We start from the raw sequence: 46,886 nt of genomic DNA, 5'->3' as shown, positions 1-46,886 counted from the left end.
CGCCATCGTCACCGTAATAGCGAATATTTTTGCGTTTCTAGCACCGGTTATCTATGGCGGTGGTTTGGCACTTAATGCTTTACTAGATATAAATGCGTTGCTCAACATTCAAGATGAAATGTTAGGCCTGTTTACTTGTATCGCTATCATCGGATGTACAGCTGGTATCTGGGCAATATGGGGAGGTCTAAAATCGGTCGCCTGGATGGACTTAGTGACTATTGCGGTCATGATTGTAGGCGGTATTTCCGTAACAATATTTGGGTTAATCGCTTTAGGCGGAGATAGTTTTTTCGACGGTTTATCGTTAATGATTGAGCGCAACAAAGCCCAAGAAGGCATCTGGAAAACAGCAGTAGATGCTATGAGTTTTGAAGCTGTAAAACATGACGAATATGATCGACTGTCGGTAGTTCAACCGCTTACTCACCAGCTCGTTCCATGGTCTCACTGGGTATTAAGCTTTTTCTACATAGGCCTTTGGTACACAGTGATAAATCAATTTTTAATTCAACGAGTTTTCGCTGCAAAAGACATGTATCACGCGAGGATGGGCGTTGTATTCGCTGGCTACCTAAAGCTGTTACTTCCGTTCATTGTGGTCATTCCCGGCCTTATATTCTTCGCTATGAAGCCAGACATAATTGCTAACGCTGGCTCACTAGACGACGTTAGACAAGTCGCAGACCAAACCTACGTCATTCTTATCAATACGGTTATTCCTATCGGTCTTAAGGGTATTTTACTCGCGGCACTTTTCGGTGCCATTCAAAGTACTGTCAGTGCCGTACTTACATCTACTTCAACCATTATTACGATGGACTTTTACAATCGCCTTTCCTCCGCCAAGAAAAGCCAGACACAGCTCGTAGGGGTGGGACGAATAGTCACCTTCTCGTTGTTGGCTCTTTCCATATTTGTTGGTGTTTGGATTAGCACACAAGAAGTCAGCCTTTTTGCTTATATTCAAGAATTGTTTACTTTCTTTGCCCCTCCGTTCTCTGCCGTATTTTTACTCGGTACTTTCTGGAAACGCATCGGCGGGCAAGCCGCATTTGCTACCTGTGTTCTTGGCTTTATCTTCGGTATTGCACTTAAGGTTTGGCTGTCGTTTGGGAGCGCACCTGAAATTCTCACACCTTATGCCAATCAAGGAGTCCTAAACTGGCTTTTTTGTATGGCGCTGTGTGTCAGTCTAAGTTTTGTTACAACACCACCTCGACCCGATCAAATTGGCGACGATGTGACATTTAATTTCCGTGGCGCATTTTTCTTCTCTCACCTTGGCAATAAATGGTACAGCCACATTGGTCTTTGGTCGGGTTTATGCGTTGCCCTAATGTTTGCGCTAATCATTTCATTTTCAATTATTTTTTAAGGAACTGACTCGATGGACTTTTTTAATTCATCTCTTGCAATGAGCCCACCAATGGGTTGGAACAGCTGGGATTGTTTTAGCGTATCAATTACAGAAGAAGAATTTAAAGCTAACGCTGTATTTATGGCTGAGCACTTAAAAGCTTTTGGTTGGGAATATGTTGTGCTGGACCTAGGATGGTATTTACCTAACGCTTCACATACCACCTACAAGAAAGGCGATATTCCAATTCTAATAGACGAGTTTGGACGCCTAATACCCTGCCCTGAAAAGTTCCCCTCGTCGGCAAATGGAAAAGGCCTCAAGCCGCTGATTGATTTTGTACATGATCTAGGTCTCCAGTTTGGACTCCATATCATGCGAGGTATTCCCAAGAAAGCGGTAGCTTTGAATTCTCCAATCAAAGGCACATCCTCGCAAGCGAGTAGCATCGCATACAATAGGGAACAGTGCCCTTGGTTTAACAGTATGGACACACTCGACTTTTCACACCCTAATGCCCAAGCCTATTACGACTCTATCTTTGAGCTTTATGCAGAATGGGGAGTAGACTTCATCAAAGCGGATGACGTGAATACTTGGCACGAAGTTAATAACAGTGATGGTTCCCCTACAGGTACAGGATCTCCCTACAGAGTAGATGACATTGAAGGAATAAGTAAGGCTATCAGCAGGTGTAGTCGAAGCATGCTACTGAGCCTATCTCCGGGGGGCCCAGAGACAACACTGATAAATCATTTGCGTAAACATGCAAATATGTGGCGGATATCTGCAGACTTCTGGGATGAATGGGGCTCACTTAAAAAGCAGATGGAGCGATGTGCCACATGGGCCCCTTTTGCTACTCGCGGTCATTGGCCTGATGCGGATATGCTTCCTATCGGCTTCCTCCCGAGAGGAGAATCCGGTGGTCAAAACAGAGCGTCTAACTTCACACATGAAGAATGCTATACATTGATGAATTTGTGGTGTTTGGCTCGCTCTCCTTTGATGCTAGGCGCAGACATGACTCAGCTTGATAGCTTTACGCTATCGCTTCTGACTAATGAGACACTGATCGAAGTCAACCAAGAGTGTGACATTAGCTACAGAATGATCGAACATCCCGACTATGACATTTGGTTAGCAAGAAATACCATCAAAGATTCTGTGTATATCGGACTCTTTAACAAAAGCGATACCTCTACAGAGATCTCACTCAATCTAGACAATATCGACTACCCTGTCGGTTTACATGACGTTTTCGAGGTTTGGGGACGTTATCCAGTTATTATCGACACGAACACTTTTAAGATAACTCTGCAACCTCACGACTCTGCGGTTTTTAAATTTAACCCTTAAATTTCACACAAATTATTAAAAAACGTGTTAACACTATTGCAACAAAGGCTTATTCGTATTATTTTGTAATACAATATTAACATAACAATAATAATTTGATTGCAGTTCGTTGTTAGAAAAGCTCATTTGGAGACAACAAGATGTTCAAACAAAATAAATTAGCCACTCTCGTCCGCTCACACCTACTTACGAGTCTCATGGTGTCTGCCGTAGCCTTCCCTTTTGCAGTACATGCGCAGGAAGCCAATACTCAACAAAGCCAAGAAACCGCTGCAGAAGACGAAGCTGAAATTATTGTAGTTCAAGGTATTCGAGGCTCACTTAGCCGCTCAACAATGACTAAACGTGCCGCAGACCAAATTGTCGATGCTATTTCTGCGGAAGATATAGGTAAACTGCCCGACAATAACATAGCTGAAGCGCTACAACGTGTCACAGGACTACAAATCGGTCGTGACGAAGGTGGTGAGGGTGCGGGCTTTCAAGTTCGTGGCTTAAGCCAAAACCGCGTTGAAATAAATGGTAGAAGCTTAATTTCCAATAACTCGGACAATCGCAATAATTCATTTAACGGAATATCTTCTGCACTGTTTGCTGGCGTAGAAGTCATTAAATCTCCGTCGGCATCCGACACTGAGGGAGCACTCGGTGCAACGGTAAGATTAAAGACACGTAAACCATTCAGTACCAAACCAGGCACAATTCAGGTCGCGGGAAAAGTAAGTCATGATGATTTACGCGGTGATGAATACGACCCAGAAATAAACCTTTTTGCAAGCGACGTGTTTGAGACAAGCGCAGGTGACCTGGGTGTTCTAATCAATATCTCAGCACAAGACTATCACCAACGTACCGATCAATTTCAAAACAATGGTTGGTCGAAATTGGGTGGAAATCGCTACAACCTAGCGAATGCGCAACACATTCCAGAGGGAGAGCTGACTAATCCAGGTAACCCTGGATACGACGTATGGGTAGCACGTACAAATCGCTTTCAGAGAATGGACTTCGATAGACAACGCATAGGTATCGATAGCTCCATTCAATGGCAAGCGAGCGAGAATCTAGAACTATTTTCAGATATCACGTTGGTCAAGTTCGAAACTCAGCAGAATCAACCCAAAGTAGTTACACAGCTGCATCAAGGTAACATAAGGTTCGGCTTTTCACCGGAAGATCTAATAACGGTTACCGACCAAGATGATGTCCAACATGGTTTCTTGATGCGTGGCACTGCGGTATCAGCGACTAACGCAAACAATCCTAACTTTGGGCAAGGGGGTTGGATTAAGTACAACCCAACGCACAACCTGACTGAAGAAGAACAGTATGCTGTTGCATTTGGTGGGCAGTATTTAGAGGACGATTGGAGCGTTAAAGCGCAATATCAAACATCTCGAGCAGTGAACGATACTAAGGGTATCAATACTAACTTCCAGTTGACTAAAGCAAACGAAGTACTACAACGAGTTGAATTTGATTTCTTTGGCTCAGACTTACCCCAAGTTAATAACATTTTGCCGGAGGGTTTCTCGGCTTTAGAAACTGAAGGGTTTGAAATGCGAAATGTATGGTCGCGAAATCAAGACAGAGAAACCGGTGAGGATAGCTTCAAACTTGATTTTGAATTTATGTACGAGCTTGGGCCTATTTATGCGCTAAAAACTGGTTACAGGTATTCGAACAGAATAGCGAATCGCAATCAGTTCCAACTCAATGACCCCTCCGATGGCAATGAAAGCTTCACAGTGCTCATTGATGAGCTACCGGATAATGTTAGACAGTTTATCACTTTGCTCGAAGATCCGTTTATGGAGGGCGTTTCTGGCACAGTACCTCGCCAATGGTTTACGCTTTCAGAGATGACTAACGGTGAATTTGTGGAAGTTGCTAATGCAATGTTTGCCTTGGATGATCCTGAAGGTTTTGAGGGCCCTGCAGCGGAATTCTTGGAAAACTTTGGAAACTTCTTTGATATAGAAGAAAAAACTCACGCTATTTATGCACAGGCTGATTTTGAAGGTGACTTTTATCGAGGTAACTTTGGCGTTCGCTATGTTCAAACAGACGCAGCCATAGATGCCTACAATATTCTTTCTAACGGTCCCAATGACGCGTTTGATCCTGCGTTTGCTGAGTTAGTTTCTGCAGCCAACGATTATTCGAAATTTCTACCAAGTGCAAACATTTCATTCGACCTTAGTGAAGATATGCAACTAAGATTTGCAGCAGCGAAAGTAATGTCTCGCCCCAATCCTGCAGACTTATCTCCTGCACTTAATCTGCCGGGTAACTCTCAGCAAGCGAACGTGGGTAATCCAAACTTAGCGCCGTTTGAAGCGACTCAGTTTGATGTATCTTACGAGTGGTATATGTCTCAAACCAGCGCACTTAGCGCGGCAATATTCTATAAAGACGTAGCCTCCTTCTTTAAGGAAGGCACTCGCAATGAAATCATTGATATTAGCGAAGATAGAAACTCTGATGGATGTACCGTTGCGACAATCGGTATCGCTCCTGACTGTACTGCTGAAATAGCGCAAGACGATGAAGTTGTCATCTCGTTCAAGGAAAATGGCGAATCAGGTACCATTCGCGGATTCGAATTGAGTTGGCAGCAAGATCTAGGTGACTTCTTTGATTCAACGCTAGACGGTTTTGGTTTCGTCCTCAACTATACATACACTGACAGTGATCAGCCGGAGCAAAACTTCAACCAAGTTACAGGTGAAGAACTTCCACTCCCTCAACTTTCGGAAGTAAGCTATAACGCCATTGTATTTTATGAGAAAAATGGTTTGGGTATTCGTTTAGCATACAATTATCGAGACGAGAGTCTCATAGCCAATAGTCAACAAGGTTTGGCTCGATATGCCGATGAATACGATCAGCTTGATATATCGGCAGACTATCAACTCTCAGAGGACACGACGTTGTTCTTCAGTGGCACAAATATCACTAACTCACCAGTCCACGAGTATGTGGGTATCAGTCAGGCGACTTACACCTACAGAGAAACTGGTGCTCGCTACACAGCAGGAATTAGAACAAGGTTTTAATCACTCGTTAAGGAAAAAGGGGCTAGACGCCCCTTTTTTAATGTCAATTAGTCTATCGAACTGGGTATCACTAACCTTAATTCGATAAACTGACTCACCCACTCAGCCTCGGGGTCTGACTCCACACCAATACCATAGGCGATACGGTCAATAGCGAAATTTGCGGTGTATCCTGTCTCAGAGTTTTCTAGCAAAAATTCCACGCTATTCGAAACGCCTTTTAAACTCAATTCTCCAGATACTTTGAACCCACCGCCTACTGCTACAATGCTGCGCGAACTAAAGACCGCTTGCGGGAAGTTTTCAACATCGAACCAATCTGCTTCAGGAAGCGTTTCATCATACATACTGTCACCAGTTTCAGCTGATGACAGTGAGAACGATGCCTCAATCTCGGGGCTAGCTGCTGGCGGTAGGATCAACTTAGCTCGCCACTGATTGAAACGTCCCTCGAATGCCATTCCAGCGTGCTCGCCTGAAAATAACAGTGACCCATTGTCATTATCAACTATCAGCGTTTTTGCAAATACTGAGCCCGACCATGCGAGAACTAGTAGCATTGCAGTTACTAAGTATTTCATCTTTTCCACCACATTCTTTCAATTAACCTTACCCCTTGCTTTTTACGATGCCAAACCACCGCTCCAACATGGGTAACAACGAATACGACCAACACTATAAATCCGTACCAATGCACCGTATTGGCTAATGCTTCTATCTCTTTATTTCTGGCGATACCGGGAATATGAGGCCACTTAATCCAGTCAACAAATACGAAAGTTGGCAAACCAAAAGGACTTGCCGACACCATGATCCAACCGGAAAACGGCAACAGAAACAGTAAAAAATACAAACCAAAATGACCAAGCTTCGCCAGCCTTTGTTCTGCTTCAGGGATATTCATCGGCAGCGACGGTGGTGTTGAGAAAGATCGCGTAAGTAGTCGTAAAACAAATGCCACCAGCATGACCACACCGGCAGCCTTATGTATTTGATATAATTTAAACTGGTCGGCTTTTGGTATATCAGCATTCACCATATAGAGGCCACTGCCAATCATAAACAATACCCCAAGAGCCATTGCCCAGTGAAGGGTAATAGCAAGACCATTATATCGAGATAGTTCAGTCATTGAGTTTGGCAAACTCGCCTTCGATCATTACCGTAACTTCAGCACCAATATTAGGCGCGTATTTGGTCATACCCCACATGGTGCGGTCGATCACTGTTGACGCTGAAAACCCCATGGTGGGCTTACCACTAAACGGTTGCCTCTTCATTGCACCATTGAAAACTACATCTAAGGTTACTGGCTTAGACACACCAAGAAAGGTTAACTCGCCAGTCATTACTGCTGTGCTATCGCTGGTCATTTCAATGTTAGTAGAGACAAAGTCAATGCTAGAAAACGTTCCTGCGTTGAACCACGCTTCATCTGTTGAAAGAATGTTATCGAAATCTTTTTCACTAGCATGGGGGTAAGCTGTTTCAATACTCATAGGGTTGATACTAGCGGTAACCACCGACGCTGCGATATCCTCGGGGTTGTACTGTATTGAGGATTCAAAATCCGTAAAGCGAGCAACATAATTACTCAATCCTAAGTGAGAAACCTTCCACACAATACTCGCGTGAGTCAAATCAACTTCATATTTGCCCGATGGCAGCTGTTCAAAATCGCTTTGTGCCAGCACTAAGGACATGCAACTACATAAAAACAATGTGGCGATCGCCATCATTACTTTAAAAGATTTCATTATATTCCCTCGTTTATTTAACTCTTAAACATTACGTTAATGAGGGGGGATGGTTCAAATTAGATATTGAGCGAAGACTGATGGCCCGCCCGAGAGGATTCGAACCTCTGACCTCACCCTCCGGAGGGGTGCGCTCTATCCAGCTGAGCTACGGGCGGTTTCTGCAAGAGTTACACAATCTTAATGCCCTGAGGTGGTATGTTCTGCAAGGATTTGTAAACTGTGCATCTAAGCGGGGCGTAATAATACTTACGCCAGAGGTCGGCTTCAACTCATTTGTACAATCAAATGAAAATGAGTTTCAAGCCCAATTGAAAATCCTTACTTTTTATAGGTAAATGGTCTCAAATGGTTGTTCACACATGAATTACCGTTATAATCTGGCCAGTTACCGTATATTTAATGTTCCTGATTGCCTGGAGACAGATGTGAAATTAAAAACTTGGTTCACTGTGGCTGCAACTGCCGTAACTGTGTTTGCCGTGCAAGCACAAGAAATGAGTACAGACGATATTGCTGACCGTATCAAACCTATAGGTCAAGTGCACGTTGCTGGCGCTACTGCCGACACTGGTGCCGCTGCAGGTGGTGCTCGTTCAGGCGCTGATATTTACAACAGTGCATGCGTAGCGTGTCACAGTGCAGGTGTTCTAGGTGCACCAAAACTCAATGCCGCAGCTGACTGGCAGCCTCGTTTAGACGAAAAAGGCTTTGACGGCGTTTGGCAAAACGCGATAAACGGCATCAATGCAATGCCTCCTCGTGGAACCTGTGGCGATTGTTCAGATGATGAGATTAAAGCTGCAATCGAATACATGATCGAAGGTATTTAAGATCGTCAAAGTATCCAACAAACTGTTGGAAAAAGTAGCGTTTTTGATACAAATCGGGTAGTTTAGTCGGTTCACGCCACACAAATAATTATTATAACTATCAGAATGTCGTCAATATCAACGCAAAGCGAGTTGACTGAAGACGAGTTGCGGGAACTCATTCCGCAACTTCAGCAACTTACAGAGAAGTACAAACGCGCTGAACGTGTTCAGAAGGCGCTTTTTGACATTTCTGAGCTAGCGAGTTCTGTTAGTCACCTTAACCGCCTTTATTCTGCGATCCATGAAATCATTGGCGATTTCATGAATGCAGACAATTTCTATGTTGCCTTTTACGAGCGCGACAATAACGTTATCGATATGGCGTATATCGTTGACGAATACGACGAAGCCACAGCTAAGCAAATGCCTGCCGATCAACTTATGGACGGTATTACTGGCTACCTTCTTCGTTCTGGCGAATCTCTATTTTATAAAAGAAGCGATGCGTCACTCATCGAAGAAGAGTACGGCATCAAGTTATTGGGTTCTCGTCCACACGAACTTTTAGGTGTTCCGTTAAAACGGGGCAGTCAGTCTATTGGCGCCATGGTTATTCAAACCTATGACGAGCGCGTACACTACACACCTGAAGATCTAGAGGTATTGCTGTTCGTTTCGCAGCACATTGTTACCACAGTCGATCGGGTTAAAAACCGAGAACTCACTGAGCGTACCATCAGAGAACGTACTCGACAGCTACGCAAAATCAACGACGATCTCCAAGAAGAGATTCTCGAGCGACAAAAAGTCGAGTCACTTCAACAAGCGCTGTTCGAAATTTCTGAACTTGCTGCGAACCTAGATGGTGACATGTCTGTGTTCTACAGCAGCCTACACGACATACTTTCTCGACTTATCAGTGCTCCCAACTGTTACATCGCCATTTTAAATGAAGCACGAGACGGACTCGAGTTTCCGTATTTTAGTGACGTGCAGAGTCAATCGGTCGAAGCTAGGCCGCTGGGCTTAGGCTTAACCGAATTTGTATTGCGCAGTGGACAAGCCGAGCTCATCAACCCACCACGAGTACTAGAACTTGCCGAGGCAGGTGAAATTGACGTATCTGTTGCCCAGAAGATGCTCAACAGCGCTAACTCTTGGCTGGGATCACCTTTGGTGGTTAACGGAGAGATTTCTGGGGTAATTACCGTACAAACCTACGGTAAGCACGCCAAGTACACCGGGCGTGATTTGGAATTGCTTCGCTTTGTATCTCATCATATTGCCGTTGCAATGGAGCGCAAGAAAAGTACCGAGGCTATTCAACGAAACAACCAAGAACTCGAAGAACGAGTTAAAGCGCGTACCGCAGAGTTAGACGAAACGAACAAAACACTAAAGCAACAGATAGAAGAACGTAAAGAGATCGAGCTCAAGCTGATTCACGATGCACATCACGATTCACTGACCGATCTACCCAACCGGGCTATGTTCACCAGCCGCTTGGAGTTAGCTATTGCCAGTAAGCAGCGCTATCCAGAGAATATGTTCGCGGTATTGTTCATTGACCTCGACCGGTTCAAGGTCATTAACGATACCTTGGGTCACCATGCAGGTGACGAGTTCTTAGTGGAAGTTGCTCGCCGAATTACTTTGTGTATTCGCGGTCACGATTTGTTAGCGCGATTAGGCGGTGATGAATTTGTTGTATTACTCGATAACTTTGAAGACGCATCAGACGTTGAAGAAGTGGCGTCTCGTATCATTCAGTCAATCTCAGAGCCATTCGTTTTAGAAGGCCGTGAAATGTACTCGGGTGCAAGTGTGGGTATTGCTCACGTAGAGCCTTATTATCGCACCGCAGACGAAGCACTAAGGGATGCTGACGCAGCCATGTATCAGGCGAAGACCCTTGGTAGAGGTAGGTTTGTCATGTTCGACAAGAGCATGCGTGATCGCCTCATTGAAGAGCTAGAGCTAGAGAACGAATTTAGAAAAGCGTTACGTGACGAGCAGTTTGAATACTATCTTCAGCCAGTTATCGACCTGAAGAAAGATGAGGCCCTCTATCACGAAATGTACGTTCGATGGTCTCATCCGTCTTATGGCAAGATAGCCAGAGAGCAGTTCCGACAGGTTGCTGAACAGAGTGGTTTAACCCTAGATTTGGATTTGTTCCAACTTCAGAAAGCTTGTGAGTTATTAGTTAGCTGGCGCAACCAGCACGGAAAGCCTGCGCGCATTGCGGTGAATGTGTCGATTAACCATCTGTTGCAAGCATCTATGGTCAACAAGATGATTGCGCTCCTTGAGTCTTATGATGTATCGCCTCAAGAGCTAGTGTTCGAGTTTGACGAAAACGATTTGAATCGCCGCTCTCAGTATATTCTGCCTGCAATTAAAAAGTTGAAGCGCGCTGGTGTTACTCTCGTACTGGATAACTTCGGCAGCGGATTAGCATCACTGAGCTATTTGTTCTCATACCCTTTCGACTTTATCAAAATCGACCACCGCTTTGTAAAATCGCTACCGCGCTCGCAACGAAACCTAAAGCTAATTCAATCTGTGATGCTTATTTCAGAGCATTTGAAGTTTGATGTGATTGCAGAAGGTGTTGATGCCACAGCGCAACTCGAAGCACTCACCGATATTGAATGTAATTATGCTCAGGGCCGGACACTAGAACAGCCGCTGGCCCTCGACCTTACGCAAAAGACAGGTTAACTATTTTTTACCTAACATGTCGCGAAGGTTAGCAATGCTCGCCTGCCCTTTTTGCTGCCTAACTTGCGCTGATACTTTAGGTTTCTGATTTTCCCACTGAATATCATCTTGGGGCAGCTCGAAAAGAAAACGGCTGGGCTCTGGAAATATCACTTCACCGTATTGCCTGCGCTCTTTGGCTAAGCTAAATATGAGCTCTCGCTGGGCACGGGTAATACCCACGTAAGCCAATCGGCGCTCTTCTTCGATATTATCTTCGTCTATACTGCTTTGGTGGGGTAACAACCCCTCTTCCATCCCCACGAGAAAAACAATAGGAAACTCCAATCCTTTTGAGGCGTGCAGCGTCATTAGCTGAACTTGGTCTGCTTCGCCGTCATCTTCGCCTCGCTCCATCATGTCTCTGAGTATCAAGCGATTAACGACTTCAGTTAAGTTCATAGGTGGGTCGAGATCGTTACCTTCGAGCATATCGGTTACCCAACCAAATAGCGTACTCACATTGGCCATGGCCATCTCTGCCGCTTTAGGACTCGCGCTGTGCTCATACAACCACTCTTCATAGCCCATAGTTCGGATCATGCTGCGAAGAACATCTTTCGTATCGCCGCGATTGGCATTGTCTTCAATGCTAACAATCCAGCGGGCAAAACCAGAAACCGCATCGTACGCTTTACCACTGAGTACAGAGCTTAACCCGTCATGAGTTGCCGCTTCAAACATGGATTTACCCAATACATTGGCGAAGTTACCCAATTTTTCCAGCGTTGCACGGCCTATACCTCGGCTTGGGGTATTTATAACGCGCAACAAGGCATTATCGTCATCTTGGTTAACCAAGAGTCGCAGATATGCCATGATATCTTTCACTTCTGTACGTCCGAAGAACGACATACCACCGCTGATCTTGTAAGGAATACGGTTGCTCATCAATAGCTTTTCAAACATTCGGCTTTGATGGTTTCCGCGATACAAAATGGCATAGTCTTTAAACTGCGTTCTGTTCATGAACTTGTGAGCAAGTAGCTCTGCTACCACCCGCTCTGCTTCATGCTCTTCATTTTTTGCTTCTATGATACGCAGTGGTTCACCGTAATCTAATTCTGAAAAGAGCGTTTTATCAAACAAGTGAGGATTATTCTGAATGAGGATATTGGCGCAGTGCAGAATACGGCCAGAAGAACGATAATTTTGCTGAAGCTTAATCACATTTAAGCGAGGAAAGTCTTGCTGCAACAAATGTAAGTTCTGTGGCTTAGCGCCACGCCATGAATAGATTGATTGGTCGTCATCGCCAACCACAGTGAAGCGTGCACGCTCACCCACCAGCAGTTTGACGAGTTCATACTGACTGGTATTGGTATCTTGATATTCGTCTACCAATAAATAACGAATTTTCTGTTGCCATTTGTCTCGCACGCTTTGATTATTTTTCAGCAGTAGCGTGGGTAACAGTATCAAATCGTCAAAGTCTAGCGCGTTGTAGGCTTTAAGGTTCTCTTGATAGCGCTTGTAGGCTTGTGCAAATTCTTGCTCGCCACCGCTTTTTGCTGTTTTTAGCAAAGCATCGGGCAGTATCAAATCATTCTTCCAATTAGATATACAGCTTTGCAATAACGAGAGCTGATCTTTGTCACCGTCGATGGTGTCTTGAGTAAGATCAGTCAGCAACGCCAACGAGTCTTTGTCATCAAACAAAGAGAAGCCCGGTTTAAGCCCTAACTCTTTAACATGGGCTTTGATGATTGTTAGCCCCATGGTGTGGAAGGTAGAAACCTTGAGACCACGAGCTTCTTTTTTCCCTAAGGTCTGCCCCACTCGCTCCTTCATTTCTCTTGCCGCTTTGTTGGTAAACGTCACTGCGGCAATAGTGCGAGCAGGCACCTGACATTCTCTTACCAAATAAGCAATCTTATTAGTAATTACACGGGTTTTTCCGCTGCCAGCACCGGCCAATACTAAGCATGGCCCAGATACAAAGTTAACAGCGGATTCTTGTGCATCATTTAGTTTCATGAATGTCTCAAAGGATAAGGCGTATAAAGTTATCGTTGCATGTCATCTTCATGCCGATAAAATAGAAAGTACTCTAGCGCTGCGCATTATAAGGGAATTCCATGTTGGATCCGAAAAAACTCGAAGAATTAGCTAAACAAATTGCAGATGCCGTTCCTCCAGGTGTTAAAAACATTGCGGAAGAAGCAGAAGGAAAGATCAAACAGGTGTTGCAAGCTCAGTTATCTAAACTTGACCTTGTTACTCGCGAAGAATTTGATATTCAAAGCCAAGTACTCATTAAAACCCGCGAGAAATTGGAGGCCATGGAAGCGCGTATCGCCAAGTTAGAGGCCGATCAAGACAGCTAGCGCTCTGCACTAGTGAGCACAGATACTGTAAGACTGCGGTATCTGTGTCTACTCAAACCGTGACATAATGCAGCAGAAGTCCAAGGGTAAAAACTAACCCTACATAGTGACTTTCTAAAAACGCAGTAAAGCAGCCTTCTCGCTCTCTAAGTTTGGTAAATTGGTACTGACGGTAAAACAAGCCAGCACACAGCGCCAAAGCACCGTAGTAAATCACACCAGCAGAAATTTCCATACCCACGGCAACAAGCAAACCTAAAGTCACGGCTTGTAAAATACCAATAATCAATAGATCGTGTTTTCCAAACAATATCGCCGTAGACTTTATGCCGACTTTGAGGTCATCGTCTCGGTCTACCATGGCGTACATGGTATCGTAAGCGACTGTCCAACATAAGTTAGCCACAAATACCCACCATCCCCACACAGGGATCGTCTCTGACACAGCCATAAATGCCATGGGTATGGACCAACCGAATGCTGCACCCAACACCACTTGCGGCAAGTGCGTGTAGCGCTTCATAAAGGGGTAACATCCCGCAAGTAACACGGCAACTACAGATAAAAGAATGGTCTGCCAGTTCAAAAACAGCACCAGAACAAAAGCTACTGCGATAAGACCGAAAAACAGCTGTAAAGCTTGCTTTGGTGTGACCTCCCCACTCACTATTGGTCTTGCTGACGTACGCTTCACGGCACCGTCGACTTTTCTGTCGGCATAGTCGTTAATCACACATCCTGCAGAGCGCATTATCACCACACCTGCCACAAAAATGAGTGTGATACCGATTGCAGGTAATCCCTCCGAGGCCATAATTAATGCCCACAAGGTTGGCCAGAGCAGTAAATAGATACCAACGGGTTTATCCAGTCGCATTAGACGCCAATAGGCATCTATTCTTTGTTTGCTATTATCCATTGTTTTCGGCGTACCTAGTCTCATATGCAGGCGCATTGGGTAGAAAAACTTCAGCGACTATCATTCGGTAGTCATTATAGGTAAAGACAGAGCGTCGTCCCCATAATTGCTGTTCGGTATCAAAGCCAAACGCGCGGGCGGGTACTTGGCATAACTCAAATGCAGAACGTTTAAAACGATCATCATTGAACAGGCGTTTACCCAAAGGCTGGGTGCCTAAGTTTGCCAGCTCGTCTTCAATTAACCCATTGGGGATCACCGAGCGTGCAAATATCCAAGGAACTTGATTACCACAAAGGACAACTTCCCTCACTTGGTAGTCACTTACATTCGCCTTTTCGTCATGACGTAGTGCCAATGCTTCATTGCCATGAATGTCAAAATATCCCTGCCCCAGTAACTTAAGTGAAAACTGATGACACAAGGATTGTACGCGCTCTGTTAGTGAACCAGTATCCAGTAACCAGTTTTTCAGATACGGATCCGGTAAACTCAGCTCCCTTGCACAGTACCAAGTTACGTCTAGCCCGACAGGAAAACTAACCGCTAGTGTCACGTCTACATCCAAATTACACCTCATTGATAATGGCATATCATAACATTACATTGCCTATAAACCGCAAACCTGCGGAAGTAAGTCGTTAAATCCATCGAACATAATTAATTTGCTGATAATTATGAATTTCTTATGTCATCGGAAATTTTGTATAGTGCGTTTCATTGGTGATTTGCTACACTAGCAAGTAATCGCACTTATCATCAGGTTTTAGAGTTGACCAAGATAACTCCGTTTTTATCAATGTTGTTCGCAGTTTTAGTAGGCTTAGGTTTGTCTACCAAAGCTGGTGCCCAAACCAACACAGATTTTGCGTACCTTGCACTTGAGCCCGACATCGTGACCAATTATGTGGGCGATACTAGTCGAAAGCTCGGCTATGTGCGGGTTACTATTGAGTTGATGATAAACAGTGTAGATAACCTAGAAGTAGCGGAACACCATATGCCCCTACTGCGCTCTACTACCATAGAGATTTTTGGTAGCCAGCCAGAAGAAAAAGTAAAATCTCTGACGGGCAGAGAAGATATTCGTAGAGCCATATTAAAAGCACTTCAGGCGCACATGAAGCAAGAGACCGGTGGCGAAGTCATTAAAGAAGTCATCTTCACCAAGTATCTTTACCAAAGCTAACCTTATCGCCGCTGTGCAGAAAATTTAGCAACAATAAATGCCATGACGCACCCGGAGATAAGGCCAGAGGTGTGCGCGGCATTTGCCATGCTTACCCATAAGATATCTGCGTAACCTAAAGCCAGCCATACAAGCATAAAGCCGATAATAGGCTTTTGTATCGATATACCCCATTCAGGCCGTAACCAACCTATCCACCATACAAACCCCATAACCGCGTACACTACACCGGATAACCCGCCAAACGTATATACATTATTGAGTTCAACAAGAGGCTCACTGAAGAGGCCTTGTGTTACGTTCGATACAATGGCTGAGACAAAAAACAATAGGAAGAGCATCGATACTCCCATCGTGTTTTCGATCCGTGCACCTAGTGTTCCCCACCAGAGTAGATTAAAGACGATATGCAATACACTGAAGTGAATGAATGCAGGCCCTAACAAACGCCACCATTGATGATTTTCTGCCAATATATCCAGCGGCTGCATTAATAAATTGGCAGTAATTACGCCAAAAAAACCAAGATGAGAAAAACCGTAAACCAACACACAAACCATCAGAATAAACGCGGTAAATGGCGCTTGTTTGGCCTGTTCAAAGAGCGCTAGATTGGGCAATAAACGGCTACTCGCCTGACTCGACGTTGCCTCGCCTTGCTCCCATGCAGCTTGTTGATACTTCGGATCATTGGGGTTTTGTACAAATGCTTCAGCGATACCCATGGCTGCATCAATATCCGCGGCATCAGCAACCACAACAACATATTCAAGGTTGTTCGTTGTCGTATTTTTTCTCGTAGCCAATGAGGAACTAATTCCCTGGGTATTTAAGTAGCTGACGAGCAGATGCGCAGGCGTTTGTTGATTAAACGCAACAAGTGGCGTACTCACTAGGTATTAGACACAATAGGCTGTGACAAACGCCATGCCTCAAAACCACCATCCATGCTGTATACGTTCGTAAAGCCCTGCTGAACGATAACTTGTGCCGCTTGTTGACTGCTTACACCGTGATAGCAAACCACCACAACTTGAGCGTCTTTTGGTGTCGCATCAATAAACGTCGCGAAGTTGTCGTTATTGAGTGGTGCAGCCTTTGGCATGTGTGCAAGGGCATAAGACTGTGGGTCACGTATGTCTACGATAACCGCATCGTCGGGGAGCGCTGCTACTTCAGCAATGCTAATATGAGAAAATGAATCCATGATTACTGCCAGTCTAAGATGACTTTACCTGATTGACCTGACCCCATAGTATCAAACCCCTTCTGGAAATCATCAACAGAATAAGAATGGGTAATAATTGGTGTTAAATCGAGGCCACTTTGTAGCAAGCTAGCCATTTTGTACCAAGTTTCAAACATTTCACGGCCGTAAATACCTTTGATAGTTAGCCCTTTGAAAATCACTTGGTTCCAATCAATGGCGACATCTTGTGGCGGAATACCTAACATAGCGACTTTTCCGCCGTTGTTCATTTTGGCCAACATGTCTCTTACCGCCACAGGAACTCCTGACATTTCGAGGCCCACGTCAAATCCCTCGCTCATACCAAGCTCGTTCATCACGTCTTGCAATGATTCTTGGCTCACATCAACCGCGCGAGTTGCTCCCATCTTTTCAGCTAAGGCTAAGCGATAAGGGTTAATGTCTGTGATAACTACATGACGGGCACCTACATGGCGTGCTACCGCAGCGGCCATAATACCAATAGGTCCGGCGCCGGTAATCAATACATCTTCACCGACCAAATCAAAGCTCAATGCAGTGTGAACAGCGTTGCCAAAAGGGTCAAAAATAGAGGCCAAATCGTCACTGATATTGTCGGGGATTTTGAACGCATTGAATGCGGGGATCACCAAATACTCTGCAAAAGCACCAGGACGGTTTACACCCACCCCTTCAGTATTTCGACACAGGTGACGACGTCCTGCTCGGCAATTTCGACAATGGCCACAGGTAATATGACCTTCACCCGACACTCTGTCTCCGATGGCAAACCCTCTGACTTCTTGTCCCATGCCAACGACTTCGCCCACATATTCATGCCCAACAACCATGGGAACAGGAATAGTTTGTTGTGACCACTCATCCCAATTATAAATGTGCATGTCGGTGCCACAAATTGCTGTTTTACGGATTTTGATCAGCAAATCATTGTGACCCACTTCAGGCTTTGGCGTATCTTGAAGCCAAATGCCCTTCTGGGCTTTAGCCTTAACTAAAGACTTCATGCGATCACTCCCATTTCACGACCAACCTCGATAAACGCGTCTACCGCTTTATCAACGTGCGCTAGGGTATGGCCAGCCGACATTTGCGTTCTGATACGCGCCTGTCCTTTGGGCACTACAGGGTATGAGAACCCGATAACGTAAATACCTTTTTCAAGCAGCTTGTCCGCCATGTCACTCGCAAGTTTTGCGTCACCTAACATGACGGGAATAATCGCGTGATCTTTACCCGCCAAAGTAAAGCCAGCAGCTTCCATACGGGTGCGGAAATGGTTAGCGTTCTGCCACAGTTGCTCACGCAACTTATCGCCGTCTTTCATCATCTCAAAGACTTTCAGCGAGGCGTTAACAATAGGCGGCGCTACTGAATTAGAGAACAAATAGGGGCGTGAACGTTGACGGAGCCACTCAATGACTTCTTTTTTGCCCGAGGTATAACCACCGGAAGCTCCACCTAATGCTTTACCCAAAGTGCCAGTGAGAATATCTACGCGTCCCATCACGTCACAATATTCATGGCTACCACGGCCGTTGTCTCCTAGAAATCCTGTCGCGTGACAATCATCAACCATCACAAGGGCGTCATATCTGTCGGCTAAATCGCAAATGGACGCCAAGTCAGCAATAACACCGTCCATTGAAAATACACCATCAGTGGCAATGACTTTAAATCGCGCGCCATCGGCATTGGCTTGTTGAAGCTGAGTTTCTAGTGCTTCCATATCGTTGTTCGCATAACGATAACGCTTTGCCTTACACAAGCGCACACCATCGATAATACTAGCGTGATTCAGGGCGTCAGAAATAATCGCGTCTTCGGGTCCAAGTAGGGTTTCAAAAAGTCCGCCATTGGCATCAAAGCACGATGGATAGAGTATGGTATCTTCTGTACCTAAAAACTCACTAATTTGAGATTCCAGCGCTTTGTGGATGTCTTGGGTACCGCAGATGAACCGCACGGAAGCCACGCCAAAACCCATGGCTGTCTAGGCCTGCTTTTGCTGCCGAAATTAAGTCTTGGTGATTGGCCAACCCTAGATAGTTGTTTGCGCAAAAATTGATAACATGGTCACCATTGCTCACGCCGATATCAGCTTGCTGTTGAGACGTGATTACTCGCTCTTTTTTGTACAAGCCGTCATTTTTAGTTGCAGTTATTTGTGATTGCAAATGGGATATGAATGCCGCAGACATGCCAATCTCCGATGTCGATAGAAAAGGTCGTTAGTGTAATGAAAGCGGGAGTATCGGTACACTGCTGAGTTCGGGTTTTATCAGGTTATCCGGCGGCACGTGTAAATAATTCTAAACACTTGTAATTACAGCACTAGTAGGTGGTAATTTAGGTATTTGGTAACTGCCATTTACCATCGACCAATTTGTCGTCCAACGCTCTCCAAATATCGGCTTCGGGAATGGGCCGGCTCAAATAGTAGCCTTGCCCAATATGGCACTGATAATCACTGAGCAAAGACAATTGTGTCGACGTTTCAATACCTTCTGCAACAACCTGTAAACCGAGCTTTCTCACCATGGATATGGTGGACTGTACAATGTTTCTGTCATTCTCACTTTCGATCATTGACGCAATAAATGATTGGTCAATCTTAATATAGTCTGCTGGGAGTGATTTGAGGTAGCTTAACGAAGAATACCCAGTACCAAAGTCATCGATGGCCAATAGACAGCCCATTTCTCTGACGTTTTTCATCACCGCGGTAGCACGCTCCACATCGGAAACCAGCACAGTTTCCGTTAACTCTAAACACACTTGAGAGGGCGCAATACCGTTTTTGATAATCTGCTCTTTCAGTAACTCTGGCAAGTTGGGATCAAGAAATTGCTCAGCCGAGAGGTTAATCGCCACCTTCATATCAAACAAACCACGTTCGTTAAACTTCTTGATAAAACGGGCAGATTTATTCAGTACCCAATAATCAAGCTCAAGCATAAAGGCGGTATTTTCCAGCGCGGGGATAAAGTCCCCCGGTGAAATTGCTCCTTTCTGCGGATGATACCAACGAAGCAGCGCTTCAAAGCCTACCAGCTTGTGCGTTTTGATATCTACTTGTGGTTGCAGCGCCAAACTAAATTGATGCTCTCTAAGTGCAATGCGTGCCTCCGCTTCTAGTTCCACCTTCTTCATGACTTTTTGGTTCATCGTGGAATCATAAATACTATACCCAGCACCTTTTTTCGCTTTAGCTTCGTACATGGCAATATCAGCATGTCGGAGCATTTCTATGTGTGTTGCCCGAGAGTGACGGCTTATTGCTACCCCAATACTTATCGACAAGTAGAAGCGATGCTCACCAATCTCTAACGGTTGATTGAAAACATTCACGATACGGTTGGCAATGTTCTCAACCTGCGAACGACTGGTTATCTCTCTGAGCAGTACAACAAATTCATCCCCCCCAAATCGAGAGGCAATGTCGATATCTTTTATGGAACGCGAAATTCTCACGGCCGCCGCCTTGAGTAATTTGTCTCCCATGTCGTGACCAAAACTGTCATTCACCTTTTTAAAATCGTCAAGATCCATAAATAAAAGTGCAACTAACCGACTTTCACTCGACGAGGAATCTGCGAGCTCCTTTTCTATGTGAAAGGTCAACATATTGCGATTTGGCAACCCAGTAAGTACGTCAAACATGGCCATTTTTTCTAACCTTGCTGTCGTAGTGGCCATTTTGCTATCAACTTCTTCAAGCTCTTTAGCTAGTCTTGTAGATGCAGCTTCAACCACATCAAGTTCGTCTGGAAGGTGGAACCACTTTGGCTTAGGGCTATTGAGCGTACTTTTGTGAAACGCGTGGAATTTTCTCTCAGAAAGTAACGGCAAGCGCTGACTAATGGCGAGTAGACGCTCTCGATAAGGTCGTAAATAAAGATTCAACAAGAATACAAACACAAAAAACAGTATTGCAGCACTGACCATAACACCCAGTTCATACTGGTACTTTTGATCCATAGCGTCAGAAATATCTCGTACCACCAGCACATATGGGTGGTCACCCACGAGATGTCGAAATGGGATCAAACTGACCATAAACACTTGGTCGTCAACACTGACTTGCTGACCGTGTTCAACCAACATTCCTTCAGTGGTTTCAGGTGGCAAGGTCGCCAATATACGATTGAGCAAGTTAGTGTTTTCGTCGGTTAACCGACTAGAGAGCTTAAACCGTAGAGGTGAGGACTGGGTTTGAACCATGGCCACTCTAAAAGCTTCAGTAGTGCGATAGAACAACGACAGCAGTTCACGCAGTGATGTAGACACAACGACCACAGGTACCTGACTCTCATTTGCCATCACTGGTGTAGCTAGGTAGTGAAAGCAAACGTCTTCACACAATATCATGGCACGACTATCAAGGGACTCTCTAGTTGTTTCTACCAAGGTGTTTATTGCAGCGCCTCTCACACCACTTGGAGCATTGTTCTGTTGGTCGAACAGCCACACTTCCTCAAGCTGTATGTTCAACGCTAAGTAGTCTTTTGCATTGGTCAATGTGGCTAGAAGAGCATCGCGATCGTAGTCCCCATTTTCAATCACTCTGGACTGGTTGGCTAAATCAATCCAAACTACCACCCTACTTCGAATAACTTCTTCAAGTAATTGTAGCCGTCCCTGATTTTTAACCTGTGTCACCTTCTGACGTTCAATAAGGTCTTGTTCGGCGGCTCTTATAAGAAATGCAGAGATAACCACAGACACAATAAACACCATAATGAGCAATACTATGGTGTTTTTGGTCGTTAGCGACATACGAACCGTCATTCTGAACGCTCACTAAAACCAGTACATCAATTGTATTGACCACATGCGCCATTGCTCTTCGGTATGAGACGCAATATTACGGTCTAACAGACTTACCGCACGCGTTGCGCCATCTACCCAATGATGTTCCGCTTGCAGTCGCCACTGAGGTGCAATATCCCATCGCGCTCCCAACACTACAGCATCCATGTAACCAAAGTAGGGAGGAACAGCACCACCGGAGGTGACAAAAAGTCGTTCACCGTCTTCGTCTGATACATCATGTGTGTAGGTATCATATCCAATCAACCCACTGATTTCTGGCGTAAAGCGATACCTAAATTGTACAAATCCACCTTCGCCACGTCTCTTTTCTTCGTATGTTGGCGTAAAGAGTCCCTGCGCATCTTGGATCTCTCTGAGCAATTCGGCACTTAATTCCCAGTTTTCTGAGAAGTACAGTGCGCTGACCATTAACCGCAGAAAATCCACATCACCCGCAAATCGATAGTCAACGGCTGCAGGTTCATATCGAAAATCTGAACTCAACCAACTCGCCCCTAGCTTCCAATTCATCGCTGAAGGCTGTAAAAACACACTCGCCTGATGCACAAAATCTTGTTTAGCCCTTCCCTTTGCATCTGTACCTAACAAGTATTCAGTCTGTGCTTTGTTAATATGAGATCGCCCATAACTCCAATTGACTTCCCAGATATGTTCGTTGGTGTAACGGGTAAAGCCCGCATGAACACCGTCACTTCCCAAAGCGATATCTCGAAAGCCATCTGCATAAACAGATTGAGGTAACACTGCTGTGTCTCGAGTTTGGGGTACGTCCCGGGTAGCAGAATAAAGCCAATGTCTGTTCTTAAAGCGACCGATGTGCACATAACTTTGCCAACCAGCAATTTCCGGCAATTCCCAATCTAAGAACAGATAGTCTAGTCGGGCGCCGCGCTCAAATCGGTTACCACCGTCCAGATAAACCACTTGGCCTGCCACACTGATATTACTCGACAACTGATAATGTCCATTAAAACCAACTTCTGTTAGCTCAGGGGTAATGCTTTCATCGTCAGTAATAAATCTACTGTTAATTGATTGAGTAACGCCTTGAGAAAGGTAACCATGCCAAGAAAACTCTTGCCCTATTACCTCAGTTGAACAACAAGCCAATGCACAAAAAGGCATCACTACAGGTAAGATCCTTCTCATGATTGCACCTCGATTAACTTAGTGGTTTCGTAACTTCCCTCTTGGATATAACCTATTGCGCCATCAGTCTTTTCGATAATATCAATGAGTTCTTGCAGACTGCCGACTCGTGTTGGCGCGTCACCTTGCCCGGAGTACGTCATTTGATCCCAGATTCTGTTTAGCTGATAAGGAAACATTTGCAGCTTTTCGCGACAAAAAGCTTTGTGAAGATCCGAGTTATCCGCGAGCACGAACACACGAATACGCTGCCCATCGGGCCAGTGTTGCTTCATACCCGTAAATATTTGCCGTACTTCACTTTGGGTTAAAGAAGACGTTGCCACACTGCGATGAGCAAAAATTTGAATCGACTCAGCGGCTGCAAGCCTACCTGTAAATACCGTTAGAAGAATTATTAGGATGGGTATAAGTAAGTGTCTGGCTCGCAATCGCATCTGTCGTATGAATAGATGCACTGCCATTGGATACTCTCCATGTAAGCGATAAGCGAAAGCGCTCTCTCTTCACAAGTGTAGATAATGCCAATGGCTTTGCCACAAAAATGCCGGTTAACTAACGAATAATTTATCCACTTTGTCGATCACTGACTCCACACTGATCTTTTGCATCAAGTCACTGCCCTTGGCTCTTACGCCCCAGGGTAAGGCTTGCCAAGGCTTACCTCTTTGTTCAGCGATACACTCTTCATACACGGAACATGCGTTGTCGATATCTTTATACGGGCCTGTTCTAAGGGGATTTGAGTGTGCGTAAAGCCCAATAACAGGCGTACCCACCATTGTCGCCATATGTGCGGGTCCAGTGTCTGGTGCAATAACCAACTTCGCGTGTCGCAAAAGCGCGACTAACTGATGGAGAGACGTTTTTGCAGTATAGTCCTCGGCAATGACTTGAGTATGCTTAAGAATAGCGTCAGCCGTACTTCTATCTAGGACACCAGGTCCACCAACTAAAATCACCTTTTTACCCATTTGCGCTATGTGTTCAGCAACTTTTGCGTAACGCTCGGGTAACCAGTTGCGCTCGGCTTTACTCGCAGCAGGAGCGATAACGGCATAGTCACCCAGCTCTGCCGCTTTTTGCAGCCCCCATTGTGAGTCTTCTTCTGAAATTGGAATGTCCCACGATACTGTTGATTGCGATGGAACACCGAGGGCATCAGCAAAATCCATAAAACCATCTAGTACGTGCGCATGTTTTCTGGGTGCAATGCGTTTATTGGCGAATAACCAATGTAACTCTTTGCTTCTCGCCCAATCAAAACCTATGCGAGTTTTTGCCTTTATCACTCGCGAAGCCAAGTTAGCTCGCAACGCTACCTGCATCATTAAAAGCGCGTCAAAGTTTTCAGCGCTCAGCGCCGTTTCAAGCTTCTTAACAGCAGCCTTCCCCTCTCGTTTGTCGAAGATAACAAATCGCACGTTAGGGATAAGTTTCACTAACTGGTACTCAATTTTACCTATGACCCAGGTAATTTCAGCATCAGGCCACTGGTTGCGAATACGGGTAACCATGGCTACCGCATGACAAACATCACCAATGGCTGATAAACGCATGATGCAAATTTTTTTTCCCACAGAATCACTCTCTAAAGCTGAAAAGCGTGAATAAATCATTAGAATAAACAATTTACCATAAGATGCGCGCCCAATGACGACAATACGCCAAGAGTTCCTTGATGGTCATCATATTATTTATGACCCACAAGTTGTTTCTACTCCAAGTGCATCACTGTTTTCCGCCATTTATTGGGAACAAAGTGGAAAGATAACTGGGAAAGCTAAAGGTCGCGGAACAACCTTATTTATCCATAATGAAGGTCACGACTGGGTACTCCGCCATTTTCGCCGCGGGGGATTAATAGGAAAGTGCCTATCAGACCAATACCTCTTTACTGGTGTAGCGAAATCTAGACCATTCGAAGAATTTGAATTACTTACACACATGCGAGCAAAGGGTTTAAAGGTTCCAACACCTGTTGCAGCTAGCGTGCAACGCAGCGGTTTGATTTATCGCGGTGATTTGATTACCCGTGCTATCCCTAATAGTGTGGACCTACACCACCTGCTTACGCGCAAACCATTAACACCAGACCAGTGGCGCGACGTAGGTATTGCCGTTAAAAACATGCACGACTGTCAGGTTTATCACCATGACGCCAACGTGCGAAATATTATGTTGGACGACCAAGATCAAGTATGGATTATTGACTTTGATAGGTGCAGCATCAAAACCGGTGATCATTGGAAGTCTGACAATATTTCACGCCTACTTCGTTCACTTCATAAAGAAGTCACAAAAACAAAGCGTTTTACTGGCAAGAATCCGACTGGTTGTATTTTAAGAAAGGATACGAAAGCGCCTGACAACAGACGCTAAGATTCTGAGCTAAGTAAATTGCATCACGTTGCAATTATCGTTACTGTTTTCTCAATATTAAACTAGACCAAAACCTATGCACACTAGAGCACTATACCCAGGGACTTTTGATCCCATTACTAATGGTCACTCAGACTTAATTCAACGCGCCTCTGTTATGTTCTCTGAGGTTGTAGTTGCTATTGCTTCGAACCCCAGTAAAAAGCCGCTTTTCAGTCTAGAAGAACGAGTGGATATGATAAAGCATGCAACAGCGCACTTATCCAATGTTGAAGTGGTTGGCTTTACTGGTTTACTGGCAGATTTTGCTGATCAACAACATGCATCAGTACTGATTCGCGGATTACGTGCAGTTTCTGATTTTGAATATGAGTTTCAGCTCGCCAACATGAATAGGCGGTTAAACCCTAAATTGGAGAGTGTGTTCTTGACTCCCTCAGAAGAAAACTCATTTATCTCCTCTACCCTTGTAAAAGAGGTAGCCCTTCACAAAGGCAAGGTTAGCGAGTTTTGTCACCCTGTGGTTGAAGCCGCCTTAATCAAACGACTACACGGTTAACTTGCTGTGTTGAAGCACTAACGCTGACAAGACGGGCAATAGAAGGTATTTCTTTGCCCAATGACCACGCTTTTAATCTCAGTGTCACATACTTCACAAAGCTCACCTTTACGGCCATAGACTCGTAAATGTTGAGCAAAATAACCAGGATTACCGTCGGTCTGCGCAAAATCCTTTAGCGTGGTGCCTCCCTGCTCTATCGCTTTCGCTAGCACGTCTTTAATAGCCGTTGTCAGTGTTACATACCTCGTTTGGCTAACTTTGCCAGCATGTCGTCTCGGATCAATACCTGCCATAAAAAGCGCTTCGTTAGCGTAGATATTACCAACACCAACAACAACGCCATTATCCATAATGAAGTTTTTAACCGCGCTCTTCTTGCCTCTCGACAGATTGAATAAGCGTTTGTGATCAAAATCGTCTGTAAGAGGCTCAGGGCCCAAGTTAGCCATCAACTGAAGGGATGTTCCAGTGGGTTGCCACAAAACAGCGCCAAAGCGTCTAGGGTCGTTAAATCGCAAACATTTTCCAGACGCCAATACCAGATCCACATGATCGTGCTTGATCAACGGTATGTCTTTGTCGATCACTCTGAGTTTTCCAGACATTCCAAGGTGGTAAATTAAGCTGCCAACATCAGTGTCGATAAGAAGGTACTTTGCTCTCCTATGCACGGACAAAATCGTGTGACCTACGGCCTGTTGCACGTCTTCTGGTATAGGCCAGCGCATTCTCGATTCTCTTACGATGACTTTTTCTATTTTTTGGCCGTCAAGGTGGGGAGTAACGCCTAATCGACTCACTTCAACTTCTGGTAATTCAGGCATTGCGAGAAATCCATGGTAGTAATTGTATCAAGGCAACGTTTTCTAAGGTGTACCATTGATTGTTGTGACGTACTATCGTCGCGCCTTCGATGGGATAAAATGCGTAGACTAATCCCTCCACACTACCAGCCATCCAAACCACCACAATGAAAGGAGTAATGGCTGTAAGATCTTCACTGGGATCTACTACTGGAAGTAAGATCCCTCGCTGCCAGTTCGCGTATTGAACTGTAGGCATAGGTAGCTCTGTCGCTGTAGACACTTGTCGCCATTGCTGACCGGAACGCTCTAAAGCGTTGTTGTCGTGCTCTATCTTTAAAACATAAGCATCATTGGGTAACAGTGTTTGTGATACTGGAGTGTTGGAATGAGGAAGAAAGCTATCCAAATTGAACAATGCAATCATGAGTAACATAGCCACAATCACTACGTTATTCATCGCAGGCTTAGAGAGTCTCGCCAAAGTAAACCCTTAACTTATCTACAGCAGATATCGAATAATAACCCATAGTAGATGGTTAAAAAAACTCGCCTGAGATACCAAAACGCAAAAAACCCGGCAAAGGCCGGGTTTTCGTGGAGACAAAAGCAAGCTAATTACTTGATTTTTGCCTCTTTGAACATAACGTGCTTACGCACAACGGGATCGTACTTTTTGATCTCCATTTTGCCAGGCATGTTACGCTTGTTCTTGTCGGTAGTGTAGAAGAAACCAGTACCTGCTGAAGAAACTAATTTGATTTTATCACGCATTGTTAGGCTTCCTTAGATTTTCTCACCACGGGCACGCATGTCAGTTAATACTGCATCAATGCCTTTTTTATCGATGATACGCATGCCTTTAGCTGACAAACGTAGTTTAACGAAACGGCTTTCGCTCTCAACCCAAAAACGGTGAGATTGAAGGTTTGGTAAAAAGCGACGACGAGTCGCGTTTCTTGCGTGTGAACGGTTATTACCAACCGCTGGACGCTTACCTGTTACTTGGCATACTCTTGACATTGTATTTGTCTCCAGAACAACGATAACTGTCTTGCCAGTCGATCCGACCCTGAAAACAGTTGCTCGGTCAAATGGCGTATTACTATAAATTAGAGGGCGCATTTTATACAGCAAAGGGGGATCTATTTCAATAAGAAAGTCAAAAAAGGTTACTTTTTGGCTACTTCTTTAATCAAAACGCTGTATTCAGCTCCAATTGTCTAACTAGTTCATCCAAAAACGGCCATTAGGCTTTTTCAAAAAAACCGTAGATTTTCGCTTTTAAATACTGCCAATAGCTCTGATATGAAAACTGATGTGGCTCATAGCTAGTTGATAAACACTGTTGAATAACGTCACGGTATCGCTCAGCAACATTTCTCAAACTATACCGAGTTTGCGTTTGTTCTCGCAAAGCTTGTCCATATACTGATGGCGCTTCATTATCATTGTCTAATAGCTGATTAATGGTCCTCAGTGTTATTCCGTCATGACTTAACTGTGCTATTGCAGGGTGAATGTCATTAACGTACACAGGTACCCCAGAAGTCGCATAAAGCTGACACTTGGTAGGTGGCTTCACTTGATGCCTAAATCCGTCTTGTTTGATATCAATGACCAATTCACATTCAGATATCACCTGCGCTTGTTTCTCCTCACTCCATTGTTGAAAACGCACCCCGTTAACAATCAATACATCGTCAGACTTTTCAATATTTGCGGGTAAATTTAGTGCCGTTAGCGCTTGTTTCAATTTTTTGATGCGTCGAGGCTTTAATGCATTGATGTTGGTTAAAAATTCGTAGTGCTGAAACCTTTTAAGTATGTCGTGTTGATTTAAATAGTCGAGGGTACTCGCTATATATTCATGCACCCCAACCCACGCAACTGACGAATTTTGACGGCCAGTAGTAGTCCTAGAAAATGGGAATTTTGCGTAGTGGTCGATGTGAAATATAGGCGTAATATCAGCGAGTTGATTAGCCAAATGCAGACTGTGACACAGGACACCGTGAAAATAACGAAGTTTTATGGCCTCTAGCGTAAGTTTAAAAGGGTAAGAAAAGTAATCTATTGGAACAAAAAAGAGTTTTGTGTGCTGCAAAGACTGAATGGTCTTCAGTGACGGCAGTGCTTTAACAAAAAAATACGCATCATATTTGCCACTGACATCATCTTCGTCATCAAAGTATATAATTTTTACGTCGTTCATCATTTCATTAGCCAGTATATGTTCAACGACATCAGTCACTACCCAGTGAAAGCTTGCTTGTTTTTTTACCGGACCAATGGCAATAACACTGCTATGCATTCTTACACGCTTCCTGTTTGAGATTCATTAGTTCCACAAACATGGACAGGACGTAATTCATACCCAAGCTTTCATCTTTCTCTTCACTATAGCGAGAAAGGCTATCTATTAGCTGATGAGGCTGCTTTAACAAAGCATCTAGCCCAGCGATTAAACTCTGTTTATTTGAACTTGCGCTTATACACAGAGATTCATTTTCACAAGCGGATATTCTTGCGCTCTGATCCTTCGAAACTGGCGATGTGAGCGTTGGGATACCTAGCTCTATTGCCTGAAGCAAAGTGCTTCCCCCACTCAGAGTGGCAAAGTTTGCCTGAGAGAGTAAAGCGAGAAAGGCGCGATTACTCAACGATTTTACAACACGTACTCCGTCTACAGACGGATATTCCCTAGGACAACTCACACCAGAGACAAAAACCACATCAAGCTCCCGTTGCATCGCCCCATATAAGGCCAGATCGTAATACACATCTGACGCTAAACGCCCATCATCGAGGTAATGGCTACCAGAACCAGCGCTGACCACCAATAGATTCGCTTTTGTGCGCTCCAATGCAAACTGTCTTTTTAGCTCGCTATCATCGGGTTGCTGATATAGTGTTCCCACATGAGTAGGTATTGCCAACGGGTTAAGTCGCAATTTTACTTGCTCGAAGTAGGCAAAAGGTTTTCGCATAAACGTTGGCTGTACAACGATGTGTTTATCGATATACCTGATACGATTTGCCTTGAGGCCTCTTGCTGTTTTCTTGGCATGCTGTGAGATAAAGATGACTTTTGCGCCAGTCTCTTTGGCAACCCTAAAGTTACCTGCCCTGCCCGACGCATCAAAAACGACAATATCAGGGCTTTCCGCTTTTATAATTTTGTTCAACTCACGCTTTACTTTTGTGGGCGATTTATCCACTAAGATACAAGGAAAGGGGCAATTAGACGCATAGGGAGCATGTCTATTAATAACAAAACTAATTTCCCAATGAGAGAATTTGGCTCGCAAACTCTCAGCAATATTCAGTGAGCGTTGATATTCACCCACTCCGGTCTCGCTAGAAACAGGTATAAAGAGTATTTTAGGCACTATTTTCTCTGACTAAAGACAGCCCTGCTCTTTGGTGAGCAGGGCAAAAATCGTAGCTTAATTATAAAACGGCGCCCGACTTTCTGTTAAATCCATTAACTTGATAGGCCGTCTGAGTAATTGGCCACCATCTCGTGAAATCGGCACCCATGGGAACAAACCTCGACCTTTAGAAGGCTTAAGTACAAATAGGTCCATTGGAATTGAGATATAGAAACCTTTGGTAAAACTACCCTCTCCGTACTCTTCTGACGATACATTCGTAAATGCAGCAAAGGCACCTACGACAATACCGCTGTCGAAACGTTTAGCAAAATCGATATTTACACCTCTATCCTCAGCTAAGAATTGTCCCGCACTAATAGAAAGCTGAGTATCAGGTAAGAATTCAGGTTGCCAATAAACACTTGCATGTCCAGTAATTGCATCGTAATCCAAGAACGAAAATTGATTGTATGGATCACGCTGTTTTACATAAGCTAAATCAAAACCATAGGCTATTCTGCTATCGACTTCACGGTATAGTACTTCGCCTCCAATACCGGCATACATGGTTTCTAAGTAACCACCATAGGCTTGAGCAAATATGTTATCACTCAGTTTGTCTTGGTAAGACACAAAGGCAGTATCTAAACCGATCTGGTTTTCAGAAACATATTCTCTTACTCGCGTGCGCACACGGGGCAAAGTTGAAGTGTCTTGGTCAACCAAAAAGGTGAACTTGTCGAAATTATCGAACAAGGTGATACGTGCGCTGCCCATCACTGAGAAATTTCTGTTAAATGCGTAGCCCGAACTCACCAAAAGACCTGCTTGATACATGTAAAACTCTTCTGGATTACCGAAGGTTTGTGTCCAAAACGCATTAGTATTGATTGAGAACCCACTTTCAGTACTTGGCTCAAAAGCCTCTGATACCTCTTCAGATGGGTTTTCTCTGGTAATAAAATCAGAAACTTCAGAATCTAAATTTTCGTTACGCGCAGCTTCAATGAAACCCTCGGCATCGATTTTGGTTTCAAGTAACGTTCCGCCTACGCCGACTTCAATCAAATGGTAGGTTTCAACAGAGTCAGGCACTTCAGAGGCAATAATTCGCCCAACACGTTCTGCAGCTTCATTGGTATCTCTAAACGCAAGTTGTCTACCATAAAAAGTCGCTTTATCTTCCTGAAGATCAGCATCAAGCAATACAAACCTTGCTCGGTTATGTATATCGTTGTAAAGACGCGACTTATTCACGTCGGCGATAGTAGCCGGGGCGTCTCTTTGCGATAGATCCCTAGGCGGTGGCTTTATCTTTAATTGATCAATGGTGTTCATGTTGAATTGATATGTAACACCAAAGCCGATGGTGTTTCCCCGTTGGTAATTCAACGAGAAATCGAAATCTCTCCATTTATACACAGCGCCAATATTAAATCGAGTATCTTGTCCTAATGGCCCAGCACGGTCTTCAGAGTAATCGTTGCCTTCGTACTCTAATTTAATGGTCAAAGGCTCCCATGGTGTTTGATATTCGACACCGCCAAATATTGCAACAGGCCCTTTGAAAAATTCGTTGTAGTCAATCTTTCCGCCACGACCAGAAAAGCCTGTAGGGCGTGTACAAAAACTCTCTTTAACTTCACAAAACGGATTAGTAAAGTCATCTGAACGTCCCATGTACCCCCATCCCAAACCAAGATGAAAATCAAAAGGACCAACAGCCTTACTCATGTTGACGTATTCACTTTCAAAAAAGCCTGTACCGCCAAAATCTCTAAAACCAACAGAGACATCAGGAAGGTAATAACTTTCTTTCCATAGCCTAAACTTTACGTCTAAACCTTTATCTTTAAGTGTTTGATCGCCGCTGAATGAGGGCACGTCACTGTATAAACGCGTTCGAACATCGGTATAACGCGCCGTTGCCTGCATCCAATCGAACAACTGCAGATTCACCGACCAAAAACGATATTCACCATTGTCAGTATAGTTTGCAGCAAAGCCGCCTTCTTCCCACATTCGAGCAGTAGGTGTTTGGATAAGCCCTACGCCACCTTGTACCATTTGAGTAGGCTTAACTTTTACAGAATCATCTGCAAAAGCCGTAATCGATGAGCCACAAACCGATGCAACTATCAATCCTTGAAAGAGAACTGTATTGACTCTCATCAGGGTAAAATCCTATGAACCGCTAACTGCGCAACGCGCTCGTTAATCTTTGCTATTGAAGATGAAAACAAACTTTCAGAAACGGGGAAATACAACTGACTACCTGGCATCAATTGATTAAAACCTTTATTCCAATAGGCTTTTCCTTCAATGCTCACCTCGCCTTGTGGCGATATTACCCATACATCACTGTTATTAGCATTCGGCGACAAAGCAACACCATGAGAAATAGACGCTAGTTCACTGTTGTTTTTAAATTGATATGCACCTGCTGTTTTTACAGCACCCGAAACATGCGTTACTTCAGGACGCATAAAAAGTCTAATAAGGTATTTTCCCGGTTGAAACATCGGATTCTTAGACGGATAAACACGAGCCAGGTTATATGATACCTCTACATGTTTTCTTGTCGCGACCGACCAAGACGACACTTGGCGATACACGTTATCTAGCACAATATAATCAACATCATCAGAATCAAGACGTTTAAGTTCTGAGAGAATTAAGTCTAACGTCTCTTTCTTCAATGTTTCCGCAGTGGGGTCATTGAGGTCATAGACTGCAGAGGCTGGCCAATACCAATCTGTCGAGCTAGACACAGGTGCCAACACTTGATTGAGCCTAACAGGCATATCGTATTCAAAGGCTTGCTGATTGATGAATATAGACACTTTTGCATATGCCGACACAGAACACAGGTACATAAGCAAGAATACAAACACTTTCCCTAGTCGTAATTCCATCAATCGTTCCTTCTTGCTAACGCACGTTGAGCACGACTCAAATAAACCATTTCATAAACTCGACCGTCGGGATGGTACTTTTGCTTACTTGATAACAGATACTTAGTGGTTGCATCTAGATAATAGATATTTTCCCATGACAAGCCTGTTTTAAAATAAGGAGTATTATCAGAGAACTCAACGGTTTCAACGACCTTCAACGTGTTAATTGGCTCATCAAAAAAAAGCTGAGTCGACTCACCTTCGACACGCCAGGTAGAACGCACTGGAGCACCATACTCAGCACCATCGACATCAACGAAACGATCCCAACTGTAGGCCAGAGCATCCTCACCAACGAGAGGGTTATCGGTCAAATGGCTGGTATAATGTAGATCAGTGGCAAGCCCTTCAGTTTGTACAATAACGCCGTGGTGCATTGTGAAGATAGCCTTGTCACCTGACGCCCACCGGTATTTATCACCGTCCATAAAGGCCAAAACAACAACAGCCTCAACTTCACCGTCAACAGTAATATGCATCAAATCTATCGCACTGTTTGCCACATGTTCTTTGGTTACATTAATGGATTTGTCTTTAAATACATATTCTAAGGTGTGGTAGTAAGAACGATAAGACCCAGCGCAGCCAGACAAACTACCGCCGACAAGTAGAATGAGAAATAGGTAGTGTTTCATTTGTATATTTTTGGTTGCGTACAACAAAGCGCGCCACTGTTTAATGACGCCAAAAACAAAAAAGCCGCTATTACAGCGGCTTTTCGATAGATAACCTCTTAGTTGCCTGTTGAAGGCGCATAAGTAAAGGTTACAGGAACAGTAATGGTTTGTGTCTGAGTTTGTGTGCCAGAAACAGTTACTGTGTTAGTGACTGTGTTAGTGGTACCTACACAAACACCATCAACCAATGGATCATCACCATTACATGTTGGCGTTGGATCTGGATCCGGGTCTGGATCTGGGTCAACAATAACAACAACATCGTCGTCATTAGCGTTAGCAACAACGCCTGCAACAACGCCTGCAACAACACCAGCTGTTACTATTGTTGTCCCGGTGACACCGCCAAGTACACCAGTAGTCGTTGTACTGGCAGTAGTGGTAGATGTAGTAGTTGTGGTAGTGCTATCCGCGTCTTGTGCGATAGCCCCCGTGGCCATAGTAGCCGCTGCAAATAATGCAAGTAATGACTTTTTCATAATCGTCCTTTAACTAACCTAGATTCGGATATAGTGCAATGATGTAATGCTAATGCATTTTTTTGACTTTGACTACAGAATAATCAATGGAATATTTATTACTAGTGTATCAGCCCTTGTTGCGCAAGGGAAATAATTTCCTTATCGCCAACGATAAAATGATCTAACACTTCAACATCAATGGTTTGCATAGCCGTTTTAATCGCTCTTGTGATCGCAATGTCCGCATGACTTGGCTCTGCAATACCTGACGGGTGATTATGAACAAGAATAACCGCAGCAGCATTGTCTTTCATGACTTGTTTAACGAGTTCTCTGGGGTAAACAGCCGCCGCATTAATAGTACCTACAAACATTACTCTAAAAATAATGAGTTGATGCTGACTGTCCAACATCAACATGGCGAACTTCTCTTGCTCGCAATCTCTTAGCGTAGCGCTCAGAAACTGTTTGGTATCCTCTGCATTAGTGAAAGCATTTTGACGCCGTAGCGGCATTTCTAGGTAGCGTCTGAATACTTCAAATGCGGCTTGAAACTGGGCATATTTACATTCGCCAAGACCATGGACCTCTAAAAATGTGTTCTTCGAGGCGCTCACCAACTCCCTTACAGATCCTACATGTGAAAGTAAATCTCTTGCTAACGCCAGTGCATTTTTCCCAGCAATGCCCCTTCCGAGCATTACTGCCACGAGCTCAGCATCGGTAAGTTCTGCAACACCGCGATCTAATAGCTTTTCTCGAGGCCGCTCCTGCGATGGCCATGATTTCAGCGACATAAGTTTTTACTCCACCTCATTATTCGTGTGCACATTAGCAACCTATGGCTACACATTTAACTGCGCAAAAGCACGGTTTATCCGCTGTGTCGAGGCTATGAAATCATTTTCACAACATGATACGCTCTACCTACTTAATTAAAGTGAATGTTCTATGTCGTTACGTAATAAAAATGTGTTGTTGGGAGTCACCGGTGGTATTGCCGCATACAAAACTCCAGACCTAGTGAGAAAGCTCACGGCACAGGGTGCGAATGTACGCGTTGTATTAACAAGCTCTGCTGCCGCTTTTGTGAGCTCCATGTCGCTTCAGGCAGTATCCGGACACCCAGTACACTCTGATCTTCTGGACCCTGCGGCAGAAGCCGCAATGGGACATATAGAACTCGCTAAATGGGCTGATGTTTTACTGATTGCACCGGCGACAGCCAACACCATTGCCAAACTTGCTCATGGTTTAGCCGACGATTTACTATCAACTCTGTATTTAGCCACCAGCGCGCCAGTATATATTGCGCCAGCAATGAACCAGCAAATGTGGAAAGCCCCTGCAACACAGGCAAATTTGAATAGTTTGTCCTTACATGGTGTTACTTATATAGGCCCCGCTAGCGGAGAACAAGCCTGCGGTGACGTTGGTGCTGGCAGAATGGAAGAACCTCAAGATATTGCTGACTTCCTTGATAATGCACTGGGCAGTAATGAATTGCCCAACCTATCAGACATAAATATATTGATATCGGCGGGCCCAACAAGAGAGCCCTTGGATCCTGTTCGATATTTGTCTAATCACAGTTCAGGAAAAATGGGCTTCGCCCTTGCCGAAGCCGCTTGCAATGCAGGTGCTAATGTCACTCTCGTTGCTGGTCCGGTAAATTTGCCCACTCCCACAGGGTGCAAACGCATTGATGTCACTACGGCAGATGAAATGCTTGAGGCATGTTTAGCTCACTCGGACGCCTCTGACATTTTTATTGCTACAGCGGCAGTAGCTGATTATAAAGCCGCCACTATAGAAAATAATAAAATTAAGAAAAACGATGATGAGTTAACACTTACTTTTATAAAAAACCCTGATATTCTAGCCACAGTATCTGGTCAAACTAATCGTCCTTTCTGTGTAGGTTTTGCTGCTGAAAGCCAAGATGTTGAGCAATATGCACGTAGCAAAATGGCAAAGAAAAGCTTGGATATGATTGCTGCAAACGACATTACTGTAGAAGGTCTAGGCTTCAATAGTGACAACAATGCACTTCATGTTATTTGGCCAGAGGGAGAAAAACGTCTCGCTCCCATGAGTAAAGCCGACCTTTCAATAGCTTTACTCACTATAGTCGCTCAACAATACAATAAATAGAATAATGACATGTCAAAACATGTCGATAACAACAAGCACATAATCATAATGTTTGGTAAATGCTAAACAATTTGGATCACGGACAATATGTCCGGTTTGTAGAGGAAATATTCTGGCCATGCCTGCTGTAAAGAAAACCAATAGAAAAGCGCAGATATTGCAAGCCTTAGCCGGCATGCTGGAAACTAGTCCAGGTCAACGCATTACCACAGCGAAGTTAGCGGAAAAAGTAGGGGTATCGGAAGCCGCACTTTATCGCCACTTCCCGAGTAAGGCGCGAATGTTTGAGGGGCTCATCGAATTTATCGAAGATACCTTATTCACACGTATCAATAAAATAGTGAATGAGGAAAAAGACGCCGTGGTTCGATGTCAGCTGATTCTTCATTTAATTCTGGGTTTCGCAGAAAAAAACCCCCGGTATTACTCGTATTCTCAATGGCGACGCTTTGATGGGTGAACAAGAACGTTTACGTTCTCGCATCGCAAAATTGTTCGAGCGTTTAGAAACCCAGCTTAAACAAGTACTCAGAGAAAGAAAACTAAGAGAAGGTAAAGGCCTATCTGCGGATGAAGCCACTATTGCTAATATGCTTATCTGCTACACAGACGGCCGTATCAATTTGTTTATTCGCAGTGGTTTTACCCGTAAGCCTACCGAGCAGTTTGCCGAACAGTGGCAAACATTTAAGCCGCTGTTTATGTAGTTTTTCATCTTTTAATATAAAGCCCGCATTAAGCGGGCTTTTTGTTGTCTGCTACACAGAGATCATTACTGACCAAATGTCTCACCAAAGAAATCACCGTCATTCCAGCTCGGTGCCTCGTCTTGGTTTGCTAGCGTCCAACCAATCTGCGCATTAACTTTTGTGAAGGTTGATGCCGCATTCCAATTGAAGGGTTGCTTAATGTCATCACTTGGCTTGTGATAATGAGTAGACAAGAAAGTACCAAATACTTTACTACCATCTACGTTGGGATCTTTTGACTGTAACCCAGGCACCAAGAACACTGCTGGTACGCCCTGCTTTACAAACGCATAGTGATCAGAACGTGTGAACAAAGCTTGGTCTGGCCATGGGTCTGGGCTCAGTGAAATATCGGCATTGGCTGCCGCCTTTTCTACTGATGCTTGTAGTGAACTATGATTTGCACCAAATGCGATAACATCAGCGAACTCATAGGTAAGAATTGGCATGTCTAAGTTCACGTTCGCTACCATTGACGTTACCGGCACGGTTGGATTACGAGCAAAGTAATCTGCACCGAGTAGCCCTTTTTCTTCGCCTGTGACTGCAACAAACAAAATAGAGCGCTTCGGTCTAACGTCCATTGCGCTGAACAAACGCGCTGTTTCTAGCATTACTGACGTGCCCGAAGCATTGTCCATTGCGCCATTATTGATTTTGTCTTGCTTAACCGACTTAGCAATACCGATGTGATCTGAATGAGCAGAAAATACTATGTACTCATCTTTTAGCTCTGGATCAGAACCCTCTAGAACACCGACAACGTTGGGGCTAGTAATGGTTTCGTGTGTACTTTGCTTACTTAGATTAACGGTACCAACAAGAGGGAATCCCGCTGGTACTTCATCGGCTTCTAGTTGCGCATAAACGTCGTCAAGACTTTGCTGCGCGCCTTCAAATAGAGTACGAGCTGCACCTTCACTTAAATACGCACCGCCCTTTAATTGAGGGAAGCTATTTGCAGGCGCATCGTTTTCATCCAACCATGCCATGCGAGGAGTATGGATATAGTTTAACCGGCTTTGATACGGTCGCACTTTCTCATTCTTAGGTGTAGTAATGGTAATCATACCAATAGCGCCACGCTCCGCCGCGTAACGCTGTTTTTGGTACCCTGACGCAAAGTGTGCACCTTCCTCTGATGGGAAGTCACTCGGCTTACCCGCCAAAGTAACAACAATTTTGCCTTCGACATCCAAATCTGCATAATCATCGTGAGAAAGTTCGTCAGCAACAATACCATAGCCCACAAAAACCAATTCACCAGACACATTGGACTCAGTGCTCATAAGGCTTGGTCCCGCTAGATACTCTTTAGGGTATGCAAACTCATGAGTATCACCACCACGTGTTAGTGTAAATTCAGGTGACTCTTGAATCAGGTTAGCTTTTCTAAAGTTAACTCGCTGAATATAGCCTTCGGTGCCAGCTGGAGTTAAACCGTACTTAGCAAATTCAGTAGCTATATACAGCGAAGCAATTTCATGACCTTTTGAACCAGTATCCCGGCCTTCTAACAAATCGTCTGCTAGAAAAAACAGATGCGACTTTATACGCTGGGTGTCTGGAGTAAATATGTGGTCTGTCGTTTCATGTTGATGCGCGCCAGCAGTAAATGCGAGTGCCGACATCAAACTACCTAATAGAAGTTTTTTTATCATTGTGTTTTGCTCTACTTTTAAGAGCCCACATGTTAACCCAGTGGGTAATTAAGGCAAATTAACTCACGTTATTTTCGACAATTGCCCGCTTTACAAGACCATTGTAAAATTCGAGCCCCATTCGATGATGAAACTTCACAGTAGTACGAGTACACCATGAGTAAAGATGAGCTTTTGTATCGCGTTCAATTTATCAGTAACGGCGAGCGTTATGAGTTATACGTTAAGTCACTCACACAAGGCAGCTTGTTTGGTTTTGTAGAAATTGGCGACTTCGTTTGGGATACCCACACTAGCGTAGTACTTGACCCCAGCCACGAAAAACTCAAATCAGAATTTTCCGATGTGACAAACACTTACATACCAATGCATAATATCCTCAGGATAGATGCAGTGAAAAAGCAAGGAACTGCCAAAATCACAAAGTTATCTGATAAAGTAACTGCGTTCCCTAATCCAATTTATACACCCAATAAAGAGTAGCCATGCTGGACTTCCGGCGTGAAGTTACCGGAGACCATTATGTTTCGCTCCATTCTGTTTACCGCGTTAGTTGTTGTTAGCACAGCGTTATTTGCTCAACCTAAAAACGACGATGAACTGTACGCATTACTTAACGACATTTGGCAATATGAGCTGAGCACTTCTCCTTTCTTAGCCTCTAGCGAAGGCTTAGATACCTATGCTGGTGACCTACCCGATATCAGTCCAGCAGCCTTAAAGGCACAACACATTGCATGGCAAAAATATTATGATACGTTGAGCGCCGTCGCTGTAGATAACTTATCAAAGCAAGCGCATATTGCGTTGTTAATGCAAAAGTATCGTATTGAAAACTACCTATCGAATTATCAGTTTCGTTCGCACCTCGTTCCTATTAATTCAGAGTATGGTTTTCACGGGGCCATGGCATCGCTCCCCAATTTATCAGCGTTTAAAACCGTCGCTGATTATGAAAACTACTTACGCAGATTGAATGGTCTTCCTGATTATTTTACCCAGCAAATCACCTATATGAAGCAAGGTATTGCAGAAGGCTATACCCAACCTCAGGTAGTGCTTACAGGGTTTGAAGACTCTATTTCCGCGTATATTGTAGACAACATTGAAGCCAGCGGTTTTTATGCCCCATTCAAACGCTATCCTGACTATTTTTCTGAACAAGAAAAAGCAACGCTGACACAATCTGCTATAGCTGCAATGAACAATAGCGTATTGCCAGCTTATCAAGGTTTTTATGATTTCATGGTTGATGAGTATATTCCTAGCGCTAGAGAGCCTATTGCAGCAAGCTTATGGCCCGAAGGTAAAGCGTACTACGCGAATAGAGCTAAGCACTACACCACCACGGATATGACGCCTGAAGAGATTCATTCACTCGGGCTCAGTGAAGTCGCGCGTATTCGTGCTGAAATGCAAGGTATTGTGGATAAGCTGGAGTTTGAGGGTGATATTAACGAATTCATAGATTTTCTTCGCACCGATCCGCAGTTTTATGCCACTACAGCAGAAGAGTTGCTAATGGAAGCATCCTTCGTAGCCAAGCAAATGGATGCCAAACTCCCCTCACTGTTCGAATACCTACCTCGCACACCCTATGGTGTAGCGCCAGTACCCGATAGCATTGCGCCTAAATATACTACTGGCCGTTACATTTCACCGCGTCGTGACGATCAGCCCGGTTACTATTGGGTAAATACCTATGCACTGGATAAGCGCCCCTTGTATGCCATTCCCGCACTTACCTTACACGAAGCCGTGCCTGGACATCATTTGCAAATATCACTAGCCGCTGAGCTAGAAGGTCTGCCAAAAGTGCGTCAAAACACGTATATCTCAGCTTTCGGTGAAGGCTGGGGACTGTATTCGGAATTTTTAGGTATAGAAGCCGGAATTTATGAAGACCCATACGACGACTTTGGTCGTTTAAGTTATGAAATGTGGCGTGCTTGTCGTTTAGTCGTAGACACAGGGATGCATATGATGGGCTGGAGTAGAGAACGTGCTGTCGAATATATGATGACCAACACTGCGCTTTCTGAGCACAATGTTAACACCGAAATCGACCGTTATATTTCATGGCCTGCACAAGCACTGTCATACAAAATTGGGGAAATTAAAATTAAAGCGTTAAGAGCAAAGGCAGAAGCAGCTCTTGGCCAACATTTTGATGTACGCAAATTTCATCGTGCCGTATTGGAAAATGGCTCGGTGCCTCTATTCATTTTAGAACAGCATATTGATGCGTTTATTGAAGAACAAAAAGGGAAAATACAATGATCATTGCCGCTGGTGTTATAGGGCTTCTTGTACTGCTATTGATTTACTTTGTATTACGAGCGCAAACATTACAACGGGAACTTGCATTAAGTCGAAGCTCCGCTAAACAGTCATCAAATCAGGTGAATCACGCTTATCGCAACCTTGTGATGGTGACAGAGTCACTTGAAAAAGTACTGGCAGTACGCATTGAGAAAGCACAGCAACGTCGTCTCATTAGTCAGCAGCAGTACACAGTACTAAGCACATTACTACAGCATTTCTCCGCGATTATTATGTACTGCTGTGAAAAAGGTGCAACATTAGAAGAAGCCCTAAATCATGAATTGCGCTCTGAAGAAATTGGCCTTGAAGAAATCAAAAACATTATGAAAGACATGCCTAGCAGTGTTCGCCTTGCTTGGTCAAAGAATAGCGCAGAAGGCTTTATTGCGGCATGTCAGTTAGTTACTGCGTCACTCGGTGGTAAAACCAAAAAGAAGGCAGTGAAGAGAAAGCTCCCCAAGAAAGTTAATATGCTAGCTCTCACGCAGCTGACTTGAAAAGCACTACAACTACACTATAATACTGTACATACATACAGTATTATAGTGTTATGAAAAAGCCATTATCTCTCTTTGACAACAACCCTCATATTTGGCGAGGCAAGCAACAGCCCGCTGATAATGCGCGCCTGTCATTTGGTATTCCAGCGCTTGATAATGCGCTTAATGGCGGTGTACCTGCTGCAGGAGTAATTCGTATTGCTTCGGCCACAGGTATTGGTGAACTCTCCCTTTTTAGCGAACTGCTTACCCGTCAAAAATCACAGAAACTCTGTGTGTTCATTAAACCGCCCGCACAACTACAAGCTGACTGGTTATTAGCACAAGGTTATGAACTCGATAAGATACACGTGGTAACACCTAGTTGTGACAATGATGCTTTATGGGCGGCAGAACAATGCTTAAAAAGTACGGCATGTCATTGTGTGTATTTATGGCAAAACACACTGTCTTATAAACAAGCCCGCCGGCTTCAGGTCGCTGCAACACAGAGTGATACACTGTGTATTTTATTTACGCCAGAACAGCAATCAACACCGCTCCCCATTAACGTAGATCTATCGCTCTCCATGAAAGATAGTCTTCTCAATATATCTATTCGTAAACAACGCCATGGTTGGCCCGTGAATAATGTGAAATTTCCTCGTCACTGGACACCTGATAACTCCAGCATTCAATATGCAATGCGCACGTATCGATATGTACCAGAGGAACAACACCATATAGTGAGCTAAATATGTGGTGGGCTTACTTTCATTGTTATCAACTTACCTTAGATGTGCACTCGCAGAGTACTCAGCAAGTAAGTACGAATTTACCTACTGTGGTTTACAACCCTCAGCAGAACTGTATTGTTCAGTGCGATAGCGCGGCATTAAAAAGCGGGCTTGATATTAATATGGGGCTCGCCCAAGCAGCCTCACTTTGCCCTGATATCACAATTATCGATTACTGTGCTGATACAGAGCTTTCAGCACTCAATGCGCTGGCTCATAACATTTATCAAGTAGCCTCCGATGTTGTTATTCTACCTCCCACTGGTATTGCCGTTCGCCTCGACAATTTATTGCAATACTATGGTAGTTATCCGGTACTGTGGCATGCATTAACTCATGAATTCACGCAAGCGAATATCAGTCGAGATTTTGGTGTGGCATGGGGTATAGAAGCTGCAAAAGTACTCGCCAAACACAAAAACAACCGGTTCTACACCACACACCAACAAGTAAAATCAGCGCTACAAAATTGTGATTTAAACCTGTGTGAATTAAGTGATAAAACGCGCTCAGCGCTCAATCGAGTAGGTATTAGTGCAGTAGGGCCATTATTGGCTATGCCTGTACAAGCCATTGGGCAGCGTTTTCACAATGATGTAATAAGGTACTTAACCGCCTTAAGAGGAGAGACTTTCCCCACAGTTACTTTGTTTCGACCTAAAGAAACCTTTGCTTCACATATTACGTTGCCTTTCGAAGCAGAAAACGCGCAGCATTTACTCCCTTACATCAAATCTCTGTTAACCCGTTTGGAACATTATTTGAGGGCGAGAAACCTACTCACTTCATCGATTCACTTCACCATAGGGTTTCGAGAATCTGACAACTTGGATCTTGGTGTGAGTGCTGCTCACACCATGGTAAAGGTTATGGATTGGCAACTCTTAGTAGAGCTCGCTTTATCATCAAAGCAGCTACCCGAGCCTGCAATATCGATACACCTTACTTGTGATAGCTTCGACGATGTATCGCCTGAAGATGATGACTTTTTCTCTCAACGCTTTTCTTTACTTGCTCAAAAGCAGCTTTTAGGACGCTTATATGCCAAGCTTGGTGATGAAGGAAATACTAGGGTATTAATGGGTAATGATCATCGTATTGAGAAGATGACATCACACCAATCAGTCACTTCAGTGTCTGAACAAAGCGCTGCATACAGCCCAGCTTTTTTATTTGATAAACCAACCCCACTTACCACGCCTAGTCGTATTTGTTTTGGTCCGCTTCGTATTAATACAGGATGGTGGGACAACAATACTTATCAACGGGACTACTTTATTGTCGAAACCCATCAAGAACACAGACTACTGGTATTTCGCGATGCCAATGAGCAGTGGTGGTCACAAGGGGTGTACAGCTAATGTATGCCGAATTGTATTGTCAGAGTCATTTTAGTTTTTTAACGGGCGCTTCGTCCCCAGCAGAACTGGTTACCACAGCATCATTCCTCGGCTACTCAGCCATTGCTATTACCGATGAATGCTCGGTAGCCGGAGTAGTGAGAGCACACTCAGAAATATCACTACAGCGACTGCCTATAAAACTTATCGTTGGTAGCTACTTTCAGTTCGATGACACATTATCTTTTGTTTTAATTTGCCCTACTCAAACGGCTTATAGTGAACTCTGCCGTATTATCACCAATGCGAGGCGTCGCTCAGAAAAAGGTGAATATCAGTTGTCTTTGTGGGACATACGTACCATTAAACACTGTCAGATTATTTGGATTCCCACAAGGGAACCTACTCATGACAACCACTGGGCCAACTGGTTTAACGAACACAGCACAATAACCCCTTACATCGGCGCTCAGCGACTGCTTGATGGTAAAGATCATTTGCGTTTCGCTACCTACAAATCACTGCATGAGCAATATGACTTTCCTGTTATTGCGTGTACGGGTGTGCTTATGCACCACACAGACCGACTACCAATACAGCACGTTGTGCATGCAACAAGAGTACATACTCAAGTAGATAAGCTCGGTAAAGATGCCTTGAGTAATGCAGAGCGCAGCCTTCGTCCCATAGCGAAACTCAAAAAACTGTACCCGTCTCAATGGCTAGCGAATACGCAAAAATTTGCTCAAACATGTAGTTTTAATCTTGATGCGCTGCGGTATCAATATCCCTCTGAGCTGATCCCCAAAGGTGAAACACCTACAAGTTACTTGAGGAAATGTGTAGAGGAAGGGATAAAAAAACGGTTTCCGCAGGGTATTACACAGCCCATCAGAGACATTATTGAAAAAGAGCTCGTGCTGATTAAAGAGCAAGAATACGAGTATTTCTTTCTCACCATTTTTGACATCGTACAATTTGCTCAGCGAGAAAAAATTTTATACCAAGGCCGGGGCTCAGCGGCGAACTCTGTAGTGTGTTATTGCCTCGAAATTACTGCCGTAGACCCAGAGCAAGTGAATGTACTTTTCGAACGCTTCATCTCGAAAGAGCGTAACGAACCGCCAGATATCGATGTGGATTTTGAACATCAACGTCGAGAAGAAGTCATTCAATACGTTTATCAAAAGTATGGACGCGAACGCACGGCGATTGCAGCTACCGTGATCAGCTACCGCTTTAAGTCGGCATTTAAAGATACAGGCAAAGCCCTTGGATTTAGCACATCGCAACTTGAGTTTGTGATTAAGCAAATCAATCGTCGTGACAGCGTCATTCCATGGAAAGCACAACTCGCCAACTTAGGTTTAGATACCCATAGCCAAAAGGTTCAGCAGCTCATTAGCATTACAGAGCAGTTGCTAGGCACACCTCGTCACCTATCACAACACGTAGGTGGTTTTGTAATCAGTGCAGGACCACTCTATAACCTAGTACCTGTGGAAAATGCGGCGATGGAAGCAAGAACCATCATTCAGTGGGACAAAGACGATCTTGAGTCATTGGGTTTACTTAAAGTAGACATATTAGCGCTGGGTATGTTGAGTGCTATTCGCCGAACCTTCGACCTTATCAATAAACAATTTCCCGTCACCTTAGATATTCCCTTTATTTCTCGGCTTGGCGACGATCAACAAGTCTACGACATGATATGCCAAGCCGACACTGTAGGCGTATTTCAAATAGAGTCTAGAGCTCAAATGTCTATGTTACCCCGGCTTAAACCAAGGTGTTATTACGACCTAGTGGTGCAAATTGCCATAGTAAGACCAGGACCAATTCAAGGGGATATGGTACATCCCTACTTACTGCGTCGCCATGGCAAAGACACTATTGAATATCCGTCCCCTGAAGTTGAAGGGGTGTTATCACGCACCATGGGTGTACCTATATTCCAAGAGCAAGTAATACAGCTTGCGATGGTGGCCGCAGGCTTTAGTGGAGGAGAAGCTGATCAATTACGCAGGGCAATGGCTAGCTGGAAAAAGAACGGGCGCATATTTGAATTTAAAGAAAAGCTCATCAATGGCATGCTCGAGAGAGGTTACGATGAGGTCTTCGCGAATAATGTATTCGAACAAATCAAAGGGTTTGGCGGCTATGGCTTTCCTGAATCCCACTCGGCATCTTTTGCTGTTTTAGCTTATGTTTCTTGCTGGTTAAAGTTTTACTTTCCTGTGGAGTTTTACGTAGCTTTACTCAATAGCTTACCTATGGGCTTTTATTCATCAGCCCAACTAGTACAAGATGCCCAGCGCCACAATATTGAAGTAATTGCCCCTTGCATTAATCGTTCTGATTATGAGCACAGTGTATTTGAAGCAAATTCGCAAAAAGGCATACAGCTAGGACTTAAACAGATAAAGGGGCTATCCGAAGACGGTGCAAAGCAGCTTGTAAAAGCTCGCCCGCTAGATGGCTACACGACACTCAGTGCGCTTGCCCCTTTGCATATTCGCAATGACGATATGCAAGCACTCGCCAGCGCTGATGCTTTTAGGCGTATATCCGGTAACAGGTATGAAACTCGTTGGAAGATAATGGATACACAAACTTCATTGCCCCTTTTTTCCGATGATGAGCAAAATTGTGAGGGAAATATTAACGCTCCTAGCAATGTAGAAAGCTTGGTGGAGGACTACGCTTCTACATCACTGTCAGTTAATGAGCACCCCATAGCACTCATACATAAAGAACGTACTTTAAAAGGTATAAAAACGGCTAATTCCCTTTCATTGTTAGACAATCAATCGTTAATCAAAGTCATGGGAGTAGTATCAGGTCGTCAATCACCAGGTACCGCCGCAGGCGTTACTTTTTTAACCCTTGAAGATCACACGGGTAATATCAACGTTGTGGTATGGCAAGCAACAGCCCGCCATCAACAGCAAGCCTTTCTGAAAGCAAAAATACTACAAGTTAATGGTATCTTGGAACGATCGCCTGAAGGAGTAACACATATCATTGCTGGTAAATTGATTGATAGAACTCAATGGCTTAGTGAGCTACACATAAAATCGAGAGATTTTCATTAAACGCAGAAAGCAAAAAACCCGCCATAGGGCGGGTTTCTTTAATAGGGACCTGGCAGTGTCCTACTCTCACATGGGGAAGCCCCACACTACCATCGGCGCTAATACGTTTCACTTCTGAGTTCGGAATGGAGTCAGGTGGTACCGTATCGCTATGGCTGCCAGGAAAAACTTTTCGTGCAAAATCGTTATGCGTAGCATCTCGACTTTTGCGCAAGGAGGACTCACAGTACGCTCAAGCGCGTGTTAAGTCTTTCTTGCTATAACAACAAGGAAAATCTGATATCAATTCAATCGTTTGAGTAACGT

General features: G+C 44.2%; 41 protein-coding genes, 1 tRNA gene, 1 rRNA gene and 2 pseudogenes. 17 read left to right on the top strand and 28 right to left on the bottom strand.

Features of this window, described 5'->3' with window-relative positions; all coding sequences use genetic code 11:
- The 3 genes from EYS00_RS19565 to EYS00_RS19555 all read left to right on the top strand — a co-directional run.
- On the top strand, positions 1 to 1,378 hold a 1,378-nt coding region (locus EYS00_RS19565), incomplete at its 5' end, for an SLC5 family protein (protein ID WP_130639596.1).
- A 12-nt stretch (positions 1,379 to 1,390) separates the two neighbouring features.
- Entirely contained in the window at positions 1,391 to 2,719 is a 1,329-nt protein-coding gene (locus tag EYS00_RS19560) for a glycoside hydrolase family 27 protein (RefSeq protein ID WP_130639595.1), read from the top strand.
- Positions 2,720 to 2,859: 140 nt separating this feature from the next.
- Positions 2,860 to 5,778 (top strand): TonB-dependent receptor, encoded by a 2,919-nt coding sequence (locus EYS00_RS19555; RefSeq protein WP_130639594.1) that lies wholly within the window; start codon positions 2,860 to 2,862, stop codon positions 5,776 to 5,778.
- Positions 5,779 to 5,825: 47 nt separating this feature from the next.
- On the opposite strand, the gene EYS00_RS19550 is transcribed toward EYS00_RS19555, so the two are convergent.
- From EYS00_RS19550 to EYS00_RS19535, 4 genes are all read right to left on the bottom strand, one after another.
- Positions 5,826 to 6,359 carry a YceI family protein gene (locus EYS00_RS19550; protein ID WP_130639593.1) on the bottom strand — a complete coding sequence of 178 codons (534 nt, stop codon included), beginning with the start codon at positions 6,357 to 6,359 and terminating at the stop codon, positions 5,826 to 5,828.
- On the bottom strand, positions 6,356 to 6,910 hold the full coding sequence (locus tag EYS00_RS19545) for a cytochrome b (protein ID WP_130639592.1): 555 nt from the start codon (positions 6,908 to 6,910) through the stop codon (positions 6,356 to 6,358). The genes EYS00_RS19550 and EYS00_RS19545 overlap by 4 nt, the downstream gene beginning before the upstream one ends.
- Positions 6,903 to 7,535, bottom strand: a complete 633-nt coding sequence (locus EYS00_RS19540) for a YceI family protein (RefSeq protein WP_130639591.1) — start codon at positions 7,533 to 7,535, stop codon at positions 6,903 to 6,905. The genes EYS00_RS19545 and EYS00_RS19540 overlap by 8 nt, the downstream gene beginning before the upstream one ends.
- 81 nt (positions 7,536 to 7,616) lie before the next feature.
- Positions 7,617 to 7,693 (bottom strand) — tRNA-Arg (locus EYS00_RS19535).
- Between the two features lie 270 nt (positions 7,694 to 7,963).
- Here EYS00_RS19535 and EYS00_RS19530 point away from each other — a divergent pair.
- The gene (locus EYS00_RS19530) at positions 7,964 to 8,368 is read left to right on the top strand and encodes a cytochrome c5 family protein (protein ID WP_130639590.1); all 405 of its coding nucleotides are present in this window, start codon (positions 7,964 to 7,966) and stop codon (positions 8,366 to 8,368) included.
- Between the two features lie 105 nt (positions 8,369 to 8,473).
- On the top strand, positions 8,474 to 11,074 hold the full coding sequence (locus EYS00_RS19525) for an EAL domain-containing protein (protein ID WP_130639589.1): 2,601 nt from the start codon (positions 8,474 to 8,476) through the stop codon (positions 11,072 to 11,074).
- Here the strand turns inward: EYS00_RS19525 and rep are convergent, their stop codons facing one another.
- On the bottom strand, positions 11,075 to 13,090 hold the full coding sequence (gene rep / locus EYS00_RS19520; RefSeq protein WP_130639588.1) for a DNA helicase Rep: 2,016 nt from the start codon (positions 13,088 to 13,090) through the stop codon (positions 11,075 to 11,077).
- Between the two features lie 101 nt (positions 13,091 to 13,191).
- Between rep and EYS00_RS19515 the strand changes: the two genes are divergently transcribed.
- Positions 13,192 to 13,440, top strand: a complete 249-nt coding sequence (locus tag EYS00_RS19515; protein ID WP_130639587.1) for an accessory factor UbiK family protein — start codon at positions 13,192 to 13,194, stop codon at positions 13,438 to 13,440.
- 52 nt (positions 13,441 to 13,492) lie between these two features.
- Here EYS00_RS19515 and ubiA read toward each other — a convergent pair whose 3' ends face one another.
- On the bottom strand, positions 13,493 to 14,359 hold the full coding sequence (gene ubiA, locus EYS00_RS19510; RefSeq protein ID WP_130639586.1) for a 4-hydroxybenzoate octaprenyltransferase: 867 nt from the start codon (positions 14,357 to 14,359) through the stop codon (positions 13,493 to 13,495).
- Entirely contained in the window at positions 14,352 to 14,951 is a 600-nt protein-coding gene (locus EYS00_RS19505) for a chorismate lyase (protein ID WP_242618848.1), read from the bottom strand. The genes ubiA and EYS00_RS19505 overlap by 8 nt, the downstream gene beginning before the upstream one ends.
- 207 nt (positions 14,952 to 15,158) lie before the next feature.
- Here EYS00_RS19505 and EYS00_RS19500 point away from each other — a divergent pair, with 207 nt between their 5' ends.
- Positions 15,159 to 15,548: a flagellar basal body-associated protein FliL gene (locus EYS00_RS19500; protein ID WP_130639600.1), complete on the top strand. Its 390-nt coding sequence runs from the start codon at positions 15,159 to 15,161 to the stop codon at positions 15,546 to 15,548.
- A gap of 2 nt (positions 15,549 to 15,550) precedes the next feature.
- On the opposite strand, the gene glpG is transcribed toward EYS00_RS19500, so the two are convergent.
- The 8 genes and pseudogenes from glpG to EYS00_RS19460 form a co-directional block, all read right to left on the bottom strand.
- Positions 15,551 to 16,441, bottom strand: coding sequence for a rhomboid family intramembrane serine protease GlpG (gene glpG / locus EYS00_RS19495; RefSeq protein ID WP_130639585.1), 891 nt, complete (start codon positions 16,439 to 16,441; stop codon positions 15,551 to 15,553).
- Complete coding sequence (gene glpE / locus EYS00_RS19490; protein WP_130639584.1) at positions 16,441 to 16,755, bottom strand: thiosulfate sulfurtransferase GlpE; 315 nt, start codon at positions 16,753 to 16,755, stop codon at positions 16,441 to 16,443. The genes glpG and glpE overlap by 1 nt, the downstream gene beginning before the upstream one ends.
- A gap of 2 nt (positions 16,756 to 16,757) precedes the next feature.
- The gene (tdh, locus tag EYS00_RS19485) at positions 16,758 to 17,783 is read right to left on the bottom strand and encodes an L-threonine 3-dehydrogenase (RefSeq protein WP_130639583.1); all 1,026 of its coding nucleotides are present in this window, start codon (positions 17,781 to 17,783) and stop codon (positions 16,758 to 16,760) included.
- A pseudogene (kbl, locus tag EYS00_RS19480) lies at positions 17,780 to 18,977 on the bottom strand (glycine C-acetyltransferase). The gene tdh and the pseudogene kbl overlap by 4 nt, the downstream one beginning before the upstream one ends.
- A gap of 148 nt (positions 18,978 to 19,125) precedes the next feature.
- Positions 19,126 to 21,567 (bottom strand): bifunctional diguanylate cyclase/phosphodiesterase, encoded by a 2,442-nt coding sequence (locus tag EYS00_RS19475; RefSeq protein WP_130639582.1) that lies wholly within the window; start codon positions 21,565 to 21,567, stop codon positions 19,126 to 19,128.
- 12 nt (positions 21,568 to 21,579) lie between these two features.
- Positions 21,580 to 22,761 carry a hypothetical protein gene (locus EYS00_RS19470; RefSeq protein WP_242618847.1) on the bottom strand — a complete coding sequence of 394 codons (1,182 nt, stop codon included), beginning with the start codon at positions 22,759 to 22,761 and terminating at the stop codon, positions 21,580 to 21,582.
- Positions 22,758 to 23,225 carry a hypothetical protein gene (locus EYS00_RS19465; protein WP_130639581.1) on the bottom strand — a complete coding sequence of 156 codons (468 nt, stop codon included), beginning with the start codon at positions 23,223 to 23,225 and terminating at the stop codon, positions 22,758 to 22,760. Before EYS00_RS19465 ends, EYS00_RS19470 begins: the two co-directional genes overlap by 4 nt.
- An 87-nt stretch (positions 23,226 to 23,312) precedes the next feature.
- The gene (locus EYS00_RS19460) at positions 23,313 to 24,341 is read right to left on the bottom strand and encodes a glycosyltransferase family 9 protein (RefSeq protein ID WP_307723767.1); all 1,029 of its coding nucleotides are present in this window, start codon (positions 24,339 to 24,341) and stop codon (positions 23,313 to 23,315) included.
- Between the two features lie 73 nt (positions 24,342 to 24,414).
- Here EYS00_RS19460 and EYS00_RS19455 point away from each other — a divergent pair, with 73 nt between their 5' ends.
- Complete coding sequence (locus EYS00_RS19455) at positions 24,415 to 25,143, top strand: 3-deoxy-D-manno-octulosonic acid kinase (RefSeq protein ID WP_242618846.1); 729 nt, start codon at positions 24,415 to 24,417, stop codon at positions 25,141 to 25,143.
- A 76-nt stretch (positions 25,144 to 25,219) separates the two neighbouring features.
- Positions 25,220 to 25,702 carry a pantetheine-phosphate adenylyltransferase gene (gene coaD / locus EYS00_RS19450; RefSeq protein WP_130639580.1) on the top strand — a complete coding sequence of 161 codons (483 nt, stop codon included), beginning with the start codon at positions 25,220 to 25,222 and terminating at the stop codon, positions 25,700 to 25,702.
- Positions 25,703 to 25,719: 17 nt separating this feature from the next.
- Here the strand turns inward: coaD and mutM are convergent, their stop codons facing one another.
- The 11 genes from mutM to radC all read right to left on the bottom strand — a co-directional run bounded on the left by mutM (position 25,720) and on the right by radC (position 34,777).
- Entirely contained in the window at positions 25,720 to 26,529 is an 810-nt protein-coding gene (gene mutM / locus EYS00_RS19445) for a bifunctional DNA-formamidopyrimidine glycosylase/DNA-(apurinic or apyrimidinic site) lyase (protein ID WP_130639579.1), read from the bottom strand.
- Positions 26,522 to 26,992 (bottom strand): hypothetical protein, encoded by a 471-nt coding sequence (locus EYS00_RS19440; protein ID WP_130639578.1) that lies wholly within the window; start codon positions 26,990 to 26,992, stop codon positions 26,522 to 26,524. The genes mutM and EYS00_RS19440 overlap by 8 nt, the downstream gene beginning before the upstream one ends.
- 134 nt (positions 26,993 to 27,126) lie before the next feature.
- Positions 27,127 to 27,282: a 50S ribosomal protein L33 gene (gene rpmG / locus EYS00_RS19435; RefSeq protein WP_012516577.1), complete on the bottom strand. Its 156-nt coding sequence runs from the start codon at positions 27,280 to 27,282 to the stop codon at positions 27,127 to 27,129.
- A 12-nt stretch (positions 27,283 to 27,294) separates the two neighbouring features.
- A complete protein-coding gene (gene rpmB / locus EYS00_RS19430; protein WP_130639577.1) occupies positions 27,295 to 27,531 on the bottom strand; it encodes a 50S ribosomal protein L28 in 237 nt (78 codons plus the stop codon).
- Between the two features lie 226 nt (positions 27,532 to 27,757).
- The gene (locus EYS00_RS19425) at positions 27,758 to 28,822 is read right to left on the bottom strand and encodes a glycosyltransferase (protein WP_130639576.1); all 1,065 of its coding nucleotides are present in this window, start codon (positions 28,820 to 28,822) and stop codon (positions 27,758 to 27,760) included.
- On the bottom strand, positions 28,815 to 29,900 hold the full coding sequence (locus tag EYS00_RS19420) for a glycosyltransferase family 1 protein (protein ID WP_130639575.1): 1,086 nt from the start codon (positions 29,898 to 29,900) through the stop codon (positions 28,815 to 28,817). Before EYS00_RS19420 ends, EYS00_RS19425 begins: the two co-directional genes overlap by 8 nt.
- A 57-nt stretch (positions 29,901 to 29,957) precedes the next feature.
- Positions 29,958 to 32,057, bottom strand: coding sequence for a YjbH domain-containing protein (locus tag EYS00_RS19415; protein WP_242618845.1), 2,100 nt, complete (start codon positions 32,055 to 32,057; stop codon positions 29,958 to 29,960).
- A complete protein-coding gene (locus tag EYS00_RS19410; protein ID WP_130639574.1) occupies positions 32,057 to 32,800 on the bottom strand; it encodes a capsule biosynthesis GfcC family protein in 744 nt (247 codons plus the stop codon). Before EYS00_RS19410 ends, EYS00_RS19415 begins: the two co-directional genes overlap by 1 nt.
- Positions 32,800 to 33,477, bottom strand: a complete 678-nt coding sequence (locus EYS00_RS19405) for a YjbF family lipoprotein (RefSeq protein WP_130639573.1) — start codon at positions 33,475 to 33,477, stop codon at positions 32,800 to 32,802. Before EYS00_RS19405 ends, EYS00_RS19410 begins: the two co-directional genes overlap by 1 nt.
- A 98-nt stretch (positions 33,478 to 33,575) precedes the next feature.
- Complete coding sequence (locus tag EYS00_RS19400; RefSeq protein ID WP_130639572.1) at positions 33,576 to 33,998, bottom strand: hypothetical protein; 423 nt, start codon at positions 33,996 to 33,998, stop codon at positions 33,576 to 33,578.
- A gap of 101 nt (positions 33,999 to 34,099) precedes the next feature.
- Positions 34,100 to 34,777: a DNA repair protein RadC gene (gene radC / locus EYS00_RS19395; RefSeq protein ID WP_130639571.1), complete on the bottom strand. Its 678-nt coding sequence runs from the start codon at positions 34,775 to 34,777 to the stop codon at positions 34,100 to 34,102.
- Between the two features lie 154 nt (positions 34,778 to 34,931).
- On the opposite strand from radC, the gene coaBC reads away from it, so the two are divergent.
- Positions 34,932 to 36,134, top strand: coding sequence for a bifunctional phosphopantothenoylcysteine decarboxylase/phosphopantothenate--cysteine ligase CoaBC (gene coaBC, locus EYS00_RS19390; RefSeq protein WP_130639570.1), 1,203 nt, complete (start codon positions 34,932 to 34,934; stop codon positions 36,132 to 36,134).
- A gap of 118 nt (positions 36,135 to 36,252) precedes the next feature.
- A pseudogene (gene slmA / locus EYS00_RS19385) lies at positions 36,253 to 36,841 on the top strand (nucleoid occlusion factor SlmA).
- A 65-nt stretch (positions 36,842 to 36,906) separates the two neighbouring features.
- Here slmA and EYS00_RS19380 read toward each other — a convergent pair.
- Entirely contained in the window at positions 36,907 to 38,544 is a 1,638-nt protein-coding gene (locus EYS00_RS19380; protein WP_130639569.1) for a M28 family metallopeptidase, read from the bottom strand.
- Positions 38,545 to 38,700: 156 nt separating this feature from the next.
- Here EYS00_RS19380 and EYS00_RS19375 point away from each other — a divergent pair, with 156 nt between their 5' ends.
- From EYS00_RS19375 to EYS00_RS19350, 6 genes are read left to right on the top strand one after another with little or no spacing between them, the layout of a single operon-like run.
- Positions 38,701 to 39,027, top strand: a complete 327-nt coding sequence (locus tag EYS00_RS19375) for a DUF1820 family protein (protein WP_130639568.1) — start codon at positions 38,701 to 38,703, stop codon at positions 39,025 to 39,027.
- 39 nt (positions 39,028 to 39,066) lie between these two features.
- On the top strand, positions 39,067 to 40,824 hold the full coding sequence (locus EYS00_RS19370) for a DUF885 family protein (protein WP_130639567.1): 1,758 nt from the start codon (positions 39,067 to 39,069) through the stop codon (positions 40,822 to 40,824).
- Positions 40,821 to 41,366, top strand: coding sequence for a hypothetical protein (locus EYS00_RS19365; protein WP_242618844.1), 546 nt, complete (start codon positions 40,821 to 40,823; stop codon positions 41,364 to 41,366). Before EYS00_RS19370 ends, EYS00_RS19365 begins: the two co-directional genes overlap by 4 nt.
- Positions 41,367 to 41,419: 53 nt before the next feature.
- Entirely contained in the window at positions 41,420 to 42,103 is a 684-nt protein-coding gene (gene imuA, locus EYS00_RS19360; RefSeq protein ID WP_130639566.1) for a translesion DNA synthesis-associated protein ImuA, read from the top strand.
- A gap of 2 nt (positions 42,104 to 42,105) precedes the next feature.
- A complete protein-coding gene (locus EYS00_RS19355; RefSeq protein WP_130639565.1) occupies positions 42,106 to 43,506 on the top strand; it encodes a DNA polymerase Y family protein in 1,401 nt (466 codons plus the stop codon).
- Positions 43,506 to 46,580: an error-prone DNA polymerase gene (locus tag EYS00_RS19350; RefSeq protein WP_130639564.1), complete on the top strand. Its 3,075-nt coding sequence runs from the start codon at positions 43,506 to 43,508 to the stop codon at positions 46,578 to 46,580. The genes EYS00_RS19355 and EYS00_RS19350 overlap by 1 nt, the downstream gene beginning before the upstream one ends.
- 47 nt (positions 46,581 to 46,627) lie before the next feature.
- Here the strand turns inward: EYS00_RS19350 and rrf are convergent.
- Positions 46,628 to 46,743, bottom strand: a 5S ribosomal RNA gene (gene rrf / locus EYS00_RS19345).
- Between the last annotated feature and the right edge of the window lie 143 nt (positions 46,744 to 46,886).

The organism is Alteromonas sp. KUL49 (assembly GCF_006538345.1).
GTDB lineage: Bacteria > Pseudomonadota > Gammaproteobacteria > Enterobacterales > Alteromonadaceae > Alteromonas.
Note: the sequence above shows the minus strand (reverse complement) of the source record. Positions and strands in the feature narration are given on the sequence as shown.

Excerpts from the sequence above, each read along its gene's own strand:
- EYS00_RS19405 (WP_130639573.1), bottom strand. The coding sequence starts at position 33,477 with ATGAAACACTACCTATTTCTCATTCTACTTGTCGGCGGTAGTTTGTCT.
- coaD (WP_130639580.1), top strand. The coding sequence starts at position 25,220 with ATGCACACTAGAGCACTATACCCAGGGACTTTTGATCCCATTACTAAT.
- EYS00_RS19500 (WP_130639600.1), top strand. The coding sequence starts at position 15,159 with ATGTTGTTCGCAGTTTTAGTAGGCTTAGGTTTGTCTACCAAAGCTGGT.
- coaBC (WP_130639570.1), top strand. The coding sequence starts at position 34,932 with ATGTCGTTACGTAATAAAAATGTGTTGTTGGGAGTCACCGGTGGTATT.
- EYS00_RS19550 (WP_130639593.1), bottom strand. The coding sequence starts at position 6,359 with ATGAAATACTTAGTAACTGCAATGCTACTAGTTCTCGCATGGTCGGGC.
- EYS00_RS19475 (WP_130639582.1), bottom strand. The coding sequence starts at position 21,567 with ATGACGGTTCGTATGTCGCTAACGACCAAAAACACCATAGTATTGCTC.
- EYS00_RS19355 (WP_130639565.1), top strand. The coding sequence starts at position 42,106 with ATGTGGTGGGCTTACTTTCATTGTTATCAACTTACCTTAGATGTGCAC.
- EYS00_RS19375 (WP_130639568.1), top strand. The coding sequence starts at position 38,701 with ATGAGTAAAGATGAGCTTTTGTATCGCGTTCAATTTATCAGTAACGGC.
- imuA (WP_130639566.1), top strand. The coding sequence starts at position 41,420 with ATGAAAAAGCCATTATCTCTCTTTGACAACAACCCTCATATTTGGCGA.
- EYS00_RS19455 (WP_242618846.1), top strand. The coding sequence starts at position 24,415 with ATGACGACAATACGCCAAGAGTTCCTTGATGGTCATCATATTATTTAT.
- EYS00_RS19555 (WP_130639594.1), top strand. The coding sequence starts at position 2,860 with ATGTTCAAACAAAATAAATTAGCCACTCTCGTCCGCTCACACCTACTT.
- radC (WP_130639571.1), bottom strand. The coding sequence starts at position 34,777 with ATGTCGCTGAAATCATGGCCATCGCAGGAGCGGCCTCGAGAAAAGCTA.
- ubiA (WP_130639586.1), bottom strand. The coding sequence starts at position 14,359 with ATGGATAATAGCAAACAAAGAATAGATGCCTATTGGCGTCTAATGCGA.
- rpmG (WP_012516577.1), bottom strand. The coding sequence starts at position 27,282 with ATGCGTGATAAAATCAAATTAGTTTCTTCAGCAGGTACTGGTTTCTTC.
- rpmB (WP_130639577.1), bottom strand. The coding sequence starts at position 27,531 with ATGTCAAGAGTATGCCAAGTAACAGGTAAGCGTCCAGCGGTTGGTAAT.
- EYS00_RS19465 (WP_130639581.1), bottom strand. The coding sequence starts at position 23,225 with ATGGCAGTGCATCTATTCATACGACAGATGCGATTGCGAGCCAGACAC.
- EYS00_RS19370 (WP_130639567.1), top strand. The coding sequence starts at position 39,067 with ATGTTTCGCTCCATTCTGTTTACCGCGTTAGTTGTTGTTAGCACAGCG.
- EYS00_RS19540 (WP_130639591.1), bottom strand. The coding sequence starts at position 7,535 with ATGAAATCTTTTAAAGTAATGATGGCGATCGCCACATTGTTTTTATGT.
- EYS00_RS19410 (WP_130639574.1), bottom strand. The coding sequence starts at position 32,800 with ATGGAATTACGACTAGGGAAAGTGTTTGTATTCTTGCTTATGTACCTG.
- EYS00_RS19525 (WP_130639589.1), top strand. The coding sequence starts at position 8,474 with ATGTCGTCAATATCAACGCAAAGCGAGTTGACTGAAGACGAGTTGCGG.
- EYS00_RS19470 (WP_242618847.1), bottom strand. The coding sequence starts at position 22,761 with ATGAGAAGGATCTTACCTGTAGTGATGCCTTTTTGTGCATTGGCTTGT.
- mutM (WP_130639579.1), bottom strand. The coding sequence starts at position 26,529 with ATGCCTGAATTACCAGAAGTTGAAGTGAGTCGATTAGGCGTTACTCCC.
- EYS00_RS19380 (WP_130639569.1), bottom strand. The coding sequence starts at position 38,544 with ATGATAAAAAAACTTCTATTAGGTAGTTTGATGTCGGCACTCGCATTT.
- EYS00_RS19425 (WP_130639576.1), bottom strand. The coding sequence starts at position 28,822 with ATGCATAGCAGTGTTATTGCCATTGGTCCGGTAAAAAAACAAGCAAGC.
- EYS00_RS19415 (WP_242618845.1), bottom strand. The coding sequence starts at position 32,057 with ATGAGAGTCAATACAGTTCTCTTTCAAGGATTGATAGTTGCATCGGTT.
- rep (WP_130639588.1), bottom strand. The coding sequence starts at position 13,090 with ATGAAACTAAATGATGCACAAGAATCCGCTGTTAACTTTGTATCTGGG.
- EYS00_RS19515 (WP_130639587.1), top strand. The coding sequence starts at position 13,192 with ATGTTGGATCCGAAAAAACTCGAAGAATTAGCTAAACAAATTGCAGAT.
- EYS00_RS19505 (WP_242618848.1), bottom strand. The coding sequence starts at position 14,951 with ATGCCATTATCAATGAGGTGTAATTTGGATGTAGACGTGACACTAGCG.
- glpE (WP_130639584.1), bottom strand. The coding sequence starts at position 16,755 with ATGGATTCATTTTCTCATATTAGCATTGCTGAAGTAGCAGCGCTCCCC.
- tdh (WP_130639583.1), bottom strand. The coding sequence starts at position 17,783 with ATGAAGTCTTTAGTTAAGGCTAAAGCCCAGAAGGGCATTTGGCTTCAA.
- EYS00_RS19365 (WP_242618844.1), top strand. The coding sequence starts at position 40,821 with ATGATCATTGCCGCTGGTGTTATAGGGCTTCTTGTACTGCTATTGATT.
- EYS00_RS19400 (WP_130639572.1), bottom strand. The coding sequence starts at position 33,998 with ATGAAAAAGTCATTACTTGCATTATTTGCAGCGGCTACTATGGCCACG.
- EYS00_RS19560 (WP_130639595.1), top strand. The coding sequence starts at position 1,391 with ATGGACTTTTTTAATTCATCTCTTGCAATGAGCCCACCAATGGGTTGG.
- EYS00_RS19350 (WP_130639564.1), top strand. The coding sequence starts at position 43,506 with ATGTATGCCGAATTGTATTGTCAGAGTCATTTTAGTTTTTTAACGGGC.
- EYS00_RS19545 (WP_130639592.1), bottom strand. The coding sequence starts at position 6,910 with ATGACTGAACTATCTCGATATAATGGTCTTGCTATTACCCTTCACTGG.